General features: G+C 71.2%; 55 protein-coding genes and 1 riboswitch (2 of these 56 only partly in view). Of the genes, 33 read left to right on the top strand and 22 right to left on the bottom strand.

Translation table 11 applies throughout. The features are described 5' to 3' along the window. Window positions 1-441 carry the 5' portion of a transglycosylase family protein gene (locus tag ACGFJ7_RS43040; protein WP_360245888.1) on the bottom strand. Its footprint begins 168 nt before the window's first position, so the window shows 441 of its 609 coding nt (coding positions 1-441); its start codon is at window positions 439-441; its stop codon lies off the left edge, out of view. A 4-nt stretch (window positions 442-445) separates the two neighbouring features. Next, window positions 446-617, bottom strand: a riboswitch (cyclic di-AMP (ydaO/yuaA leader). 111 nt (window positions 618-728) lie between these two features. Between ACGFJ7_RS43040 and ACGFJ7_RS43045 the strand changes: the two genes are divergently transcribed. Then, entirely contained in the window at window positions 729-1,964 is a 1,236-nt protein-coding gene (locus tag ACGFJ7_RS43045) for a saccharopine dehydrogenase family protein (protein WP_392647943.1), read from the top strand. Here the strand turns inward: ACGFJ7_RS43045 and ACGFJ7_RS43050 are convergent. Next, window positions 1,942-2,508, bottom strand: a complete 567-nt coding sequence (locus ACGFJ7_RS43050; RefSeq protein ID WP_360245882.1) for an XRE family transcriptional regulator — start codon at window positions 2,506-2,508, stop codon at window positions 1,942-1,944. The genes ACGFJ7_RS43045 and ACGFJ7_RS43050 overlap by 23 nt on opposite strands. Before the next feature lie 47 nt (window positions 2,509-2,555). On the opposite strand from ACGFJ7_RS43050, the gene ACGFJ7_RS43055 reads away from it, so the two are divergent. Further along, a complete protein-coding gene (locus ACGFJ7_RS43055; RefSeq protein WP_392647946.1) occupies window positions 2,556-3,329 on the top strand; it encodes a class I SAM-dependent methyltransferase in 774 nt (257 codons plus the stop codon). A gap of 14 nt (window positions 3,330-3,343) precedes the next feature. Here ACGFJ7_RS43055 and ACGFJ7_RS43060 read toward each other — a convergent pair whose 3' ends face one another. Further along, window positions 3,344-4,006 carry a TetR/AcrR family transcriptional regulator gene (locus tag ACGFJ7_RS43060; protein WP_392647949.1) on the bottom strand — a complete coding sequence of 221 codons (663 nt, stop codon included), beginning with the start codon at window positions 4,004-4,006 and terminating at the stop codon, window positions 3,344-3,346. 203 nt (window positions 4,007-4,209) lie between these two features. On the opposite strand from ACGFJ7_RS43060, the gene ACGFJ7_RS43065 reads away from it, so the two are divergent. From ACGFJ7_RS43065 to ACGFJ7_RS43075, 3 genes are all read left to right on the top strand, one after another. Then, window positions 4,210-4,875: a GNAT family N-acetyltransferase gene (locus ACGFJ7_RS43065; protein ID WP_392647952.1), complete on the top strand. Its 666-nt coding sequence runs from the start codon at window positions 4,210-4,212 to the stop codon at window positions 4,873-4,875. Between the two features lie 43 nt (window positions 4,876-4,918). Continuing rightward, a complete protein-coding gene (locus ACGFJ7_RS43070) occupies window positions 4,919-5,992 on the top strand; it encodes a DNA glycosylase AlkZ-like family protein (protein ID WP_392647955.1) in 1,074 nt (357 codons plus the stop codon). A 206-nt stretch (window positions 5,993-6,198) separates the two neighbouring features. Next, window positions 6,199-6,489 (top strand): DUF3040 domain-containing protein, encoded by a 291-nt coding sequence (locus ACGFJ7_RS43075; protein ID WP_360245867.1) that lies wholly within the window; start codon window positions 6,199-6,201, stop codon window positions 6,487-6,489. A 311-nt stretch (window positions 6,490-6,800) separates the two neighbouring features. On the opposite strand, the gene ACGFJ7_RS43080 is transcribed toward ACGFJ7_RS43075, so the two are convergent. The 5 genes from ACGFJ7_RS43080 to ACGFJ7_RS43100 all read right to left on the bottom strand — a co-directional run bounded on the left by ACGFJ7_RS43080 (window position 6,801) and on the right by ACGFJ7_RS43100 (window position 14,003). Then, window positions 6,801-8,027 (bottom strand): bifunctional glycosyltransferase family 2/GtrA family protein, encoded by a 1,227-nt coding sequence (locus ACGFJ7_RS43080; protein ID WP_360245864.1) that lies wholly within the window; start codon window positions 8,025-8,027, stop codon window positions 6,801-6,803. 130 nt (window positions 8,028-8,157) lie between these two features. Next, window positions 8,158-10,389: a glycosyltransferase family 39 protein gene (locus ACGFJ7_RS43085; protein WP_392647958.1), complete on the bottom strand. Its 2,232-nt coding sequence runs from the start codon at window positions 10,387-10,389 to the stop codon at window positions 8,158-8,160. 92 nt (window positions 10,390-10,481) lie between these two features. After that, a complete protein-coding gene (locus ACGFJ7_RS43090; protein ID WP_392647961.1) occupies window positions 10,482-11,546 on the bottom strand; it encodes a 3-deoxy-7-phosphoheptulonate synthase in 1,065 nt (354 codons plus the stop codon). A 194-nt stretch (window positions 11,547-11,740) separates the two neighbouring features. After that, window positions 11,741-13,288: a HAMP domain-containing sensor histidine kinase gene (locus ACGFJ7_RS43095; protein ID WP_360245855.1), complete on the bottom strand. Its 1,548-nt coding sequence runs from the start codon at window positions 13,286-13,288 to the stop codon at window positions 11,741-11,743. Continuing rightward, complete coding sequence (locus ACGFJ7_RS43100; protein ID WP_360245852.1) at window positions 13,266-14,003, bottom strand: response regulator transcription factor; 738 nt, start codon at window positions 14,001-14,003, stop codon at window positions 13,266-13,268. The genes ACGFJ7_RS43095 and ACGFJ7_RS43100 overlap by 23 nt, the downstream gene beginning before the upstream one ends. Window positions 14,004-14,133: 130 nt before the next feature. Between ACGFJ7_RS43100 and ACGFJ7_RS43105 the strand changes: the two genes are divergently transcribed. Together ACGFJ7_RS43105 and ACGFJ7_RS43110 are read left to right on the top strand one after the other, a co-directional pair. Next, window positions 14,134-14,367, top strand: coding sequence for a hypothetical protein (locus tag ACGFJ7_RS43105; protein WP_360245849.1), 234 nt, complete (start codon window positions 14,134-14,136; stop codon window positions 14,365-14,367). Between the two features lie 18 nt (window positions 14,368-14,385). Then, the gene (locus tag ACGFJ7_RS43110; protein ID WP_360245846.1) at window positions 14,386-14,766 is read left to right on the top strand and encodes an RCC1 domain-containing protein; all 381 of its coding nucleotides are present in this window, start codon (window positions 14,386-14,388) and stop codon (window positions 14,764-14,766) included. Here ACGFJ7_RS43110 and ACGFJ7_RS43115 read toward each other — a convergent pair. Further along, entirely contained in the window at window positions 14,669-16,849 is a 2,181-nt protein-coding gene (locus ACGFJ7_RS43115) for a hypothetical protein (protein WP_392647965.1), read from the bottom strand. The genes ACGFJ7_RS43110 and ACGFJ7_RS43115 overlap by 98 nt on opposite strands. A gap of 131 nt (window positions 16,850-16,980) precedes the next feature. Between ACGFJ7_RS43115 and ACGFJ7_RS43120 the strand changes: the two genes are divergently transcribed. Both ACGFJ7_RS43120 and ACGFJ7_RS43125 read left to right on the top strand, forming a co-directional pair. After that, entirely contained in the window at window positions 16,981-17,367 is a 387-nt protein-coding gene (locus ACGFJ7_RS43120) for a tetratricopeptide repeat protein (protein ID WP_360245840.1), read from the top strand. Window positions 17,368-17,378: 11 nt separating this feature from the next. Next, window positions 17,379-17,663, top strand: coding sequence for a Smr/MutS family protein (locus tag ACGFJ7_RS43125; protein ID WP_127545541.1), 285 nt, complete (start codon window positions 17,379-17,381; stop codon window positions 17,661-17,663). Here ACGFJ7_RS43125 and ACGFJ7_RS43130 read toward each other — a convergent pair. From ACGFJ7_RS43130 to ACGFJ7_RS43140, 3 genes are read right to left on the bottom strand one after another with little or no spacing between them, the layout of a single operon-like run. Continuing rightward, on the bottom strand, window positions 17,660-18,139 hold the full coding sequence (locus ACGFJ7_RS43130; RefSeq protein ID WP_392647967.1) for a GNAT family N-acetyltransferase: 480 nt from the start codon (window positions 18,137-18,139) through the stop codon (window positions 17,660-17,662). The two genes, ACGFJ7_RS43125 and ACGFJ7_RS43130, sit on opposite strands and share 4 nt — an antisense overlap. Next, entirely contained in the window at window positions 18,136-18,678 is a 543-nt protein-coding gene (locus ACGFJ7_RS43135) for a dihydrofolate reductase family protein (protein ID WP_392647970.1), read from the bottom strand. Before ACGFJ7_RS43135 ends, ACGFJ7_RS43130 begins: the two co-directional genes overlap by 4 nt. 2 nt (window positions 18,679-18,680) lie before the next feature. Continuing rightward, a complete protein-coding gene (locus tag ACGFJ7_RS43140) occupies window positions 18,681-21,035 on the bottom strand; it encodes a M28 family peptidase (protein ID WP_392647972.1) in 2,355 nt (784 codons plus the stop codon). Between the two features lie 75 nt (window positions 21,036-21,110). On the opposite strand from ACGFJ7_RS43140, the gene ACGFJ7_RS43145 reads away from it, so the two are divergent. The 8 genes from ACGFJ7_RS43145 to ACGFJ7_RS43180 all read left to right on the top strand — a co-directional run bounded on the left by ACGFJ7_RS43145 (window position 21,111) and on the right by ACGFJ7_RS43180 (window position 28,963). Further along, window positions 21,111-21,446, top strand: coding sequence for a hypothetical protein (locus ACGFJ7_RS43145; protein ID WP_360245827.1), 336 nt, complete (start codon window positions 21,111-21,113; stop codon window positions 21,444-21,446). A gap of 82 nt (window positions 21,447-21,528) precedes the next feature. Beyond that, window positions 21,529-22,731: a fused response regulator/phosphatase gene (locus ACGFJ7_RS43150; RefSeq protein WP_360245824.1), complete on the top strand. Its 1,203-nt coding sequence runs from the start codon at window positions 21,529-21,531 to the stop codon at window positions 22,729-22,731. Window positions 22,732-22,739: 8 nt separating this feature from the next. After that, entirely contained in the window at window positions 22,740-24,335 is a 1,596-nt protein-coding gene (locus tag ACGFJ7_RS43155) for an ATP-binding protein (protein WP_360245821.1), read from the top strand. Continuing rightward, window positions 24,332-24,787 (top strand): response regulator, encoded by a 456-nt coding sequence (locus ACGFJ7_RS43160; RefSeq protein WP_360245817.1) that lies wholly within the window; start codon window positions 24,332-24,334, stop codon window positions 24,785-24,787. Before ACGFJ7_RS43155 ends, ACGFJ7_RS43160 begins: the two co-directional genes overlap by 4 nt. Then, window positions 24,780-25,589 (top strand): inositol monophosphatase family protein, encoded by an 810-nt coding sequence (locus ACGFJ7_RS43165; RefSeq protein ID WP_392647975.1) that lies wholly within the window; start codon window positions 24,780-24,782, stop codon window positions 25,587-25,589. Before ACGFJ7_RS43160 ends, ACGFJ7_RS43165 begins: the two co-directional genes overlap by 8 nt. A gap of 9 nt (window positions 25,590-25,598) precedes the next feature. Next, window positions 25,599-26,372: an SDR family NAD(P)-dependent oxidoreductase gene (locus ACGFJ7_RS43170; RefSeq protein ID WP_392647977.1), complete on the top strand. Its 774-nt coding sequence runs from the start codon at window positions 25,599-25,601 to the stop codon at window positions 26,370-26,372. A gap of 64 nt (window positions 26,373-26,436) precedes the next feature. Beyond that, complete coding sequence (locus ACGFJ7_RS43175) at window positions 26,437-27,447, top strand: coiled-coil domain-containing protein (RefSeq protein ID WP_392647979.1); 1,011 nt, start codon at window positions 26,437-26,439, stop codon at window positions 27,445-27,447. 25 nt (window positions 27,448-27,472) lie between these two features. Next, window positions 27,473-28,963, top strand: coding sequence for a fused MFS/spermidine synthase (locus ACGFJ7_RS43180; protein ID WP_392647982.1), 1,491 nt, complete (start codon window positions 27,473-27,475; stop codon window positions 28,961-28,963). Window positions 28,964-28,970: 7 nt separating this feature from the next. Here ACGFJ7_RS43180 and ACGFJ7_RS43185 read toward each other — a convergent pair whose 3' ends face one another. Next, complete coding sequence (locus ACGFJ7_RS43185) at window positions 28,971-31,118, bottom strand: serine/threonine-protein kinase (RefSeq protein WP_392647985.1); 2,148 nt, start codon at window positions 31,116-31,118, stop codon at window positions 28,971-28,973. A gap of 260 nt (window positions 31,119-31,378) precedes the next feature. Between ACGFJ7_RS43185 and ACGFJ7_RS43190 the strand changes: the two genes are divergently transcribed. Continuing rightward, window positions 31,379-32,581, top strand: coding sequence for an MFS transporter (locus tag ACGFJ7_RS43190; protein ID WP_392647988.1), 1,203 nt, complete (start codon window positions 31,379-31,381; stop codon window positions 32,579-32,581). Window positions 32,582-32,590: 9 nt separating this feature from the next. Beyond that, window positions 32,591-33,322 carry an SDR family NAD(P)-dependent oxidoreductase gene (locus ACGFJ7_RS43195; protein WP_392647989.1) on the top strand — a complete coding sequence of 244 codons (732 nt, stop codon included), beginning with the start codon at window positions 32,591-32,593 and terminating at the stop codon, window positions 33,320-33,322. Between the two features lie 9 nt (window positions 33,323-33,331). Here the strand turns inward: ACGFJ7_RS43195 and ACGFJ7_RS43200 are convergent, their stop codons facing one another. After that, window positions 33,332-33,901 (bottom strand): hypothetical protein, encoded by a 570-nt coding sequence (locus ACGFJ7_RS43200; RefSeq protein WP_392647991.1) that lies wholly within the window; start codon window positions 33,899-33,901, stop codon window positions 33,332-33,334. Between the two features lie 143 nt (window positions 33,902-34,044). Between ACGFJ7_RS43200 and ACGFJ7_RS43205 the strand changes: the two genes are divergently transcribed. From ACGFJ7_RS43205 to ACGFJ7_RS43220, 4 genes are read left to right on the top strand one after another with little or no spacing between them, the layout of a single operon-like run. Then, window positions 34,045-36,210 carry a DEAD/DEAH box helicase gene (locus ACGFJ7_RS43205; RefSeq protein WP_392647994.1) on the top strand — a complete coding sequence of 722 codons (2,166 nt, stop codon included), beginning with the start codon at window positions 34,045-34,047 and terminating at the stop codon, window positions 36,208-36,210. Window positions 36,211-36,257: 47 nt separating this feature from the next. Continuing rightward, window positions 36,258-36,563, top strand: coding sequence for a metal-sensitive transcriptional regulator (locus tag ACGFJ7_RS43210; protein ID WP_097326679.1), 306 nt, complete (start codon window positions 36,258-36,260; stop codon window positions 36,561-36,563). A 23-nt stretch (window positions 36,564-36,586) separates the two neighbouring features. After that, entirely contained in the window at window positions 36,587-36,799 is a 213-nt protein-coding gene (locus ACGFJ7_RS43215) for a cation transporter (protein ID WP_360245792.1), read from the top strand. Next, window positions 36,792-37,877, top strand: a complete 1,086-nt coding sequence (locus ACGFJ7_RS43220; protein WP_360245789.1) for a hypothetical protein — start codon at window positions 36,792-36,794, stop codon at window positions 37,875-37,877. The genes ACGFJ7_RS43215 and ACGFJ7_RS43220 overlap by 8 nt, the downstream gene beginning before the upstream one ends. On the opposite strand, the gene ACGFJ7_RS43225 is transcribed toward ACGFJ7_RS43220, so the two are convergent. After that, window positions 37,874-39,004, bottom strand: coding sequence for a class I SAM-dependent methyltransferase (locus ACGFJ7_RS43225; RefSeq protein ID WP_392647999.1), 1,131 nt, complete (start codon window positions 39,002-39,004; stop codon window positions 37,874-37,876). The two genes, ACGFJ7_RS43220 and ACGFJ7_RS43225, sit on opposite strands and share 4 nt — an antisense overlap. Before the next feature lie 94 nt (window positions 39,005-39,098). On the opposite strand from ACGFJ7_RS43225, the gene ACGFJ7_RS43230 reads away from it, so the two are divergent. Together ACGFJ7_RS43230 and ACGFJ7_RS43235 are read left to right on the top strand one after the other, a co-directional pair. Beyond that, the gene (locus ACGFJ7_RS43230) at window positions 39,099-39,758 is read left to right on the top strand and encodes a heme oxygenase (biliverdin-producing) (RefSeq protein ID WP_392648001.1); all 660 of its coding nucleotides are present in this window, start codon (window positions 39,099-39,101) and stop codon (window positions 39,756-39,758) included. Between the two features lie 4 nt (window positions 39,759-39,762). Further along, the gene (locus tag ACGFJ7_RS43235; RefSeq protein WP_360245780.1) at window positions 39,763-40,062 is read left to right on the top strand and encodes a DUF2470 domain-containing protein; all 300 of its coding nucleotides are present in this window, start codon (window positions 39,763-39,765) and stop codon (window positions 40,060-40,062) included. 35 nt (window positions 40,063-40,097) lie between these two features. Here ACGFJ7_RS43235 and ACGFJ7_RS43240 read toward each other — a convergent pair whose 3' ends face one another. The 3 genes from ACGFJ7_RS43240 to ACGFJ7_RS43250 all read right to left on the bottom strand — a co-directional run bounded on the left by ACGFJ7_RS43240 (window position 40,098) and on the right by ACGFJ7_RS43250 (window position 43,217). Beyond that, window positions 40,098-42,050 (bottom strand): DEAD/DEAH box helicase, encoded by a 1,953-nt coding sequence (locus tag ACGFJ7_RS43240; RefSeq protein ID WP_392648003.1) that lies wholly within the window; start codon window positions 42,048-42,050, stop codon window positions 40,098-40,100. Window positions 42,051-42,294: 244 nt separating this feature from the next. Further along, window positions 42,295-42,519 carry a DUF3107 domain-containing protein gene (locus ACGFJ7_RS43245; RefSeq protein WP_097322850.1) on the bottom strand — a complete coding sequence of 75 codons (225 nt, stop codon included), beginning with the start codon at window positions 42,517-42,519 and terminating at the stop codon, window positions 42,295-42,297. A 38-nt stretch (window positions 42,520-42,557) separates the two neighbouring features. Next, on the bottom strand, window positions 42,558-43,217 hold the full coding sequence (locus ACGFJ7_RS43250) for a TetR/AcrR family transcriptional regulator (RefSeq protein WP_360245774.1): 660 nt from the start codon (window positions 43,215-43,217) through the stop codon (window positions 42,558-42,560). Window positions 43,218-43,360: 143 nt separating this feature from the next. Here ACGFJ7_RS43250 and ACGFJ7_RS43255 point away from each other — a divergent pair, with 143 nt between their 5' ends. From ACGFJ7_RS43255 to ACGFJ7_RS43280, 6 genes are all read left to right on the top strand, one after another. Beyond that, window positions 43,361-45,847 carry a hypothetical protein gene (locus ACGFJ7_RS43255; protein ID WP_392648006.1) on the top strand — a complete coding sequence of 829 codons (2,487 nt, stop codon included), beginning with the start codon at window positions 43,361-43,363 and terminating at the stop codon, window positions 45,845-45,847. Continuing rightward, on the top strand, window positions 45,844-46,806 hold the full coding sequence (locus ACGFJ7_RS43260) for an alpha/beta hydrolase (protein WP_392648009.1): 963 nt from the start codon (window positions 45,844-45,846) through the stop codon (window positions 46,804-46,806). The genes ACGFJ7_RS43255 and ACGFJ7_RS43260 overlap by 4 nt, the downstream gene beginning before the upstream one ends. A 141-nt stretch (window positions 46,807-46,947) precedes the next feature. Next, the gene (locus ACGFJ7_RS43265) at window positions 46,948-47,757 is read left to right on the top strand and encodes a DUF3152 domain-containing protein (protein WP_392648011.1); all 810 of its coding nucleotides are present in this window, start codon (window positions 46,948-46,950) and stop codon (window positions 47,755-47,757) included. Between the two features lie 106 nt (window positions 47,758-47,863). Beyond that, window positions 47,864-49,045 (top strand): adenylyltransferase/sulfurtransferase MoeZ, encoded by a 1,182-nt coding sequence (gene moeZ, locus ACGFJ7_RS43270; RefSeq protein ID WP_360245762.1) that lies wholly within the window; start codon window positions 47,864-47,866, stop codon window positions 49,043-49,045. 106 nt (window positions 49,046-49,151) lie between these two features. Beyond that, on the top strand, window positions 49,152-49,958 hold the full coding sequence (locus ACGFJ7_RS43275; protein WP_360245759.1) for a prenyltransferase/squalene oxidase repeat-containing protein: 807 nt from the start codon (window positions 49,152-49,154) through the stop codon (window positions 49,956-49,958). Between the two features lie 249 nt (window positions 49,959-50,207). Beyond that, entirely contained in the window at window positions 50,208-50,720 is a 513-nt protein-coding gene (locus ACGFJ7_RS43280; RefSeq protein WP_360245756.1) for a hypothetical protein, read from the top strand. Between the two features lie 458 nt (window positions 50,721-51,178). On the opposite strand, the gene ACGFJ7_RS43285 is transcribed toward ACGFJ7_RS43280, so the two are convergent. The 3 genes from ACGFJ7_RS43285 to proB all read right to left on the bottom strand — a co-directional run bounded on the left by ACGFJ7_RS43285 (window position 51,179) and on the right by proB (window position 54,072). Next, window positions 51,179-51,520 (bottom strand): hypothetical protein, encoded by a 342-nt coding sequence (locus ACGFJ7_RS43285; RefSeq protein WP_392648016.1) that lies wholly within the window; start codon window positions 51,518-51,520, stop codon window positions 51,179-51,181. Window positions 51,521-51,701: 181 nt separating this feature from the next. Beyond that, window positions 51,702-52,949, bottom strand: coding sequence for a glutamate-5-semialdehyde dehydrogenase (locus tag ACGFJ7_RS43290; RefSeq protein WP_360245750.1), 1,248 nt, complete (start codon window positions 52,947-52,949; stop codon window positions 51,702-51,704). A 10-nt stretch (window positions 52,950-52,959) separates the two neighbouring features. After that, window positions 52,960-54,072: a glutamate 5-kinase gene (proB, locus tag ACGFJ7_RS43295; protein WP_360245747.1), complete on the bottom strand. Its 1,113-nt coding sequence runs from the start codon at window positions 54,070-54,072 to the stop codon at window positions 52,960-52,962. Window positions 54,073-54,133: 61 nt separating this feature from the next. On the opposite strand from proB, the gene ACGFJ7_RS43300 reads away from it, so the two are divergent. Then, window positions 54,134-54,445: an MGMT family protein gene (locus ACGFJ7_RS43300; protein WP_360245744.1), complete on the top strand. Its 312-nt coding sequence runs from the start codon at window positions 54,134-54,136 to the stop codon at window positions 54,443-54,445. On the opposite strand, the gene ACGFJ7_RS43305 is transcribed toward ACGFJ7_RS43300, so the two are convergent. Beyond that, the gene (locus ACGFJ7_RS43305) at window positions 54,438-55,118 is read right to left on the bottom strand and encodes a TetR/AcrR family transcriptional regulator (RefSeq protein ID WP_392648020.1); all 681 of its coding nucleotides are present in this window, start codon (window positions 55,116-55,118) and stop codon (window positions 54,438-54,440) included. The genes ACGFJ7_RS43300 and ACGFJ7_RS43305 overlap by 8 nt on opposite strands. A 103-nt stretch (window positions 55,119-55,221) precedes the next feature. Here ACGFJ7_RS43305 and ACGFJ7_RS43310 point away from each other — a divergent pair, with 103 nt between their 5' ends. Further along, window positions 55,222-55,390: the 5' end (the start) of an NAD-dependent epimerase/dehydratase family protein gene (locus ACGFJ7_RS43310; protein ID WP_360245738.1), read on the top strand. 764 nt of this gene lie beyond the right edge of the window; the window shows 169 of its 933 coding nt (coding positions 1-169); its start codon is at window positions 55,222-55,224; its stop codon lies beyond the right edge, outside the window.

Raw genomic sequence — 55,390 nt, forward strand, 5'->3', positions numbered from 1 at the left:
GGATGGAGCCTTGACGGTGGATTTGCGAGTGACCGTGTTTGTACTGCGATATTGGCGGGTAGAGAAGGCCTTTCGGCCACAAGTCGGCCACGCGCCCAGGCCCTGGGAACGGCGGACCAGCTCGGCGATTTGGATTTGTTCCGCGCGGGATGCCTGGTCGGCGGTGCGAGCGAAACGGTGTCCGCCGTGGGAGCGCCACGTGCTGCGGCTGAATTGCAGGCCGCCGTAGTATCCGTTGCCGGTGTTGATGCCCCAGTTGCCGCCGGATTCGCACTCGGCGATGGCGTCCCAGTTGACGGAACCGCCCTTGGCGAGCGCGACGGCGTGCGCCGGCGCGGCGGCCGGGGGTGAAGCGAGTGCCGGGGCTGCTGGGGCGGCCAGAGTGACAGTTGCGGCGGCCAGGCCCACCATGACGCGGGCAGGTTTGCACATTTGTGCCATGACGAAAGACCCTCCACGCCTGCGAGGTCAGCTGTCGGGTTCGGGCTGAGGTGCCCGGCCGCGCGTGCGCGGCTTCACCCCGAGGCGCGCCAAAGCGCCGAAGAACTCGGGTCCCCCGCTCCATGCCGTAAGTATGTGTTCCGCCGGGCAGCGGCAGGATTCGGCGTTCCGCCCGTACGGACCGGCGGCGACCGCGAAAGGGCACCCGCCGGATTCTTATAGGAATAGGCGAGATCGACGTTATCGTGTCGCGCGCATTTGTGGAGCTTGTTGGAGAATTGGCAACCATGACCGAGCACGACATCGTCGTCTACGGCGCTTCCGGCTTCGTCGGTGCGCTGGTGGCACGGCATCTGGCCGAACATTCCCCCGATGGCCTTCGGATCGCGCTGGCCGGCCGCTCCGAAAGCAAACTCGATGCTGTGAAACGCCGGCTCGGCGTCGAATGGCCGATCCTGGTCGCGGACGCCGGTGACGCCGACGCGGTCGCCCGGCTCGCGCGGGCGACGCGGATTCTCGTCACGACCGTGGGGCCGTACGCGAAATACGGCAAGCCATTGGTGGACGCCTGCGCCCGGGCCGGAACCGACTATCTCGACCTGACCGGTGAGGTTCTTTTCGCACGTCAGAGCATTGACGACAACCACGAGGTGGCCCGTGGCACCGGTGCCCGGATAGTGCATTCGTGCGGGTTCGACTCGATCCCGTCCGACCTCGGGGTGCACGTTCTGAGCGAGGCCGTTCGCCGTGACGGCGCGGGCGAGCTCACCGACACCGCGATGGTGGTGACGAGCCTGCGCGGCGGGGTCAGCGGCGGCACCATCGACTCGCTGCGCCATCAGCTCGACACCGTCAAGAGGGATCCGGCGAAAAGGCGGGTCGCGGCCGGCCCGTACTCGCTGAGCCCGGACCGGGCCGCCGAGCCGGACCTCGGCCGGCAGTCCGACATCGCCACCGTTCGGGGCGAGCGAGTGCATCCGTCGCTGCGGGGGACACTCGCGCCGTTCTTCATGGCGTCCTACAACACGCGGGTCGTCCGGCGCAGCAATGCGCTGCGGGGTTACGCGTACGGGCGCGAGTTCCGCTATCGGGAGTTCATGAGTGTGGGCGCGTCGCCCCTGGTGTCCCCGGTGGTCGCCAACGGCGTCAAGCTGGGCTTCGGTGCCCTCGTCGCGGGTCTGATGCTCCCGCCGACGCGATATGTGATCGACCGGGTGCTACCGAAACCGGGTGAGGGGCCGTCCAGCGACAAGGGGCACTTCACCTGCGACCTCTTCGGCCGCACCTCGACGGGCGCCCACTACACGGCCCGGTTCCGGGACGACCACGATCCCGGTTACAGCGGCACGGCGATCATGCTGGGGGAGAGCGCCCTGGCCCTGGCCGTCGACCTGCCGAAGGGTGAGGGTGGCGTGCTGACCCCGGCCACGGCGCTCGGCGACACGCTCGTGGAGCGCCTTCGGGCCGCCGGCGTGGAGATCTCCACCCGCGGTTCCAGCGTCAGTGATGGTCGCCGTGGTTGAGCAGGTGGGAGCGTTCGCCCTCGTGGTCGAGCACGCACAGGACCTCGGCCGGGCCGTCGAGGGCGCCGAACGCGTGCGGGACCATCGTGGAAAACGAGGCGGCCTCGCCCGTGCGGACGGTGATGGTGCGTTCGCCCAAGCGCAGGATGATCGTGCCCGAGAGCACGGTGAACCAGTCGCGGCCCGGGTGGACCCGCAGATCCTTGGGCATCGCACGGGTCACCCGCAGCTTGGCCACGGTCTGGTTGCTCTCGTGGGAGAGCAACCACGTCGTGATGCCGCGAGCCTCGTCGCGGTGCGGGCGGATCACCACGTCGTCGTCGGCGCCCGACTCCACGAGCTGGTCGAGGGTGATGCTGAGCGCCCGCGCGATCGGGGCCAGCTGGTCGAGGGCGATCCGCCGGTGGCCGGTCTCGATGCGGCTGAGCGTGGACGGGCTCAGGTAGCAGCGGGCCGCCAGCTCGTCGAGGGACCAGCCGCGAGCCATCCGCAGGCCCCGGATGCGCTGGCGGACCAGGGCATCGAGTTCGCCGTCTTGCGTCATACGCAAGATGCTATGTCGCTGACGCAAGATGCGGCTACCTTCGAGACATGGCACATACCGCTTTCGCTGAGCTGCTTGACCTCGACGCCGAGGTGTTGCGCGACTACCACAACGAGGTCATCACCTGGGTCGGTTCGCTGGCCCCGGCCCAGCCGAAGATCATCGACCTGGGTGCGGGCACCGGTGTGGGCAGCCGCGCGCTTCTGCGGGCGCTGCCGGGAGCCGAGGTCGTCGCGGTCGACATGGACGACGAGATGCTCGCCCACATCCAGGCCACCGACCCCGGGATCCGGACCGTCCGGGCCGACCTCGACCAGCCCTGGCCCGACCTCGGGCCGGCCGACCTGATCTGGGCCTCGGCCTCGCTGCACCACCTGGCCGACCCGGTTCGCGGGCTGCGGCAGGCCCTCGAAGTGCTGCGGCCCGGTGGGCACCTCGTGGTCGCGGAGCTCGAGTCCTTCCCCAGCTTCCTGCCGGCCGGTCCCGAGGCCGACCTCGAGGGCCGCCTCAACGCGGAACTCGACAAGATGCGGGCCGAGCATGGGCTGCACATGCACGCCGACTGGCCGGCCCTGCTGGCCGAGGCCGGCTTCGTCGTCGAGGCTGACCGCCGGTTCGACATCGACCTGCGGCCGCCGTTGCCGGCCGCGGCCGGCCGCTACGCGGAGATCTCGCTGGGCCGCGGGCTGCACCGGCTCGAGGATCGGCTTTCGGCTGACGACCTGAAGGCCCTCGAGGAGATCGTGGCCGGTATCAAGACCCGCGACGACCTGGTCGTCCGTGCCACCCGGACGGTCATCGTGGGGCGCAAGCCCAGCTGAAAGCCGCAGCCGGGCTAAAGGCCGCCGCTGGGCTGGAGGCCGCCGCCGGGCTGGAGGGTTTCGGCCAGTGCGACGGCGATGGTGGTCAGGTGCTCGGCCAGCTCGTCCGGGTCGCCGGTCATGCCGTGGGTGATCCAGTCGATGATCACCTCGCTGACGCCGGCGACCAGGGCGAGCAGGGTGCGCTCGTACCGGACCTGATCTTCCGGGGTGATCAGCGACCGCAGCATGACCGCGACGAACCGGGCGTCCTCGCGCAGCACCCCGCGGCGCCGGGTCTCCATCCGCGGCGCGTTGATGTAGATGACGTGCGCCGTCTCCGGGTTGTCGCGCAGCAAGCCGACCATCGTGCGCAGGACCGGCCGGAACAGCTCGGCCAGGCCGGCCGGGCTCGGCGGGGCGGCCGCCGCCACCCGGCGCAGCAGCCATTCGTTCCGCTCCCGCTGCACCTCGATCGCCAAGGCCTCACGGTCGCGGAAATGTTCGTAGAAGTACCTTTTTGAGACCTTCGCCCGGGCGCAGACGTCGGTGATGGTCACCTCGTCGTAGTCGCGCGTGCCGAACAGATGCACTGCCGATGCCACGATCCGCTCCCGGCGATCGGAGGAACGTTGCGCGCGCGACCGACCGCCGTACGTCTCCCCGCGGCGGGCCGGAGTAGCGCTCTGTTCGTCCACGACGATTACCGTACGACTTCGTAGATCACCACACACGCCAACGTCCACATTGGGCACTGAGTGTGCAGAATCCATGGCTGCCCGCATGATCAACGGCTGCGCGACGGCCGGCGGGAGGATTTCGGGACGCCAGACGACATATCGAGGAGTAACCACCGAGGTGCTCGGGCGGCGGCAGGCGTTCGCGACATGAGCAATCACTCATGAGCCAGATATGGATCGAGACTGGCTGCAACCGGCCCCTTACGGGCAGGATCGAAATCATGGCCGGCCGTCTTCCTTACCCGCTCACCTTGACGGGAGACGGCATCGTGCTGCGCGAATGGCGATCCGACGACCTCGACGATCTGATCGATCTGCTCGACGAACCCGAGATCGCCCGGTGGACGCCCATGCCGTCGCCGTTCGACGTCGAGGCCGGCATCGCGTACCTCAAGCGCTCTCATCAGGGCCGCGTCAGCGGTTCACGCATTCAGCTCGCGATCACCGCTGACGGCGGGCGACCGCTCGGCGAGGTCCTGCTCTTCGGCGTCGACCTCGGCCTCAAAGAGGCCGAACTGGGCTATCTGGTGGGCAAGGACCATCGCCGGCGCGGGCTGGCGTCGGGGTCACTCGCACTGCTTTCCCAGTACGCCCGGAGCACGCTCGCCTTGAGCAGGCTCCTGCTCCGCATCGACCCGCGTAACACCGCCAGCACCGCCGTGGCCCAGCGCTGCGGTTATCGGCTGACCGGCGAACCGCCGATCCTCCAGGAGGGACCGTACGGCTCAAGCCGGCTCGACACCTGGGAACTCGTCGAGGGCCAGGCCGGCACCCGCCGCGATCGGCTCAAAAATGTCGCAGCCAGGCGGTACGGTCGTCGCACCTGAGCTTCCCTGGAGGTGTGCCATGGTCAGCGTCGATCGTGCACAGGTGACGGCCTACCGCATCGCCGCTCTCGGTCTCGCCGAGCGCGTCGACGCGCGCCCGGCCGACCTGCCCGTCCTCGACCTCGGCGTGCAGGAATACACGCCCGGCTCGGCCCGGGTCGCGCTCGCCGCGCGCACCAGCGGTCCGCTCGCCGACGACCGGCTGATCACCGTGTGGGCCGCCCGCGGCGCGCCTCACCTGCATCGTCGCGCCGACCTGGCGGCCCTGATCAAACAGTTGTGGCCGATCAGCGACGCCGACGCCACCGCGCGCATCCAGAGCGGCCAGATCCCCGAGGGCATGAAGCTGGGTGTCGAGGCCTTCCGGGTCACCGCCGACGCGTTCCGCGAGGTGGTCCACGGCCCGATGCCGCGCGGCGAGGTGAGCGGCGAGGTCAGCAAGCGGGTGCCGCGTGCCCTGACGTATGAGTGCCGGAGCTGCCGGGCGCGACACATCGCGGGCAACGTCTGGCAGCATTCCGGCCTGGCCGGCGGCGTCGAGGTGCAGTCCCGCGGCAAGGACGCGACGCTGGGACCGATCCCTTCCGCGCCTCCACGCCCTCGGGAGAACGAGGGCATCGGCGAGCTGATCCTCACGTACCTGCGGCTCCTGGGTCCGGCGACGCCGCTCGAGGTCGGCAAGTACCTGGGCAGTTCGACCGCCGAGATGAAATCGGTCTGGCCGGTCGAGCGGCTGGCCGAGATCACCGTGGACGGTAAGAAGAAGTGGCTGCCCGTCGAGGCGGTGGACGATCTCGCACGAGCAGCGCGGGCCGATGGCGTCCGCTTTGTTCCGCCGATGGACGCGCTGCTGCAAGCCCGCGATCGCGACGTGCTGGTGCCCGACCGCGCTCAGCAGAAAGAGGTGTGGCGCGTCATCGGCAACCCCGGGGCGCTCCTGCTCGACGGGGAGATCGTCGGCGTCTGGCGGGCCAAGCTCGCCGGTCGCAAGCGGGTCGACCTGACGATCACCGCGTTCGACAAGGTCTCGGCCGGCCGCCGTAAGCAGGTCGAGGCCGAGGCCGCGGAGGTGGCGCGGGCCCGCGAGGTTCCGGAAGTGACAGTCACGTTCGATTGATCTCACGTCGTGGGTGCGGACTCCCGGATCTTGGTTTTCCGGACCTGGGTGGCAGCCTCGTTGGATCTCTTTGGCCTGGTCATATGCGGATCAGCGTGGCGAGCCAGAATCAAGAGGTATCCGGGAGGCAACATCTGAGTAACAATGGCATTGATCGGAGTGCGTGCCGTTCGATCAGGGCCGCTGGCCGAGGCGGAGGTGGCGTCATGTTGAGCAGGGAAGACAGCCGTCGACTGGCGCAGTTGGAGCGCCAGCTGCAGCAGGATGATCCGGAGTTCTGCGCCCGCATGAGCAGCGGGCAGCTCGACCCGCCGCGGTCGAGACGTCCACCCCTCACCTTGATCCTCACGGCGGTCGTCGTCTGGATCGCCGCCGTGACCCTCGGCGTCCTCGGCTGGTGGATCGCCGCCGCGGTTTCCGCCGTCTTCGCGACGACAGTGGTCATTGCCGCCATCACCCAGAGAAAGCCCCGCCACCGGCGCCAGCCCCCGACCTGACACTCGCGTAGGCCCGCCGCTGTGGGGATTCGCGGCTGGGAGGATTCGCCGCTGTGGGGATTCGCCGCTGTGGGGATTCGCGGCTTTAGGGATGAAGATGCCCGCCGGCTGGGGAGAGGCGGCTCGGCCGTGGCGAGGGCGCCTGGCAGTTGGGGAGAAGGCGGCTGCGGGAGAAGGCGGCTGCGGTCGCGGGGCGAGCAGGGGCTGCGGCGGCCTGGCGATTGATGCGTGTGACGTGGAAAAGACGGCGCCGGGTAGGAGTCGGCGCCGTCTCTTCGTTGGGCTGGAAGTGCTGGTATCCCGGCGGCAGGTCAAGCCCGGGCTCGGGAGCGGAAGACCCACACGCGCAGCATCAGGAAGCGGACCGCTGTGGCCAGCAGGTTGGCCGCTACCAGGACGACGAGTTCGAGCGGCTTCGAGTGGGTGGGGGCGGCGGTGTTCAGCGCGGCCAGCGAACCGCTGGTCAGGAGCAGGCCCACGCCGAAGACGATCAGGCCCTGGGCCTGGTGTCGCCAGGCGCCGTCGTTGCCGCGGACGCCGAAGGTCAGGCGGCGGTTGACGGCCGTGTTCGCGATGGCCGTGACGAGCAGGGCGATGAAGTTCGCCCACTGCGGGCCGGCGAAAGTGCGCAGGATCGCGTACAGGGCCAGGTAGGCCAGGGTGCTGGCCACGCCCACGCCGGCGAAGCGGATGAGCTGGCCGGTCAGGCCGGTGGGCACACCTGCGACCGGCAGCGGGTTGCGGCCCAACTGCTCGCGCAGCGTGGCCAGCGGCAGCCGGCCGGAGCCGAAAGCGCGCAGCAAGCGGGCGATGCCCTTGAGGTCGGCCATCGCCGTGGAGACGATGTCGACCCGGCTGTCCGGATCGTCCACCCAGTCCACCGGCACCTCGTGGATGCGCAGGCCGGCCCGTTCGGCCAGCACCAGCATCTCGGTGTCGAAGAACCAGCCGGTGTCCTCGACCATCGGCAGCAGGCGCTCCGCCACGTCGCCGCGGATCGCCTTGAAGCCGCACTGCGCGTCGGTGAAACGGGCCGACAGCGTGCCGCGCAGGATCAGGTTGTAGCTGCGGGAGATGAACTCGCGCTTCGCCCCGCGCACCACCCGCGAGCCGCGGGCCAGCCGTGAGCCGATCGCCAGGTCCGAGTGCCCGCTGATCAGCGGGGCGACCAGCGGCAGCAGCGCGCCCAGGTCGGTCGACAGGTCGACGTCCATGTACGCGAGCACGGCCGCGTCCGAATGGGTCCAGACGTATTTGAGCGCGCGGCCCCGGCCCTTCTCGGCCAGGTGCACCCAGCGCACCTCGGACAGTTCGGTCGACAGCAGCCGGGCCACGTCGGCGGTCGAGTCGGTGCTCGCGTTGTCGGCGATCGTGATCCGGAAGCGGTACGGGAAATAGGCCCGCAGGTACGCGTGCAGGCGCTGCACGCACGGGCCGAGATCGACCTCTTCGTTGTAGACCGGGACGACGACGTCGAGCACCGGTGCATCGACGTGGGTCGTGGCAACGTCAGGCGTGGGCTGCGTCGAAAGGCTCATGTCGACAACCATGATCGTGGTGGCTGAGCGGGCTTTGTGCCGTTCCTGTGGCGGCACTGTGAGTCGAGCCAGTCCGAAATGGAACGGGCGGCTCCCCGCGAGGGGGAGCCGCCCGTCCTTCCGGGGTGAATCAAGCAGTCAGGTCGTAGACCGTCGTGTTGCCCACGGTCTTGGCCGTGTAGTTGGCCGCCACCCACTCGGCGATCTGCGAGGAGTAGTTGCTGCCGCTGGAGCTGCCGCCCCGTCCGCCGAGACCGCCACTGCCGATGAAGTAGTGGATCTTGCCGTCGGCGACGTACTGCTGGAACTGGGCCAGCGTGGGGGAGGGATCGGTGCCGTTGAAGCCGCCGATCGCCATCACCGGGTCACCGGTGGCGAGCTGGTAGCCGGACGCGCTCTGCGAGCCGACCGCGGCCGCCACCCAGGTGTACTTGTCGGCGTCCGCTTCGAGCAGCGCCTTCATCTCGTCGCTGACCGTCGCGGCGTCGAGCAGACCACCCATGCCGCCACCGCCGCGCATCCCGCCACGGCCGTCGCCGCCGGGGAAGCCGCCATTCGCAGCGCCGCCGTTGCCGGTGCCGCCGTTGCCGGTGCCGCCGTTGCCGGTTCCGCCGTTTCCAGTGGTTCCGCCGTTGCCGGTGCCGTTCTGGCCGCCGCCCGGGAAGCCGGGGAACCCGCCCTGGTTGCCGGTGCCGCCATTGCCCGTACCACCAGTGCCGTTGCCGTTCTGCCCGCCGAGGAAACCGCCGCCGCCCGGGAAGCCGCCCTGACCGCGGCCGGGGAATCCGCCCCGGCCGCCGCCGAAGCCGAAACCGCCGGTGGACGGGCCGGCCGACGGGATGGAACCGGTGTGTGCGGTTGAGGCCGTCTGTACCGCGTACGCCGCCGGACCCGCAAGCACCGCGGCCAGAGAGACCCCCGCCGCCAGAGCCGCGATCCGCGCCGGCAGGCGCAGGGCCGCGAGCAGCGCCACCGCCCCGGCCATACCGCCCACCAGGACCACCCACCGCAGCCAGGGCAGGAAGTCGGCGCTGCGCGACAGCAGATGGAAGGACCACCAGGCGCTCACCGCGACCGTCGCCGCCAGCGTGATCGACGCGATCGCGTTCGACCGGTGCTTCCAGAGCAGCGCCACGCCCATGCCGACTACCGCGCCGACCGCCGGCGCCAGGGCGACCGTGTAGTAGGCGTGGAAGATGCCCTGCATGAAACTGAAGACCAGGCCCGTGACCAGCAGCCAGGTGCCCCACACGATCAGGCCGGCCCGCTGCCGGTCGGTGCGCGGCCGGCGGGCCGTCAGGACCAGCCCGGCCACCAGCACGATCAGCGCCGCCGGGAGCAGCCAGGAGATCTGACCGCCCTGCGAGCTGTCGAACATCCGCAGGATCCCGGTCTCGCCCCACATCCCGCCGCCCGCACCGCCGCCACCGCCACCGACGCTGCCGGTCTCGTCACCGTTGAGCCGGCCGAGGCCGTTGTAGCCCAGCGCCAGCTCGAGGATGCTGTTGTTCTGCGAGCCGCCGATGAACGGCCGGTGTGCGGCCGGCACCAGTTCGACGATGGCGATGTACCAGCCGGCCGAGACGACCAGCGCCCCCACCGCCGCCAGCAGCTGCCAGATCCGCTTGCCCAGCTTGGGCGGGCCCGCGATCAGATAGGCCAGGCCGTACGCCGGTACCACCAGCAGTGCCTGCAGCATCTTGGCCAGGAAGCCGAAGCCGACGAAGGCGCCCGCGAGCATCAGCCACTTCGTGGAGCCGTTCTCGATGGCCCGTACGGTCGCGTACGCGCCGGCCACCATGCAGAGCACGAGCAGCGCGTCGGGGTTGTTGAAGCGGAACATCAGCGCCGCGATCGGGGTGGAGGCGAGCACCGCGCCGCCGATCAGGCCGGCCGCCGGTCCGTACCACCGCTTCACCGTGGCGTAGACCAGCGCGACGCTGGCCACGCCCATCAGCGCCTGCGGGATCAGGATGCTCCACGCGTTGACGCCGAAGATCCGCGCCGAGATCTCCATGAACCACAGCGATCCGGGCGTCTTGTCCACAGTGATCGAGTTGGCGGCGTCGGAGGAGCCGAAGAAGAACGCCTCCCAGCTCTTCGTGCCGGCCTGCACGGCGGCCGAGTAGAACGCGTTGGCCCAGCCGTTCTTGCCGAGGCCCCAGATGTAGAGGACGCCGGTGACCAGCAGCAGGCCGAGCAGGGAGGGCCGGGCCCAGCCCGGGTCGCCGCTCGGGCCGAGGTAAAGCCGTTGGAAGCGCGTTCTCGGCACCGGCGACAAAGCCGGCGACAAAGCCGGCGACAAAGGCGGCGACAAAGGCTGCGGCGCCGCCGTCGGCGGGGTGGGCAACGTCGAAGTCATCGAGGCTCTCCACGGAAGGAGGATCAATACCTCGCCACTGTCGACGCTGCCCCTGTCGCGCCCTTATGTCGTTCCTGTAAGCCCGCTGTGAGTTACGAGGAGTGGCGCTTCGCGGAGGCGACGGCGAGGCGCTCGAGCACACCGACCGTCGGCTCCCAGCCCATGCACGCGTCGGTGACCGACTGGCCGTACGTCAACGGGCCTCCGAGGTTCTGCCGGCCCGGGACGAGGAAGCTCTCCAACATCACGCCGCTGATGCCGCGCTGGCCCGCCTCCATCTGGCCGGCCACGTCCTCGGCCACCAGCGGCTGGCGCAGGTGGTCCTTGCCGCTGTTGCCGTGCGAGCAGTCGATCACCAGGCGCTCCGGCAGGCCGGCCGCCCGCAGCAGCTCCAGCGAGTGCGCGACGTCCTCGGCGCTGTAGTTGGGCTTTCCGCCGCCGCCGCGCAGCACCAGGTGGGTGTCGGGGTTACCCGAGGTGTGCAGGATGGCCGGGGTCCCCGAGTAGTCGATGCCGGGGAAGACGTGCGGCACCTCGGCCGCCTGGATGGCCTCGATCGCGGTGGCGATGCTGCCGTCGGGGCGGTTCTTCATGCCGATCGGCATGGACAGGCCGGAGGCGAGCTGGCGGTGGACCTGCGATTCGACGGTACGGGCTCCGATCGCCCCCCAGGCCACGGTGTCCGCGTAGTACTGCGGCGTGATCGGGTCGAGGAATTCCACGGCGGTCGGCAGCCCGCGGCCCACGATCTCCAGCAGGAGCCGCCGGGCGATCCGCAGGCCGGTGCCGACGTCGCCGGTGCCGTCCAGGGCGGGGTCGTTGATCAGGCCCTTCCAGCCGACCGTCGAGCGCGGCTTCTCGAAGTACACCCGCATCACGATCAGCAGGTCGTCGCTGAGCCGCTGCGCCTCCTTCTCCAGCAGCGACGCGTATTCGCCGGCGGCGGCCGGGTCGTGCACCGAGCACGGGCCCACGACGACCAGCAGGCGCGGATCTCGGTGGTTCAGCACGTCCTCGACCTGCTTGCGGCCGGCCAGCACGGTGTCGTGCAGGTCGGAGGTCAGCGGCAGCTCGTGGTGCAGCAGGGCCGGGCTCATCAGCGGGACGACCTTCTCGATGCGCTGGTCGCGGACGCGCTGAACCTCGGGGGCAGTCATTCGGTCACTCCTTGGACGGTGGCGGAGAAGATGCCGGCCCAAGAAAGGAGCCGGCGGCAAACAAAAAGGCAGCGACGTCAAGTCGCTGCCTCGGGCCGGCTCTGGCGGATGTCTCAGTGCATGGCTGAGGCACCGGCGGGAGCCGGCCCACTAAACCACGAATACCAACGAGACACGTCGGACAGCATAGCGCGTCAGCTGGGAAGTGGAGCCAGCTGCTGCTCAGCAGGTGGGACGGCGGGCCGGGGCGCGTCGTACGGGAGCATGACGCTGAACACCGTACGGCCGGGTTCGCTCTGTACGGCCACCTGGCCCCGGTGGGCGGTGACGACCGCGTGCACGATCGACAGGCCCAGGCCGGTGCTGCCGGCGGCCCGCGACCGGGAGCTGTCGCCGCGGGCGAACCGTTCGAAGATGTGCGGCTGGAGCTCGGCCGGGATGCCGGGCCCGCTGTCGATCACGTGGATCACCGCCGCGTCCGGCATGGTGGTGACGGCCACGGTCACGGTCGTGCCCTCGGGCGTGTGGGTGCGCGCGTTGGCCAGCAGGTTGGCCAGCACCTGGTGCAGCCGGGCCCCGTCGCCGTAGACGATGACCGGCTCCTCGGGCAGGTCGAGCTGCCAGTAGTGCCGCGGCCCGGCGGCGTGGGCGTCGCTGACCGTGTCGACCACGAGCATGGTCAGGTCGACCGGGTCGTGCGCGAGCGGGCGGCCGGCGTCGAGGCGGGCGAGGAGCAGCAGGTCCTCGACGAGCAGGGTCATCCGCTTGGCCTCGGACTCGACCCGGTTGAGCACATGCGCGATCTCCTCCGAGATCGGTGCCCGGCTGCGCCGGCTGAGCTCGGCGTACCCGCGGATGGCGGCCAGCGGCGTACGCAACTCGTGGCTGGCGTCGGCCACGAACTGCCGTACCTGCATCTCGCTGGCGTGCCGGGCCTCCAGGGCGTTGCCGACGTGGTCGAGCATCTGGTTGAGGGCGGCGCCGACCTGGCCCACCTCGGTGCGCGGGTCGGTGTCGCTCTCGGGCACGCGCTGGGCCAGTTCGACCTGCCCGCGGTCGAGCTTGAGCTCGGAGACCTGGGTCGCGGTGGCGGCGACGCGGTCGAGCGGAGCGAGGGTACGCCTGACGATGAACGCACCCGCCCACCCGGCCACACCGATCGCGATGAGGATGGCCCCGGCCGTGACCAGCGCGATCCGCAACAGCGTGTCGTTGACCGGCTTGAGAGACAGCGCGGTGACTCGTACCGCCCCGTCGTATTGAACGCTCGCTGTGGCCCGGTAGGAATCGCCGTCGACGGTGATGTTGACCTTGTCGCCGACCGCGACGGACTTCAGTTCCGCGAGTGCGGTGTCACCGAGGGGCTCGAATTCGGTGCTGTAGCCGGTGGTCGTCTGGACGGTCTTGACCTTGCCGCCGTCGGTGAACTCCCCGTTGACGAAGTAGACCGTGATGGCGCCGGTCTCCAGGCCGGGGTACGGCTTGCTGCGGCCGTTGTCCTCCTGCCCCGGGTTGAAGCTCAGTCGCGGTGTGCCGGGGAAATTACGGCCCGGTACGCCGTCGAGCTTGGCGTCGGTCTGGCTGTAGAGCTGGTCGTGCAGGAAGACGTACGCCGTGGTGCCGACCGCGAGGCCGAGGATCGTGAGCAGCGTGATGATGATGGCGACGATCCGGGTGCGCAGCGGCCAGCCGCGCGGGCTGCGCCACCGGGCCGGATGTTCAGTCCGCGGGCTTGAGGACATACCCGGCTCCGCGCATGGTGTGGATCATCGGGGAGCGGCCCGCGTCGATCTTCTTGCGGAGGTACGAGATGTAGAGCTCCACCACGTTGGCCTGGCCGCCGAAGTCGTAGTTCCAGACCCGGTCGAGGATCTGGCTCTTGCTCAGCACCCGCCGCGGGTTGCGCATCAGGTAGCGCAGCAGCTCGAACTCGGTGGCGGTCAGCGTGACCAGGTCGCCGCCGCGCCGCACCTCGTGGCTGTCCTCGTCCAGGGACAGGTCGCCGACGATCAGCTGCGAGTCGGTACGCATCGGCGAGTGACCCATCCGCCGCATGAGGCCGCGCAGCCGGGCCACCACCTCTTCCAGGCTGAACGGCTTGGTCACGTAGTCGTCGCCGCCGGCCGTGAGGCCGGTGATCCGGTCCTCGACCGCGTCCTTGGCCGTCAGGAAGAGCACCGGCACCTCGGGCGATTCGCCGCGCAGCCGGCGCAGCACCTCGAGCCCGTCGATGTCGGGCAGCATCATGTCGAGGACGACGGCGTCCGGGCGGAAGTCGCGGGCGGTGCGAACGGCCGAGAGACCGTCGCCGGCGCTCTTGACGTCCCAGCCCTCGTAGCGCAGCGCCATCGACAGCAGCTCGGCCAGGGTCGGCTCGTCGTCGACCACGAGGACCCGGACGGGGCTGCCGTCGGGCCGCCGGAGCTCGGTGCTGGAATCTGCGTTCGCCATCGTCATGCCCCTACTTTCGCGGGCCACGCTTTGCGCCGGCTTTCTGATTCCTGTGTACCACCTGTGGATCAGAAGCACAGGAAACGCATGAATTCCGCACAGCGGACAGACACCGTACGCCCTGATCGTGGTCCCTATGACGCAGACGACGAAGCACCTCGGATGGCGGCGGCGCACCGGTTTCCTGGCCCTGGGCACCGCTCTCGCCCTGACCGCGGCCTTCGGGCCGGCCACGCTCGGCACCACACGGTACGCCGCGAGCGAGGTGGCCGGCTACGCGACGGTGACCGCGGCCGACACCATCACCGCCACCCCGGTGCTGGCCGAGGTCGCCGCCGCTGGAGTGTCGAAGACCCCCGAAAGCGTATAAAAAGCCCATAATGGTTGCATGCGACGGATACTTGTGATCTTGGCCGTCGCCGCGGCGCTCACCCTGTCAGCGGCGCCCGCCTCGGCCGCCGGCGGAGGCGACGACGTCGTCGAGGTCGGCCTCCACCAGCGGGTCGTCCAGCTCGTGGCCGATGGGGACAGCACCTGCGCGCTGACCGAGAGCGGCGAGGTCTACTGCTGGGGTGCCGGCTATCCGCCCCAGCGGCCGGCCGGCAACACCACGCTGCTGCTGGTCGCGATCGGCGCTCTGATGATCGCCGCCGGCGCGTCGATGCTGCTGGTCAGCCGTTCGTCGCCGACAGCGCGGCGTCGCGCAGCTGCGACGCACCCTGCTTCAGGCGCTCCGTGTAGTTCGGCCGATTCCAGTTCGGCCACTTGACCTGCCCGATCGCCTGCTCGGTGCCGGACGCGGTCAGCGACACGGTCACGCCGGGGCTGGTCGACAAGGTCAAATTCCCGTTCCTGGGTACGGCGACACGGCGCGTGGACGGGTCGGCGAAACCGAGCATCGCCCACGGCACCCGAACGGTGAGACGGTCGTCGTCGAGGTGCCACAGCGCCCGGCTGTCCGCCTTGTCGTCCGACGGATCCCAGCTTCCGTGCACGAGCAGACCGGCGTTCTGGAGCTCCACCGGCTGCTTGGCCTTGGTCGTCGGCACGGTGTGGGCCCGGTTGGTGATCAGCTCGAACGGCTTCCAGCCCGCCGGCGCCGGCCCGCGCGCCGACTCCGGCACGGCGAAGTCCAGCTTCAGCGGGTCGAGCTGGTCGCGCAGGTACGCCTGGCCGGTGTGCCCGACCAGGTTGAGCGCGAAGACCGCGTCCGGCCGGCGGTCGGTGCTGCCGGCCATCGGCGGCCCGGTGACGGCGTCCAGCACGTCGAACCCGACGATCATCGACCCGGGCGGCGACTTCGCGAGCTTGACGTCGAGGGTCACGTACGCCTCATCGGTAGTGGCCTTGACCTCGCGCGCCGGCCAGGCGCCGTCGCTGTCGAGCAACTGCTGCTCGGCCGCGTCCCGGGCGCCGGCCGGATCCATCGCGAGCACCCCGAAGTGTTGCTCGTTGGTGAGCGGGTCGTGCCACAGCTGGCGGCGCGCCCCGTCCTGGTGCCCGACGGTGTTCCACGTGTAGCGGTACCACTCGTCCATCCAGCCGAACAGGAAACCGCCCGCGAGCCCCTGGTTCTTCATCATCCGCAGCAGGTCCGCATTGATCCGCATCGCCTCGTGCTCGCTGTGGTCGCCCTGCGAGCGGCCCAGCGGCCCGCTGTGCGCCGAGCCGATCGAGGACGGCACGCCGAACTCCGTGATCATTGTCGGCATCGTGGAGTGGTGCTTGCGCAGCGCGGCCACATATCCGGCGTACGGATCGGCCTGTCCCTCGTACTGGAAATTGTTGAGATCGGGCTCGTAGCGAAGGAAGTCCGGATAGTACGGGTACGCGTGGTAGCTGGCGAAGGTGCCGGCCGGCCAGTCGGCGGTGGGCAGCACGTGGTTGGCGTCGATCTGGAGCAGGTCCTCCTGGTCGAGCGGCTCCGCCGGATGCCGCAGCGGGTCGGTGGTGGCCCAGTTGACGAAGGCGATCGGCTGGCTGACGCCCTTCTTGGCCACGTAGCCGGCCAGCTCGTCCATCCGGGCCGCGAGCCAGCGCTCGGTCGGCGTGGACTTGGGCGTGTTCCGGAAATACTTGCCGGTGTACCGCTTCACCGACGCGTTGCGCTGGTCGGAGGCGGCGCCGGCGCGCGGATCGAGCTCGGCCCCGATGATCCAGCCGACCAGCCACGGCGTCACATCGGTGTTCCAGACGCCGCCGGGCCGGCCGGGCCGGGTCGAGCGGCTGAAATCGCCCGAGACGGCCCGGGCCGCGGCCTCCAGCTCCTGCCGGAACGTCGTGGTCACCCGGGCGTCGAAGAGGTTCTTCTCGCCGATGTACGACACGTCGGTCATCGACACGCCCTGCACCAGGAAGAGCGGCCGCTCCGGGTTGTCCTGGTTGTAGGCGGCCAGCTGCTCGTAGAAGGCGGGCGGGTGGATCTTGTAGATGCGCACCACCCGGATGCCGAGCCAGCCCATCGCCGCGAACCAGGCCCGGTACTGCGCGGCCGAGATGGCCGGCTCGCCGGGCAGATGGCCCGGCGTGGTGTCGCTCAGATCGACGCCGGGAAGGAAATCCCGGTCGCCGCCCGCGGTGTGCACCTGGAAGGACTGCCCGTCCGTGCTGGCGACCATCCGCAGGCCGCCGGCCTCGCGCGGGGCCGGCGCCCACGAGGTGCCCGACGGCGGCGAGGGGATCTTTCGCATCCCGGAGATCAGGAAGGCGGGCGAGTTCACCGCCGGCGTCGACGTGCCCCCGGCCAGCATCAGGCACAGGGAGATCGCGAAGACACCCACGACTGCCGCCTTCAGCCGCCCGAATCGTGGACGGGCCGGCGCGGACACGAACTGACTCGGAAAGTCCCCCACGCTGGCATTGTCTGACGGCTGGGTTGCCATATGAGCCGTTTTGTCGGGAAGCTTGGATCAACGGAACACTCGCCGTTCGGCCGTTGTTGTGCAAGCGTTGTTGCAGGCGCGTGGGCAGAGGAGCGTGGGACGTGGATCTTCTGGAGGACTACCGCAAGGCGACCTTCTACTTCGAGTCCGGCGACCCGCTCGGGGCCGCGCGCCTGCTCGAGCCGATAGTCGAGGCGGAGCCGCACAACTCGGCCGTACGGCTTCTGCTCGCCCGGGCCTATTTCAACTCGGCCCAGCTCAACGGGGCCGAGAAGCAGCTCAGAGAGCTCGTGGACCATGATCCATCGGATCACTACGCGCACCACGTGCTCGGCCGGACCCTGGAGAGGGCCGGCCGCTTTCGTGAGGCCCTGCCGCACCTGCGCCTGGCCGCCGCGATGAAGCAGCACACCGACTACTCCGAGGCCGTGCACCGGGTCGAGGAGTGGCTGGGCAAGTCCGAGTCGTCGCCGTCGCCCGAGTCATAGGATCGTCAACCGTGAAGCTGAAGCTCGACCTGCACGACATCTTCAACAAGGGTCACGAGATCGACCGCGCACTGCGCGGCGTCATCGACGAGGCCATCCAGAAGAAGGCCGCCATGGTCGAGATCATCCCGGGCAAGGGGAGCGGAGCGCTGAAGAAGAAGGTGCTCCGTTTCCTCGACCAGAAAGAGATCAAGCAGCTCTACCACCGGGTCGAGAAGGACGGCGACAACTGGGGCCGGCTCTTCGTGCACTTCCGTCACGACGCGCCCACCGGCCGTCGCGGCCGGGGCCGCTAATTCAGCGTCCGCCCCATGAGCACCGCCCCGTCGAAGACCCCGTCGGCGAGCACGCGCCAGCCCTTGCGGTGATAGAGCCGCCGGGCCGGCGCGTTCTCGTCATCGGTGGCGGTGAGCAGGGCGACCCGGTGCGGAAGCCCGTCCAGCAGGGCGTCGAGCAGCGCCGAGCCGATGCCCCGCCGCTCGTGCGAGGGCAGCACGGCCAGCTCGACGAGCTCGAAGTGCCCGCCCAGCCAGTTGCTGAGCTCGGGCGAGGCCAGCGAGGCGATCCGGTCGGTCCACCACTGGCCGAACTCGCCCGTGTAGCCGTACGTGAAGCCCACCATCTCGTCGCCGTCCCACGCGGCCAGGCACTTGAAGCCGGCCCGGCCGGCGTGCGTGGGCAGCGTGTCCGCCGGCCAGGGCTCCCGGAACGCCTCGACGTAGACCTTGGTCAGCTCGGCGGCGTCCGCCGGCCCGGCCGGGGCGATCCTCACGGCTTCACCACGCGGTACCAGAGGCCGGCGACCGGATCGTGGTCGGCCTGAACGATGCGTTCCAGCTGGATCTCGGCCCCGCCGGGCTGGGCGAACAGCCGGGTGCCGTCGCCCAGCAGCACCGGCGAGACGAAGGTCAGGATCTCGTCGACCAGCCCGGCCGCGAGGGCCTGGCGTGCGACGTCGGCGCCGAGCAGGTTCACGTACCGCTCGCCGGCCGCCTTCTTGGCCGCCTCCACGCCCTCACGCAGGCCGGTGACGAAGGTGACACCCGGCACCGGATCCCGCGGCGGCTCGTGGGTCAGCACGAACTGTGGCCCGTCCCAGGCGCCGGACATGGCGCCCTCCTTGTCGGTGCCCTTGTTCGGGTCGTCGCCGCCGAAGGTGCGGCGGCCGACCAGCATGGCGCCGATCCGGTCGACCAGGGCGTCGGCGGTCGGGTTGGGGCCGAGGTGCGGCGCCAGCCAGGACATGTCGCCGCCGGGACCCGCTATGTAGCCGTCCAGCGACATCTGTACCGAGTAGAGGACCTTGGCCATGGTCACAACGTATAGGACTTGGCCACTGCCAGCAGTTCACTGGTGTGCGAGCCGACCGCGCCGACGCCGGCCGGGCGCGCCCGGAATCCGGGCAGGTCGGTGAGGCCGTCGCTGCCGTCCATGGCCCGGAACTTGACCGGTCCGGACGCGCGCACGGTGAGCGTGACCTCGACGCCGCCGGTGGGCGGGGCGTGGAAGGCGAAGCCGAAACCCCACGGGCCCTCGGCGGCCGGCTTGCCGATCGGCACCGCCTGGCCCTCGACGTCGGCCGAGGTCACCGGAGTGTCCGCGCCCACGTGCAGGGTGACCAGCCGGACCTGCCGTTGCGGCTCCAGGCGGAGCTTGATCGTGCGCGTGTCGCCCGAACGGGTGTCGCCGGTGAGGGTGAGTTTCGGCGGAAGGAGAGAAGCCGCCTGGGCCGGGCCGGTGCGGACCTCCTCGGCGCCGAAGGACGGCAGCGTGTCGTCGACCCGGTGAAGGTCGCCCGAGACGTACTGACTCGTCCACTCCTGGGTTTTCGGCTCGTCGCTGACCCATCGGGCCGTGTTGTCGTCGGCGTCCATCGCGTACATCAACTGGGTCGGCGCCGGATGGCCGGCGTCGAACCGGTCGACCGCCAGGCCGACCACGGTGAAGACGATCGCGGCCAGGGCCGCGGCCACGGTGGGCAGCGCGCCGCGCCGCCGGTCGCGGGCCGCCTCCACGCCCCGGCGGCCGCCGGGAACCGGGTGGATCAGGTCGATCACCGGCAGCAGGGCCAGCCCGAGCAGAACCGTGAGGAACGCGCCGGCCGCGCCCAGCCGCAGGCCCAGCGCCGGGAAGAGCATGACCACCGTGGGCAGCAGGATCACCACCGCGACCACCCCGCCGGCGGTGACCGTGAGCACCTGGATCCACGGCCGGGCCCGGACGGCGACCAGGCCGGCGACCGCCCCGGCCAGGGCCGGCAGCGCGGCCAGGTAGGAACCGCCGGGCGTGACCGCGGCCAGCACCACCCCGAGCAGGGCCAGCCAGGCCAGCCCGGCGATGGACAGCGCGGCCGGGCCGGCCTTCCGCCGGAACAGCGCGAACCAGGCGAACAGCACGGCCGCGGTGAGGGCCACCACGGCCAGCCGGTACCAGCCCGGCCGGTACGGGTCGATGGGCAGCTCGGCGTACCCCGGCCGGACCGATGTCAGCAGCCACCAGAGGACCTGGGCCAGCGCCGGCGCCAGCAGCAGCGGGATCAGTGTGAGCCCGGCCGAGGCGGCGAGCCGGCGCCCGGTGATCAGACCACGGCGGCGGGCCAGCCAGGCCAGGGCGGCCACCGCGAGCAGCGCCAGCACGGCCAGCGGCCACACCAGCGCGCCGGGGTAGCGCACGAGCAGGCCGGGCACCGGGAAGTAGGTGGCGTCCTGGCCGCTGCTCAGCCCGGTGAGGTCACGATCGCCCAGCTCACGGGTGAGAGCGAGGGTGTTGTCGCCGTGATGCTGAAGGCTGTCCTGGTCCATCACGCCGGGCACGTCGGTCGGCGCGTGATAGATCGCGGCGCCGTCGATGTGGGCCGCGTTCAGGCCGGCGAAGCCCTTGTCCTTGAACGCCGTGAAGTCGGTGTCGTTCGGCATCAGGCGGTAGATCTCGACCGCGAACGACGTGCCGACCGGGTGCGGAGCCGAACCGTAGACGCCGACCAGCCGGCTGTTGCGGTCGGTGGTCTCGAACATGATGGCCGGCCCCGAACTGCCGCGGGCCTCCAGGTTGAGCACGACACCGCCGTCCCGGGCGAGCGGATGCTGGTCGACGAACGCCTTGGCCCCGCACAGGCAGGCCTCCTCGCCGTCGGTGAGCACCAGTACGACGTCGTTGCGCGGGCGTGGACCGGCCAGCAGCGCCCGGGCCGTCTCGAGGACGGCCGAGGTGCCGGCCGCGTCGTCGTTGCCGCCCGGCCCGGTCTGCACCGAGTCGTAGTGCGCCACCAGGAACAGCCGCCCGGTGGAGGCAGTGCCCGGAATCACCGCGACCACGTTGCGTACGTGGGCGAAGCTCGTCCCGCCCGCGCTGGAGGAGAGCCCGGCCCCCTGCACCGACACCGTGTCCTGCACCTCGGGCGACAGCCCGAGCCCGCGCAACGTGGTCAGCAGACGCTCACGCACCTCGTCCTGGGCGGCGCTGCCGACCGGATGGGGCCGGGTGGCGATCGTCTCCACCAACGGGAACGCGCGCCCCGCGCTGAACTCCCCGGCCGGCGCCGACGCGCCCCGCGCCTCGGGCGGCCGCACGGCCCACGCCGCCGCGACCCCGGCCAGCACGAACACGACAATCGCGATCACAGCGGCCGATGCCCGCCGAGCGGGATCGACAAGGGCGGGTGCACGCATGGGTGTCATCTAAGCGCCTGGGTACGACAGTGGGTAGTCGGAAGATCGTTTGGGGCGTGGCCTAGCGTTGACGGGGTGAGCACGCCGTTCGACCCCGCCGCCGTCGTCGCGGAGTTCATCGACCGGGTCGCACCCTATGACCCCCAGCCGGGAGCCGCGCCGGTCGCGGTGATCGGTGTGCGCACCGCGCTGGGTGAGGCGACCTACGCGGTCGGCGATCACGTGATCCGCGCCATGTGCCGGGCGCTGGAGTCGTACCGCGATCCCGATGACCGGGGCACCTGCGTCGAGTGCGGCGGCCGCCGCCTGGACGCCAATCTGCACTGCCCGGAGTGCGGCCGGCTCCATGGCATCCTTGGTGAGGTCATCGCCCACCACGCCCGCCGGGTGGCAGCCGAGGACGCCACGTGAGACCGCCTCGGTGTTGTGCCGGGCGATCCGGTGGTACACGATCAGCGGGTTGGCGCGGGGTGGGGAGCGATCGGGGTGGGGCATGACTGAGCGGTCCGTCGCGCCGCGCGCCCGTACCAGCAGTCCCGTCCCTCAGGAACGGCTGCGCATCCTGCTGGTCGAGGACGACGAGGGCGACGCCTTCCTGGTGCGTGAGCTGCTCGACGAGGCCGAGGCCCCGTTCGACCTGCGGGTGGCGACCAGCCTGCGCGAGGCCCGCGGCATGCTCCGCGGCGTTCAGTGCGTCCTGCTCGACCTGGGCCTGCCCGACGCCGAGGGCATCGACGGCCTGCGCAAGCTGCTGGCCGTGGCCGGCAGCGCCGCGGTCTGCGTGCTCACCGGCCGCTCCGACGAGCACCTGGGTGTGGCCTCGGTCGCCGAGGGCGCCCAGGACTACCTGGTCAAGGGCCAGGTCGACGGCGTGCTGCTGACCCGCGCGCTGCGGTACGCGGTCGAGCGCAAGCGGGCCGACGAGAACGCCCAGCGGCTGCGCGAGGTGGAGCTGCGCCAGGCCGAGTCGGCCCGTCTCGAGCGTGGTCTGCTGCCCCAGCCGCTCATGTCCACCGAGCAGGTCTCGGTGCACACCTTCTACCGTTCCGGGCGGGCCATGGGCGTGCTCGGCGGCGACTTCTTCGACGTCGTGCAGGCGGGCGACGACAAGCTTCAGGTGATCGTCGGTGACGTCTGCGGGCACGGTGTCGACGAGGCCGCGCTCGGCGTCGAGCTCCGGGTCGCGTGGCGGGCGCTGGTGCTGGCCGGCGTGCCCGACGAGCAGATCCTGCCCTCGCTCGAGCAGGTGCTGATGAGCGAGCGGCGGGCCCGCGAGGTCTTCGCGACCTGCGCCTCGGTGACGCTCGACCTGTCCCGTAACAACGCCGTGGTGCGGATGGCCGGCCACCCGCCGCCGGTGCTGCTCTCGGGCGGCCGGGCGGTTCCGGTGAACGCCCGTACCGGGATCGTCCTGGGGGTGAGCCCCCGGCCCACACCCGCAACCGAGATCGAGTTCCCCGGAGATGACTGGTCCTTGTTGATGTACACCGACGGCCTGATCGAGGGTCACACCGGCGCCGGTAACGAGCGGCTCGACGTGGAGGGCCTGTGCGGCCTGCTCGACGAGGACGTGGCCAAGGCCGTTCCGCTGCCCGCCCTTCCGGCGTGGCTGGTGGGCCGGGCCGAGCAGGCCAACGGCGGCCCGCTCGCCGACGACGTGGCGATGTTGCTGATCTCGCAGGGGAGTGGGCGGTGAACCCGAGCGTGCAAAAGTGGACCTTGCGGCGCCGGGTCGTCGCGCTCTGCATCGCGGTCGCTGTCCTGCTCTCCGGGCTGGCCGTCCTGGCCGCGATCACCGCGACCGCCAACAACCGCCAGCTCGACGACGTGCTCAACCGGGCCAGCCCGATGCGCGCGGCCGGTGAGGCGCTGAACACGGCGTACGTCGACCAGGAGACCGGTATCCGCGGTTACGCGATCACCGGTGACAAGGACAACCTCGAGCCCTACACGACCGGCGTGGCCGACGAGCAGCGGCTGGTGTCCCGCCTCGAGGGCTATCTGCACCCCGAGGACACCGCCATCCGCGAGTCGCTGCAAGTGGTGCTCCAGCGTGCCGCCACGTGGCAGGACGAGGTCGCCACCCCGGTCATCCGGGCAATCGAGACCGGTGGCCCCGACGCGGGCCAGGAGAAGATCAACGCCGCCTCGACGACGCAGTTCGACGAGCTGCGCAAGTCGATCGCCCTGATGCAGGACGACATCCAGGCGCTGCGGCAGAAAGCGGCCACCGCGGCCAAGGACTCGAGCCAGAGCATGGTGGCGATCCAGATCGCCGCCGCGGCCATCATCATCCTGGCCGGCGCCGCGCTCCTGCTGCTGCTCGACCGCCTGGTCACCCGGCCGGTGGTGGAGCTGGCGGCCCAGGTCCGGCAGGTGGCCGACGGCGACTACGACAAGCACATCGTCAGCACCGGCTCGCCCGAGCTGGCCAGTCTGGCCGACGACGTGGACGGCATGCGGCGGAAGATCGCGGCCGAACTGGCCGAGGTCCGCGAGGCCCGTACCCAGATCGAGTGGATCAACGACCAGCTCAAGATCCAGGCGGAGGAGCTGACCCGTTCCAACCGCGATCTGGAGCAGTTCGCGTACGTCGCCTCGCACGACCTGCAGGAGCCGCTGCGTAAGGTGGCCAGCTTCTGCCAGCTGCTGCAACGCCGCTACTCGGGGCAGCTCGACGAGCGCGCCGACCAGTACATCGCCTTCGCCGTCGACGGCGCCCAGCGCATGCAGCGCCTGATCAACGACCTGCTCGCCTTCTCGCGCATCGGCCGCCTCACCGCCGGGTTCACCGACGTCGACCTGGGCCGGGTCCTGCCCGAGGTGAAATCGCAGCTCGAGGCCCGGGCCGGCGAGGACGCCGAGATCGTCTGGACCGACCTGCCGGTGGTCGAGGGCGAGGAGCCGCTGCTGACCACGCTCTTCGTCAACCTGATCGGCAACTCGCTCAAGTTCCGCCGCCCCGACGTGCCACCGGTGATCAAGGTGAGTGCCGAGCGGGACGGCAAGGAGTGGCGGATCAACGTCCGGGACAACGGCATCGGCATCGAGGCCGAGTTCGCCGACAAGGTCTTCGTGATCTTCCAGCGCCTGCACGCCCGCGACGCGTACGAGGGCACCGGCATCGGCTTGGCGATCGTCAAGAAGATCGTCGAATATCATGGCGGACGGATCTGGCTGGACCTCGAGGTCGAGGAAGGCACGTCGATCTACTTCACGCTTCCGGTGCTGCCGGGGACTGACGACGATGACGCGCCCGAGGTGCCGGCGCAGGAGACGCGGAAAGAGGTCACGGCATGACAGGCGCTGTTCGGGCGGATGGCACGCCCATCGAGGTGCTGCTGGTCGAGGACGATCCGGGCGACGTGCTGATGACCCAGGAGGCGTTCGAGGAGCACAAGGTCCGCAACCGGCTCAACGTGGTCTCCGACGGCGCCCAGGCGCTGGCCTACCTGCGCCGCGAGGGCGAGTACGCCGACGCCGTACGTCCCGATCTGATCCTGCTCGACCTCAACCTCCCCAAGCGGGACGGCCGCGAGGTGCTCGAGGAGGTCAAGAAGGACCCCGACCTGGGCCGCATTCCGGTCGTCGTGCTGACCACGTCGGCCGCCGACGAGGACATCCTGCGCAGCTACCAGCTGCACGCGAACGCGTACGTCACCAAGCCGGTCGACTTCGAGCGGTTCATCGCGGTGATCCGGCAGATCGACGAGTTCTTCGTCAGCGTCGTGAAGTTGCCGCCGCGTGCTTGACCAGGTCGCCGATCTCATCCGGGACGTCGCGGCGACCGAGGTCCTGCCGCGCTTCCGCCACCTGGCCGACGACGAGATCAAGCAGAAGGCGCCGGGTGACCTCGTCACCATCGCCGATCAGGAGTCCGAGAAAGCGCTGACCCGCGGGCTCACCGCGCTGCTGCCCGGCTCGACCGTGGTCGGCGAGGAGGCGGTGGCCGCCGACCCGCGCGTGCTCGACCGGCTCGGCGACGGCGGCGACGTGTGGATCGTCGACCCGGTCGACGGGACGAACAACTTCGCCGCCGGCAAGACGCCCTTCTGCGTGATGGTGGCGCTGGTGCGCGACGGCGAGCCGGCGGCGTCGTGGATCCTCGACGTGGTCGGCGATCACATGACGCTGGCCGAGGCCGGCTCCGGGGCCTACCGCGACGGCGTCCGGGTGAAGACCCGCACCGACGATCCCGGCACCGAGGCGCTGCGCGGGGTCGTCGCGCGGCACTACCTCCCGCAGCACCTGCGTGAGGTGGCCGACGCCCACACGCACGCGTTCGGCGAGGTCACCAACGGTCATCACTGTGCCGGCTACGAATATCCGGCGGTCGCCCTCGACGAGCAGCAGTTCGTGCTCTTCTGGCGGATCCTGCCCTGGGACCACGTGCCCGGCTCGCTGATCATCCGGGAGGCCGGGGGCACTGTGCTGCATCTCGACGGCACGCCCTACAAGCCCACGGACAGCGAGCGCGGGATGCTCGTCGCGCCCAACGACGACGTGTGGCACACCGTCCGGGACACGCTCTTCCCCGATCAGTCGATTCTGTAAGGGGGCCGCGTGTCGGCGTACCTCGAAAGCGTCTTCGGCTTGAAAGATCGCACCGCCGTGGTGACCGGTGGCAGCTCGGGCATCGGCCGGGCCATGGCGGTCGCGCTGGGGCGGGCCGGAGCGCGCGTGATCGTGATCGCCCGCCGGGCCGAGCCGCTGGCGGAGGTCGTCGGCGAGCTGCGCTCGTTCGGCGCCGAGGGGCACGCGATCTCGGCCGATCTGGCGGTGCGGGAGACGGTCACGGCCGTCGCTTCGGAGATCATTGAGACGTACGGGTCCCCCGACGTGCTGGTGAACTCGGCGGCCGTCAACCGCCGTCCGCCGTTGGACGAGCTCACCGAGGACGACTGGGACGTGACGCTCGCGGCCAACCTGACCGCGCCGTTCCTGCTTGGACAGGCCTTCGGCCCGCTGATGGCCGCGCGCGGCTGGGGACGCGTCATCAACGTGGTGTCGCAACAGGCCTTCCGGGCGTACGGGAACAGTGGCGCCTACGGAGCGGCCAAGGCCGGCCTGGTCGGCCTGACCCGCTCGCAGGCCGAAGCGTGGTCGGCTCGCGGTGTCTGTGTCAACGCGATCGCGCCCGGCGTCGTCCACACTCCACTGACCGAACCGGTCTTCGCCGACCCGGCGACGGTCGCCAAGCACGCCGCCCGCACCATGATCGGCAGAAACGGCGTACCGGATGATTTCGGGGCATGTGCCGTCTTCCTGGCCAGCGATGCTGCCGTCGCCGTAACCGGCCAGACACTCTTCGTCGACGGTGGTTACTCGGCCACGTGATCGATCTGCCGATCCCTTGCCCAGCGCGGTAAAGTTCCCCGCGCTGACGATAGGGGAGGTATCCGTGGCGGCGGTTTTCCTGCGCCGGATCAGCGCTGGGCTCGCCCTGCTCATGGCAGTGGGCGTCCTGGTGCTGACCGTGCCGAGCGCGGCGCAAGCCGATCCCGACGAGGGTGACAGCAAGACCCTGCGCAGCGCGCTCGAGTCCGCCGCCAAGGGTCAGGCCACCGCGATCCAGAAACTCAACGCCTCGAAGAAACGCCAGACCCAGCTTCAGGCGACGGTCAAGCAGTCCGAGGCGCAGGCCAAGGCGATGGAGAGTCAGGTCGCCGAGATCGCCAGCCGGTCGTACCGGCTCGGCCGCCCCAGCACGATGTCGATGCTGCTCGACAGCAGCTCGCCCGACATCTTCCTCGAGCGGATCGAGCGCCTCGACATGATGGCCCAGCTCGACAGCCAGGTCCTCAACCAGTACCGCGGCTCGGTGACCAGGGCCAGAGCGGCCAAAGCGGCCATCGACAAAGAGGTCGTCGAGCAGACCAAGCAGGTCGCGGCGCTGACCAAGAAGAAGAAAGAGGCGCAGCGGGCGCTGGCCAGCGTCGGCGGCGGCTCCGGCTCGGGCGGCTTCGTCTCGGCCAACTCGGCGTCGGCCCAGCCGGCCCCGCGCAACTCCGACGGCTCCTGGCCCGACGAGTCGTGCTCGGTGAAGGACCCGTCGAGCTCGGGCTGCCTCACTCCGCGCACGCTGCACGCCTACAAGGAAGCCCGCGCCGCCGGCTTCACCCACTACACGGTGTGCTGGAGCCAGCGGTCCTCGGGCGAGCATCCCAAGGGCCGCGCCTGCGACTTCTCGGCCAACGCGTCCACGTTCAAGAACTCCGCCGCCACCGGCGGCGACAAGACGTACGGGGACCGGCTCGCCGCGTACTTCATCAAGAACGCCGACCGGCTCGGCGTGATGTACGTGATCTGGTATCGACAGATCTGGATGCCAGGCACCGGCTGGAGCAGTTACAGCGCGAGCGGCGGCCCGTCCGCGGTCCACACGAACCACGTGCACCTGTCGATGCTGTGATCGTGGCCCGGATAACATCCGGCTGATGGGAAACCCACCGCGTGCCCTGCCGTCCGGTCTCGCCACCGCCCTGGTCTTCGGCGCCAGCGGGGCCGTGCTCGTCCTCGAGATCGTCGCGCTGCGCCTCGTCGGGCCCTATGTGGGCGTGACCCTTCAGGTCAGCAGCTCGGTCATCGGGGTGTCCCTGGCGGCTATCGCGTACGGGACGTGGCTCGGCGGCCGCCTCGCCGACCGCTACGATCCGCGTTCGCTGCTGGCGCCGGCGCTGCTGCTGGGCGCGATCGGCACGGCGGTGACCCTGCCCCTGGTCCGCTACGGCGGCGAGGTGCTGCGCGGCGGCGCCGCCCCGGCGGTGCTGCTGCTGGCGGCGCTGGCCGTGTTCCTGCCCGCGTTCATCCTGTCGGCGGTCAGCCCGCTGGTGGTGAAGCTCCAGCTCAGCGACCTCAACCGGACCGGCTCGGTGGTCGGCCGGCTGTCCAGCATCGGCACCCTGGGCGCGATCACGGCGACCCTGGCCACCGGTTTCATCTTCGTGGCGGCGATGCCGTCGTCGTGGATCGTGCTGACCCTGGCCGTGCTGCTGGCGGTCGCGGGCGGCGTGCTGTGGTGGTGGCTGCGCGCCTCGCTGCCCGTCAAGCCCAAGGTCCGGGCCGCGCTGGTCACGCTGGGGCTGGTGGGGGCCGGGCTGGGGGCGTCGTCGCCGAATCCGTGCGATGTGGAGACGGCCTACCACTGCGCGCGGGTCGAGACGGACGCGGCGGCGCCGGGCGGGCGGACGCTGATCCTGAACTCGGCGCGGCACTCGTATGTCGACCTGAACGACCCGCTTCACCTGGAATTCGAGTACGTGCAGTGGATCGCGTCGGTGGCCGACGTGCTGCCGGCCGGCCCGGTCGACGCGCTGCACATCGGCGGGGGCGGCTTCACCATGCCGGCCTACCTGAAGGCGACCCGGCCCGGCAGCGATCAGGTGGTGGCCGAGCTCGACGGCGGCCTGGTCGACCTCGACAGAGAGAAGCTGGGCCTGGTGACGGGACCCGACCTGCGGGTACGGGTGGGCGACGCGCGCGTGGCGGTGGCCGAGCAGGGAACCGGGGCGTACGACTTCGTGGTGGGCGACGCCTTCGGCTACCTCGTGGTGCCGTGGCACCTCGCGACCCGGGAGATGGCCCAGGACATCGCCCGGGTCACCCGGCCGTCCGGCATCTACGCGCAGAACGTGATCGACTACCCGCCGAACAGGTTCATCAGGGCCGAGACGGCCACCGTGGCGGCGGCGTTCCCGCACGTGGCATTGATCGCGCCGCAAAAAGCCATCGACGGGAAGGCGGGCTCGAACTTCGTCATCATGGCGTCGAAGAGCCCACTGCCGCTGGACGCGATCCGATCCCGGCTGGCCACCCAGGCCAAGGAGCCGGTGGTCGTGCTGGCCGGGCCGGAGCTGGACGCTTTCGTGGACGACGCCCGGGTGCTGACTGACGACTACGCCCCGGTCGATCAGCTCCTAGCCGGCTAAGGGGTTCTCACAGCGTCAGGGAGTAGCCGGTGCCCTTGCGAGCCATGGGAGGCGGCGAGGCCGGTGTGGTGGGCTTGGGAGTCACCCTCTTCTGGGGTGTGCCCTCCTTCCGGCGTTTCGGGGCCGCGCTCTCCCGCCCATGCGACTTCTCGGCGGCGACCGCCTCGGCCTGATCGCTCCCGTTCCCGTTCCGGCTTTCGGCGGGGGCGCGGTCGCGCCGGCTGGCCGGCGTGCTGCCGAGAACCTCGGCCTGACACTTCTCGCCGTCCACGCTGAACGACAGTGGCAACGGGTTGTAGCCGCGGTATTCGCCACGCAGGGTGAAGCTCTGCTCCTTGCCGCTACCCTTCGCCGTCACGCGCTGCCCCTTCTGGGTGACGGTCTTCGGCACACTGGTGAGACGCTGCGTGCCCGGATAGGAGAACTGAAGCCGCCACCCGGCCTCGGTGTCACTGGTGGCGACGGTCAGCCGGGCCACGTAGGTGCTGCCGGAATCGCTGCGCAGCTGATAACGCACCGAGCAGGTGATCTGGGCCGGCCCGGCCGCGACCACCCCGGCCCCGGCCGCCTGCGCCTCCTGCACGTCGGGGCGGTCGCGGGTGGTGGCCCAGCTGATCCCGGCCGCCGCCAGCACGGCGAGCGTGACAGCACCGGCCTGGAACCGATGCCGGCTCCCGGACGGCTCCGGCCGCCTCCCACGGGCCTGCCCGGCTCGTTGTAGGTGGGGGAGTCGCAAGCCCCCGCCCGCGAAGAGGCCGCCACCCAGCGGCTGCGGACGCCGGCGCAGAGCGGCCCCGATCTTCAACCCCGCCCGCAGCCGTAGCACCGCCGCCGACGGGCGCGCTCCCGACTTCAGCCAGGCCGGCAACGACCGGCCCAGCAACGACTGGCCCAGCGGCGACCGGCCCAGCAACGACTGGCCCAGCGGCGACCGGCCCAGCAACGACTGGCCCAGCGGCGACCGGCCCAGCAACGACTGGCCCCTGGCGTGATCCGTCCTCGCCGCCGTGGGCTCGGCCAGTGCTTCGCGTGCCGGCGTGATTGGGCCCGTAGGTCCCAGCCCGTTGACCTCCGCCCCCGCCTCCGGAGGCTCCGCGCGGTCGGTCGAGGGGCGGGCGGTCGAAGGGCTGCCGGTCGAAGGGCGGGCGGTCGAAAGGCTGGCGGTCGAGGAGCTGCCGGTCGAAGGGCTGGCGGTCGAGGGACGGGCGGTCGAGGGGCGGGCGGTCGAGGGGCGGGCGGCCGCCGACCCTCGTACCGTCGCCGGAGCGTCGGACGACCGCTGGGGTAGCGCCGGGATGACCGCCTGAACGCCGATGACGGCGGCCAGGGCGTGTGCCACCTCCGCGGCGCCCGGGCGCTCCTCGGGACTCTTCGTGAGGCAGCGCATGCACAGGTCGGCCACGGCCGGCGGCATGCCCGGCAGCGTGGGCAGCGGTTCCGGGTCGGCGTACAGATGAGCCCGCAGGGCGTCGGCGGTCGTCTCGGCCGGCCAGGGCAGGCGGCCGGTGAGCGCCCGGTAGAGCAGCAGCCCGAGCGCGTACACGTCGGCCGACGCCGACACCTGCGAACCGCCGAGCCGTTCCGGCGCCAGGTAGGCGGGCGTGCCGAGCAGGCTGCCGTCGGGCGCCGCGTCGCGCTGGCCGACGATCGCGGAGATGCCGAAGTCGACCACTTTGGCGCCGGCCCCGGTGAGCATGACGTTGGCCGGGGTGACGTCGCGGTGCACGACCCCGCGGGCGTGCGCGGTGGCCAGCGCCGACGCCACTTCGACGGCCAGACCGACCGCGTCGCGCCAGGTGAGCGGCCCCTGCCGGGCGATCCGCGCCGCGACGGACTCGCCGTCGTTGAGCTCCATCACCACGAACGGCACGGTCACCCGGTCGTGCAGCGCCGACTCGCCGAAGTCGTACACGCCGGTGATGTGCGGATGGCAGAGCCGCGCGGCGGCCAGGGCCTCCTGCCGGAGCCGGTCCCGGAAGCTCTGGTCCTCGGCCAGCTTCGACGACAGCACTTTGACCGCCACCGATCGGCCCAGCGTCTCGTCGAACCCGCGCCACACCTCGGACATCCCGCCACTGCCGAGCTTCTCGACCAGGCGGTACCGCTCGGCGATACGAAGCGAATCGTCTTGCCCGTTTCGCTCCGTCCGCCCCATGTGCCGATTGTGACCCGAGGGGCGCCCCGCCCGATGCCCGTCCGCCGAAACCCGCGTCCCTCGTCCCACAATGCCGGATTCGCCAGGCGGCGTTTACCATGAGGCGTCCGATGTCCCGGCTTTCCGGAGGGATCGCATGCGACTCATCAAGGTGACCGTCCCCGCCCCGGCGCGAGGACTCGCCGCTCTCTGACAGCGGCACACGGCTCCTCTCCTCGGGGCGGTCCTCGTGACCGTTTTCCTTCGCTCGAGGAGTACTTTTGCGTGCCCTTCTCACCGCGCCCCTGGGCGCGGACTTCTGGAAGCTCTGGACGTCGTCCGCCGTCACGAACCTGGGTGACGGCATCACCATGGTGGCCGGCCCGCTGCTCGTCGCCTCGATCACCGCCAACCCGGCCGCCGTCGCCGGCGCCGTTTTCGCCCAGCAACTGCCGTGGCTGCTCTTCGCCCTGGCCAGCGGCGCCTGGGCCGACCGGCTCGACCGGCGCCGCCTCGTCGTCGCCGTGAACATCATGCGGGCCGTGGCGCTGGGCGCCCTGGCCCTCGCGGTGGCGGGCGGCACCGCTTCCGTGCCCCTGATCTATGCGGTCTTCTTCCTCCTCGGCACCGGCGAGACCCTGGCCGACACCGCCAGCTCGGCCTTCGTGCCGGCCCTGGTCCCGCCCGACCGGCGGCCGACCGCGAACTCCCTGCTCTACGCCAACTTCAACGTCCTCAACCAGTTCGCCGCCAAGCCGCTGGGCGCCTGGCTCTTCGTGATCGCCGCCGCCGTACCGTTCGGCGTCAACGCCCTGACCTTCGCCCTGGCCGCGGCCCTCGTGGGCACGATCCGCTCGGTGCCGCCGCCGGAGAAGCGTCCACCGTCCCGCCTGCGCGCGGACGTCGCCGAGGGCGTCCGCTGGCTGTCCCGGCACCGCCTGCTGCGCACCCTGGCCCTGACGATGGCCGTGGGCAACGTCGTCTTCTGCGCCGCCTTCGCCGTCTTCGTCCTCTACGCCACCCAGCGCCTGGGCCTGACCGACGTCGGTTACGGCGCCCTCCTGGTCGCCTTCGCCGTCGGCGGCCTCCTGGGCACCCTGGTGGCGCCCACCCTGATCCGCCGCCTGGGCTCCGTGGCCCTGCTGCGGGCCGGCCTCCTCGTCGAGGTCGCGCTGCACGCCACCCTGGCCCTGACCCGCGAGCCGTGGGTCGCGGCCCTGATGATCGTCGTCTTCGGCATACACACCACCATCTGGGGCGTCGTGGTCACCACCATCCGTCAACGCGACGTCCCCTCCTCCATGTTCGGCCGGATAACCAGCGTGTACGCCTTCCTGGAGCTCGGCGGCGCCGCCATCGGCTCCCTCCTGGGCGGCGCCGTGGCCACCGCCTTCGGCCTGGTGACCACCTACTGGGCGGCGGCCGCCGTCATGGCCGTAGTGGCGCTCGCCGCTTGGCGCCCCATCGCGGCGGTTCATCGATAGGGTCGGTGCATGTCGAGGCTTGCGGTGGTCAGCGGGGGCGGAACGGGCATCGGCCGGGCGACGGCCGGCATGCTCGCCGGCGAGGGGTACGACGTGATCATCGTCGGCCGCCGCCCGGAGGTGCTGGCCCGGGCGCTCGACTGGATCGGGCCGCAGGCGTCCGCGGTGACCGCCGACCTGTCCGACCCGGCCCAGGTCGCCACCGTCGTCGAGGCCGTCGGCGACCGCCCGCTGGACGTCCTGGTCAACAACGCCGGCGCCTACGTGACGGGCGCCGGCGCCGGCGCCAAGCTCGACGAGGTCGCCGCCCACTGGCGAGCCAACTTCGACTCCAATGTCGTCACTGCCGTCCTGCTGACCACCGCCTTGCTTCCCTCCCTCCGCCGCCCGGGCGGCCACATCATCCTGACCAGCTCGATCGCCGCCCAGCGCGGTGGCGGCGGTCCGTACTCCGCCGCCAAGGCGGCCCTGCACGGATACGTCCTCGACCTGGCCGCCGACCTGGGCCAGGACGGGATCACCGCGAACGTCGTCTCGCCCGGCTACGTGACCGACAGCGAGTTCTTCGCCGGCCGCATGACCCCCGAGGGCCACGCCGAGCGCGTCGACGCGACCCTGCTCAAGCGCGCCGGTGAGCCCGACGACATCGCCGAGGCCGTGCGCTGGCTGGTGGGCCCCGGCGGCCGCTACGTGACCGGCCAGATCATCAACGTCAACGGCGGCTCGGTCCTGGGCCGCTGACCGTTCCTTCTATTTGGCTCCGCCGGCGAAGCGGCCCTCGCCCTCGCGGTTGGGGCGGAAGCGGAGGCCGGACCAGCGGTCGTCGATGGCGACCTGACCGCAGGGCCGCATGTCGAAGTCGGCGACGATCGGCCACAGGGTGTCGCGGTTGATGTCGGCCTTGTTGCCCTTCGGATAGGCGACCCAGAACACCGCCGGCTTGGCCAGGTCGGCCGAGTGCTCCGCGAGCTGCTTGCGGACGCTCGCCGCGTCCTCGGCGAAGAGCACCGCTGTGCTCGCCGTGGCCAGCATGTCGGCCTCGCGAACCCCGTCCGGCATCGGCGCGAGCACCGGCAGCTGCGCGGGATCGGAGAGCCAGACGGTCGTGTTCGGCTTGATCAGGAGCTTCTCGGCAATCGTCTTCGACATGGTTCCGAGCCTGTCACCGACAAAAAAAGTTGTCAAGGATTCGCCATTTATCCGCGAGCGGGCCCGTGGCCGGCCGGGGCCGATGCCGAGGAACATCGCGCAGGCGCCGACCAGGCGCTGGACGAGGATCGCGAGGGCGAACGGCCGGGAGGGGTAGGACGGGAAGGTCATGACCTTGCTCCTTCGAGTGCGGGGACGCGGCCGATCCTTCGCCCATCGGCCCGCCCGCCGCGTGCCTTTCTCGTCCGCCTGTGGATAACTCCGGGACTGTGGATAACTCCGGTTCTGTCGGACCGGGCTGATAGACATGCCGGGTGACCGAGACGCGAGCGACGACCGATGTGACGCAGGCCCAGCGGGCCGAGGTGCGCGAGCGGGCCGAGGCGATCCTGCGCCGGCTCGCGGGTGATCACGCCAGGCTGCGCGAGGATCAGTGGCGGGCGATCGAGGCGCTGACCGTCGACCGCCGCCGGGTGCTTTGCGTGCAGCGCACGGGCTGGGGCAAGTCGGCCGTCTACTTCGTCGCGACCGCCCTGCTCCGGGCCGGTGGCGCGGCCTCCGGCGAGGCGGCCGCGGGCCCGACGGTCATCGTCTCGCCGCTGCTCGCCCTCATGCGCAACCAGGTCGACGCGGCCGCCCGCGCCGGCATCCGGGCGCGCACGATCAACTCGGCCAACCTCGACGAGTGGTCCCAGATCGAGGCCGAGGTCCGGGCCGGCGAGGTCGACGTGCTGCTGATCAGTCCCGAGCGGCTCAACAACCCCGACTTCCGCGACAACGTGCTCCCCGGCCTCGCCGCCAGCACCGGGTTGCTCGTGGTCGACGAGGCACACTGCGTCTCCGACTGGGGTCACGACTTCCGCCCCGACTACCGGCGCCTGCGTACCTTCCTGGCCGGCCTTCCTTCCCGTACGCCGGTGCTGGCCACCACCGCGACCGCCAACGCCCGGGTCACCGCCGACGTCGCCGACCAGCTCGGCGACGCCCTGGTGCTGCGCGGTCCGCTCGACCGCGACTCGCTGCGCCTGGCCGTGCTCGACCTGCCCAACCCGGCGCACCGGCTGGCCTGGCTCGCCGACCATCTCGAGCGCCTGCCCGGCTCCGGCATCGTCTACACGCTGACCGTCGCCGGCGCGACCGAGACGGCCGAGTTCCTGCGCTCGCGCGGCTTCCCCGTCGCCTCGTACACGGGGCAGGTCGAGGACGCCGACCGGCGCGCGGCCGAGCAGGACCTGCTCGACAACAAGATCAAGGCGCTGGTGGCGACCTCCGCCCTGGGCATGGGCTTCGACAAGCCCGACCTGGGATTCGTCGTCCACCTGGGCGCGCCGTCCTCACCGATCGCCTACTACCAGCAGGTGGGCCGGGCCGGCCGCGCCGTCGAGCACGCCGAGGTCGTCCTTCTGCCGGGCGCCGAGGACGCGGCGATCTGGCGATACTTCGCGTCGCTGGCCTTCCCGCCCGAGGAGCAGGTCCGCGCCGTGCTCGCCAACCTGTGGCCCGATCGGCCGATGTCCACCCAGGCGCTCGAGCCCCTCGTCGACCTGCGGCGCAACCGGCTCGAGATGATGCTCAAAGTGCTCGATGTGGACGGTGCCGTCAGGCGTGCCCGCGGTGGCTGGCTCGCCACCGGTGAGCCGTGGACCTACGACACCGAGCGGCTGCGCCGGGTCGCCGAGGCCAGGTCGGCCGAGCAGAAGACCATGATTGAGTACGCGTCGACGACCGCCTGCCGCATGGAGTTCCTCCGCCGCTGCCTCGACGACCCCGAGGCCGCGCCCTGCGGGCGCTGCGACAACTGCGCGGGCCCGCTGTTCGACGCCGAGGTGTCCGGCGCCTCGCTGGCCGCGGCGGACGCCTTTCTCGGCCGGCCGGGTGTCGAGATCGCGCCGAAGAAGATGTGGCCGACGGGCCTGGCCGCGGTCGGCGTCTCACTCAAGGGCAAGATCGCGCCGAGTGAGCAGATGGAGTCCGGCCGGGCCGTCGGGCGACTGTCCGACCTGGGCTGGGGCAACCGGTTGCGCAGCCTGGTCGCGCCCGAGGCGGCCGACGCGCCGATCCCCGGCGACCTGGCGGCCGCGGTGGTCGAGATCCTCAAGAACTGGGCGCACGGCGACGACGCGTGGCCGGAGCGCCCGGCCGCCGTGCTGGCCGTCTCGTCGCGCCGGCATCCCGAGTTGATCCGCTCGCTGGCCGACCACATCGCCCGCGTCGGCCGCCTGCCGATGCTCGGGTTCGTCACGTCCGGCCACGCCGCCGAGTCGGGTCACCGGGGCAACAGCGCCCAGCGGGTGCGGTCGCTGCACGACGCGTTCACCGTTCCGGCCGAGGTCGCCGCCGAGCTGGCCACCCTCCCCGGCCCCGTGCTGCTGGTCGACGACCTGGTCGACTCCGGCTGGACCATGGCCTTGGCCGGCCGCGCCCTGCGCCAGGCCGGCGCCCGGGGCGTGCTGCCACTGTCCTTGGCGGTGGCCGGTTGAGAGGCCGCGGGAACGGGGACTATACGGGGAGGGGGTATGCTGGGGTCATGTCCGACGAGGCGACGGCGCAGCATGGGCCGCATGGGTATTCCGGTGACAAGGCTGCCCTGCTCGGGCGCCTCAGGCGTATCGAGGGGCAGATCCGCGGCATTCAGCGGATGGTCGACGAGGACACGTACTGCATCGATGTTCTGACGCAGATCTCCGCGGCCAAGAGTGCCCTCCAGGCGGTGGCGGTGGGGCTCCTCGAGGATCATCTGGCGCACTGCGTGGTCGACGCCGCGCGGGCGGGGGACCCCAGCGCCAAGGTCAAAGAGGCGTCCGACGCGATCGCTCGGCTCGTTCGTTCCTGACGGTTGTTCTGAAAGGCTTTGCGATGGCTGTGACCAGCACCTACACCGTTACCGGCATGACCTGCGGACACTGCGTCCAGGCGGTGACCGGCGAGCTCTCCGCCCTGGCTGGGGTGGATGACGTGCAGGTCGACCTCGCCTCGGGCGCGGTCACGGTGACCAGCGAGGCCCCGCTCAGCGAGGACGCGGTACGCGCGGCCGTGGACGAGGCCGGTTACGAGCTCGCCGATGCCTGACGACCCACCGGACAAGCCCGTCGTGCTCGGCATCGTGGGCGCGCGCCGGGCGGCGCGGGACGCGGATTCGCCGGCCGACGTGGATCCGCCCGGCGACGACGGTGAGACGCCGGCGGGGGACCGGGCCGGATTCAAGCTGGCCGCGTTCGGGGCGGTGCTCATCGTCGTGCTGTTCGCGGGCTACGGGCTGGGGCGGCTCAACAACTCGACCGCCTCGGCGTCGGCGCCGCCGACCAGCGGGGCGGCGGCCTCCGGCGGCACGGGCATGGCCGGCATGCCGGGCATGGCGGTCAACGAGAACCAGCCGCACGTGCACAACACCGACGGCACCGTGACGCAGGGCGGCGCCACCAGTTCCGCGGCGTCCATGGGAGCGGCGGTCGGCGGGCTCTCGCTCAGCTCGGGCGGCCTGACTCTCGTTCCGAAGGGGACCACCTTCCCGGCCGGGAAGGCGCAGCGGCTCAGTTTCGAGATCGCCGGCGCGGGCGGGGCCGCCGTGACCACCTTCGCGGTGGTGCACGACAAGCCGTTGCATCTGATCGTGGTGCGGCGGGACCTGAGCGGCTTCCAGCATCTGCACCCCACCATGGCGCCCGACGGCACCTGGAGTATCGACCTGACGCTGGCCGAGCCGGGGATCTACCGGATGATCGCCGACTTCACCGCGGTGGTCGGCGGCCAGCAGATCGCCACCACGCTCGGCGGCGATCTCACCGTCGCCGGCGACTACGCGCCGGCCCCGCTGCCCGCTCCCTCGGTGACCGCGCGGGGCGGGGGCTTCCAGGTCACGTACGACGGAAAGCCCGACACCAGATCCACCCAGCCGATCCTGATGACCGTGACCGGGACCGACGGCAAGCCGGCCCGGCTCGACCCCTATCTCGGCGCCTTCGGGCATCTCGTGGTGATGCGGGAGGGCGACCTCGCCTACGTGCATGTGCACCCGGAGCCGCTGCTCGTCGACGGCAAGGTCAAGTTCTGGTTGGCCCTGCCCAGCGCCGGCGCCTACCGGATGTTCTTCGACTTCCAGGTGGCCGGCACGGTCCACACCGCGGCGTGGACCGTGCGCGTCGACTAGTCGGCGAGCATCTTCTCCAGCGCGGGTGTCACGCCCCACTGGGAAGTGAGCGCCTCGTACTCCGCCCGCTGCGCGTCGGTGGGCGGAGCCGGGGTCCTGCGCGCGCGCAGCAGCAGGTTGCGGGGCGTGTGGGCCGAGTCGATGAACTCGACCACCTCGACCTTGTAGCCGCGCAGGCGCAGCAGGCCCGCCCGCAGCGAGTCGGTCAGCACGTCGGCGAAGCGTTCCCGCATGATGGCGTGCCTGGTCAGCTCGCCGAACGGGGCCGGTGCGGGGCGGCCCTTCAGCTGGGCCGCGATGTCGTGGTGGCAGCACGGCGCGGCCAGCACCCAGTCGGCGTTCCAGCTCACGGCCCGGGCCAGTGCCTGATCGGTGGCCGTGTCGCAGGCGTGCAGGGCCAGCACCAGATCGGGGTCGAACGGCACCTGGGCGTCCTCGATCGTGCCCGCCACGAACGTGACGTCCTCGGAACACCCCAGTTCGGCGGCGACCTCGGTGTTGCGTACCCGCTGATCCTCCCGGACGTCGACCCCCACGACCTGGACCTTCGCGCCCCGCCCGGCCAGGTAGCGGTAGGCGGCGAACGTCAGGTACGCGTTTCCGCAGCCCAGGTCGACGACGCGCAGCGGCGACGGCAGCTCGGCCGGCAGCGACGCGGCCAGCGACCTCAGGAACGCGTCGACCTGGCGCCGCTTGGCCGCGTTGCCGCCGATCACCGTGAAGAGCGGATCGCCCGGATCGAGCAGCCACTGCTTGGCCCGGTCGTGCTCGGCGGCCGCCGGAGCCGCCACCGCCGCCGACCGGTGCACCTGAGCGTCACCCTTCTTGGTGACACGCAGTTGCAGCGTTCCCGTGGACGACTCGACGTGCCAGTTGCCGAACGGCTCGCTCAGCAGCTCGTCGATGGCGGTTGAGGACGGTTCGACATTGCGGGTGAACGGCCGGGAGCCGTCGTTGGTGACGATCTGCAACCTCGGTCCGGCCTTGAGGGTCACCGGCCGTACCTCGGCGCGAACGATGGAGGGGGTTTGACCACGACGCTTGCCCGCCGCCACCGCGCGGGTGAGACCGGGAGCAAGGATCATGTCCCGGACCTCGGCCAGGGCGTCGTCGAGCGATTGGGGCATCCCTCAATAATGCCTCGGAGCGCCGGGCACCCTCGGAACTGCTTGCCGCCGCAAAAGACTAGGCTGTCGGCGCGAGAAGCGAGGTGCCACGTCGATGTCGTTGATGGCCGACCCGCCCGGGGCCGACCGGCTCTCCGTCCGCGTGCGCCGCGGTACCAGCGCGTGGCATGACGCGGCTCAGCGCAGCGGCTTCCTCGACGCCCTCGCGGCCGGCCGGCTGACCTGGGAGGCCTACGCCGACCTGACCGCTCAGCACTGGTTCGTCTACGAGGCGCTGGAGTCGGCCGCGACGACCATGGCCGACGATCCGGTGGTCGCCACCTTCCTCTTTCCCGAGCTGCGGCGCCTACCGTCGCTCGAGGCCGATCTGCGTTTCCTGTACGGGGTGAACTGGCTCGACGAGGCGACCGCGCTGCCCGCCACGACCGTCTACTGCACGCGGCTGCGGGACGTGGCGTTCCGCGCGTCGACGGGCTTCGTCGCCCACCAGTACACGCGCTACATCGGCGACCTGTCCGGCGGCCAGTACCTGGGGCCGGCGATCGCCCGGGTGTACGGGCTGCCGAGCCCCGACGGGCACCGGTTCTTCCAGTTCGCCGGCGTCGACCCGTCCTCGTTCAAAGCGCACTACCGCGGTCTGCTCGACGGCGTTCCCTGGTCGTACCCGCAGCAGAACGAGTTCATCGCGGAGGTCGTCGAGGCGTACCGCCTCAACATCGACCTGCTCACCGAGCTGTGGCACAAATGGAGCTGACGAGATGACGGACCCGTTCCCGCCCGAGGTGGTCGAGCAGATCGCCCGTCACATGAACGGTGACCACGCCGGCGACAACCTGCTGATCGTGCGCGCGCTCGGCGGGATGCCCACGGCCACGGCGGCGCGGATGTCCGGCCTGGACGCCGACGCGATGGAGTTCGCCTCGGTGGTCGACGGGATCGAGGTGCCGGTGCGCATCCCGTTCTCGGAGCGTCTCACGGAGCGTCGCCAGGTGCGGGCCGAGGCCGTCCGGATGTACCGGGACGCCTGCGCCGCTCTGGGCGAAGAGCCCCGCCACTGAGTGACGGGGCTCCAAGAGCTTTCGGCCGTACGGGGTCAGGCGGTCGTTCCGACCCCAGCTTCCGAGCCCCCGGTCATCTCGGCGGGCGCGGCGGCCGGAGCGTCGGACACGTCGGACGCCTCGGCGGCGGAACCCGAACCGGATCCGCGGCTGCCCCGGCCCCCACGGCGACGGCGACGGCGCGGCGCGCCCTCGTCATCCCCATCCGCCGTTTCGGAGAGGTCGGGGGAGTCGGAGTCGGTAGCGGTCTCAGTGCCCTCAGCGCCGTCCGAGAAGAGCGGCGCGGACACCCGGCGACGGGTCCGGGTGCGCGGCTTGGCCTCGGCCTGCTCAGCGACGTCGGCGTCCGAGCCCTCAGCCGCGTCCGGCTCGGCGACCGGCGCGGTGGTGCGGGCCTTTCTGGTCGTGGCCCGGCTGGTCACGGTGCCGGCGTCGGCAGCGTCGACGCTGGTGTCGTCGGAGCCGGAATCGCTGGTCAGGGCCTCGTCGGCGCCCGGCTCGGTGACCCGGCGCCGGCGGCGCTGGCGCTTCGGGCGCTCGGCCTCGTCGTCGCCGCTGCCCGAGGGCGCGGGACCCGAGGACCCGGAGCTCGCGGGGGCGCCGCCGCGCGACGATCGTCCGCCGCGACCACGGCCGCCACTGCCGCCGCTCTCACGGCGACGGCGACCGCCACCGCCGAGGTCCTCCTCGACCTCGGCCGAGAGGCCGGCCCGGCTCCGGTCGGCGGTCGGCAGGGTGCCCGACACGTCGGCCGGGATGTCCAGGTCGCTGTAGAGCGCCGGGCTCGTGTGGTACGTCTCCGGCGGCTGCGGCATGTTCAGGCCCAGTGACTTGTCGATGAGGACCCAGCGGGGCATGTCCTCCCAGTCGACGAAGGTCACCGCGACGCCGGTCGCGCCCGCGCGGCCGGTGCGGCCGATGCGGTGCGTGTACGTCTCGGGGTCTTCCGGGCAGTCGTAGTTGATCACGTGGGTGACGCCGGAGACGTCGAGGCCGCGGGCCGCGACGTCGGTGGCGACGAGCACGTCGATCTTGCCGGTGCGGAACGCCCGCAGGGCGCGCTCGCGGGCGCCCTGGTTGAGGTCGCCGTGCACCGCGGCGACCGCGAAGCCGCGGAAGTCGAGGTCCTCGGCGACCCGGTCGGCCGCCCGCTTGGTGCGGGTGAAGATCATCGTGAGGCCGCGGCCGTTGGCCTGCAGGATGCGCGCGACCATCTCGAGCTTGTTGAGCGGATGCGTGCGGTACACGACCTGCTTGGTCAGCGGGGACGCGGCACTCTCGGCGGTGTGGCCGGCGTGGATCGTCACCGGGTGGTGCAGGAAGCGCCGCGAGAGCGCCACGATCGGGTCGGGCATGGTGGCCGAGAAGAGCATGGTCTGGCGCTGCTCGGGGAGCATGGCCAGGATCTTCTCGACGTCCTCGAGGAAGCCCAGGTCGAGCATCCGGTCGGCCTCGTCGAGCACGAGCGCCTTGATCGAGGTGAGCTTGAGCTGCTTCTGCTTGGCCAGGTCGAGCAGGCGGCCGGGCGTGCCGACCAGGATCTCGACGCCCTTCTTGAGCGCCTCGACCTGCGGCTCGTAGGCGACGCCGCCGTAGATCGGGAGCACGCGCACCCCGCGGGTGCTGCCGGCCGCGGCCAGGTCACGGGCGACCTGGAGGCCGAGCTCGCGGGTGGGCACGACGATCAGGGCCTGCGGCTGGCCGTCGGCGCCCTCGGACGGCGCGGTGACGCGCTCGAGGAGGGGCAGGCCGAAGCCCAGGGTCTTGCCGGTTCCGGTCGGCGCCTGGCCGATCAGGTCGGTGCCGCGCAGCGCGATGGGCAGCGCGTACTCCTGAATGGCGAACGCCCGGGTGATGCCGGCCGTGGCCAGCGCCTCGACGGTTTCGGCACGGACGCCCAGCTCCGCGAAGGTGGGGCTGTCATTGCGGACCGGAGCGCGATCGGTGACTGGTACCAGTGCGGGTTCGTTGGACTCGATGTCGGTCATGAAGTTTTACGGGTGCCTCTCGTGGTGCGCCCGTGGAAGTCTGGGGCGCGGTATGGGTAGGGCGCGGGCCACACGCTGGAAAAGCGGGCCGCGCGCGCGTTGGCCGCGGCGATCGGAGGAGATCGACGTCGACGGCAACTTCGCCATTCTACCTGACTACACGATCGTGCACCTCAGAGCGGATATACGCCGAGGGCGCCCCCTCGAAAACGAAGGGGCGCCCTCGGCGGTGCTGAAGCGGATCTCAGCGCGTGGTGAAGCCGAACGGACGGTTGCTCGACTCGGCGATCTCCACGTACGCCACCTTGGCGATCGGGATGATCACCTTGCGGCCCTTCTCATCTGTGAGCGACAGGACGCTGTCCTTGGCCATCGCCTCGGTCACGGCCTGCTCGACCTCCGCCGGGGTCTGTGCGCTCTCGAGCACCAGCTCACGCGGCGTGTGCTGCACGCCGATCTTGACCTCCACGGGGCCCTCCCTTTTCGCGGGTCTTACCGCTGGCAAGGCTATCCGATTTCCGACGCCGCGCCCCCCGATGTGCCTCCCTGTAGCGGGAAGCTGGCGATCCCGCGCCAGATCAGCGCAGCTACGAGCGCTTCGGCTTCAGCTTTAGGCGTACGCCGGCCGTTCGCCAGCCAGAACTGAGCGGACTGCCCGGCCGCGCCGACCAGGCCCGAAGCGAGCAGTTCGGCCTGGTCGCCGCTGAGGTTGGTGTCCGAGATGATCGTGTCGGTGACGGCCGCGATGCAGCCCTGCTCGACCCGCTCGACGCGCTGGCGCACCTGGGCGTCGTTGCGCAGATCGGACTCGAAGACGAGACGGAACGCCTCGCTCTCGTGGTCCATGAAGTCGAAGTACGCCCGGACGGCGCCCTTGACCCGCTCCTTGTTGTCGGAGGTGGCGAGCATCGCGTCGCGAACCTTGGCGATTATCGCGTCGCAGTGCGTGTCCAGCAGCGCCAGATAGAGCTCCAGCTTGCCGGGGAAGTGCTGGTAGAGGACGGGCTTGGAGACGCCGGCCTTCTCCGCGATGTCGTCCATCGCGGCCGCGTGGTAGCCGTGCGCCACGAAGACCTGCTGGGCGGCGGCCAGCAGCTGCTTGCGGCGCGCGGAGCGCGGCAGCCGGGTCGGCCGTGCCGTCTGGGCTCCGCCGGATGCAGCGGTCATATCTGTCGAACCTCCAGGGGGAGCCTGCTCGGATTGCCCGGATCGGCGTGTGATGCTGTCGTCGGGCAATTGTCGCGCCGCTGCAACTTATCGCCACTGCAACCACACGGTAGCCTCAGCGGGGGCGGAGCGAGGAGCGCGCGGTGGATGAATCAGGGCATTCCGGAGACACCGGAGCCGCGGAGGGCGGCGACGGTGGTGAGTCGCGTGAGCGCACCAGGGTGAACGGCTGGGCGACCTCCGACAGCCCCTGGTCCTACCAGGGCCCCGGCGCCGAACCGGAGTCCGAGGTGCCGGCGTGGCGCCGTCCCGGGGCCGAGAGCCGAGCCTTCCCGCGTAATCCGGCATTTCCCTCATCTGCCGTACCCGCCTCGAGCGCGCCCGCGCCGTCTCCCGCGCCCGCTCCGCCGGGCTTCGTCGACGCCGGCCGGACCGGTGCGATTCCCCCGTCCGTGTCACCCGAGTCGCCCGCCCCGCGCTGGGACAACCGCCCGCGCTACAGCGACCTGATGTCCCACCTGGCCCCGTCCTCCGGCGTGAGTGCCCCCGAGCCCGAGACCCGCCCGCAAAGCCTGTCCAGCTCGCCGCCGCCCGTCGCGCAGACCAGCGCGCCGGCCCACCCCGGCATGACCACCGGCGAGATCCGCGAGCCCGGGCTGCGTACCGGCGACCCGCTCCGGTCGCTGCGCCGCTTCGACGTGCCGACACCCAACAGCGCACCCCCTTACCCGTACGAGGGGGACCTCGACGAGACGCCGGACGCGCCGCCCCCGCCGCCGATCACCCGGCAGCGCTCCGCCGTCCCGATGGTCCGCCCGGCCGCGCCCGACGCCCGGCGGCCGGAGTGGGAGGGCGGCGAGCCCGCGCGGCACGCCCTGAACACCCCGGCGCAGGGCCTTCCCCGCGTCGAGCGGGTCACGCCCCGCCCCGAGGCCGCCGCCGAGGAGCCCGAGCCGTCCCGGCCGGCGTACGACCCGTCGAGCTTCCCGCGCCGCCTGTCCTACGAGTCGCCCACCCCGGCGCCCTACGAGCCGCCCGCCTACGAACCGCCCTTCGCCGGGTTCGGCACGCGTTCCGGCGAGACCGATTCGCGGGGGCTGCCCCAGCGCGTACCGGCCCAGCCGGACGTGCCTCAAGTTCCGGAGCCGCCATTGGTGGAGCCCACCGCCGAGACGCCCGCGCTGGCGCGGATCGCGACCCATCTGCGCCGAGGTGACGTGTTGCCCGCCGAGGAACGCCAGGAGGGTTTCGACGTGCGAGCCATCCTCGCCGCGGTCCGTGAGGTCGAGGGGGTGCGTGACGCCTCGCTGCGCTCCACCGAGGCCGGCGCGCACAGCCTGCGCCTCGACCTGGCCGAGGGCGCCGACCCGGCCGAGGTCAGCCGCCAGGTCGCCCGCCTGCTCCAGGACCGCATGGGCCTGGACGCGGCGATGCAGGGCGAGGGCCAGCCCACCCCGCCGAGGGCCGACAGCCCGGCGCCCGCGCCGGTCTCGCCGTCCGCGCTGCTGCCCCGCGCCCGCCCGCAGGTGCCCTCGGCCTCGCACGCGCCCACGACCTCACAGGCCCCCGCCGCCTCCGCCCTGAGTTCTCCCACTTCAGCCTCTCCCACCTCGGCCGCTCCGACGCCGGTCTCACCGGCCCGGGCCTCCACCGCTCCGACGTCACCCGCGCCCCCGTCTCGCGACTCCACCGCCCCCACGTCTCCCGCGTGGTCGTCCACAGCCCCGGCGCCTTCCGAGCGCGCCTCCGCGGCGCCGACGTCTCCGGCCTGGTCCTCCGCCGCCCCGACGTCGCCCGGCCGCGCTCCCACCACCCCGGCGTCAACCGACGCGGCCCCGACGTCTCCGGCCTGGTCCTCCGCCGAGCCGTCAGCTGCCGCCCGGGCTTCCGCCGAGTCGGCGTCACCCGGCCGCGCCTCGGCCGAGCCGGCGTCTTCCGCTCGTGCCTTCCCCGCGTCGGGATCGACGCCGCCGGCGGCCCGGGCGGAGCCGCGGACACCTTCCCCGGCGCCCGTTTCCGCGCCGCCGGACGCGCCGGCGCGCGACAACACGGGGACGCGGCCGGCGGCGCCCGCCCGTCCCGTCGAGGCGGAATCCCGCCGGTCCGAGCTTCCGGCGCAGCACGCCCGGTCGGAGAGCTCCGAGACGCTGGAGGACGCCGAGGTCGTGCCCAGCGGCGCCGAGTGCGGACCGCCCCGCCCGCTCTACCCTGGTGAGCACCCCGGCCCCCGCGTCGTCATCGAGAACGTCCAGGTCAACACGTTCGGCGCGGACGCCACGGTCGAGGTCAAGCTGGCCGTCGGCTCGCGGGCCGCGTCCGGTGTGGCCACCGGCCCGGCCGTGGACGGCTACCTGCTGCGGCTGTGCGCGATGGCGACCGCCGGCGCGGTCGACGAGTTGCTGTCCGCCTCCGATCATCCGGAGGGCCCGGCCCGGTGCTTCGTCGAGCACGCCGCCGCCGTCCCGTTCGGGGCCTCGCAGGTCGCCGTCGTCGTGCTGCTGCTCTCGTGCGGCGGCTGGGTCGAGCAGCTCGCCGGCTCGGCCGTGGTGACCAGCGACGACCGGCACGCCATGGTCCGGGCCACTCTGGCCGCGGTCAACCGCCGGCTTGAGGCACTCTTGACCCGATGAGAGGCGCGATCCTGGCCCCCGACAGCGCACTGCTGCCGGAGGGCGAAGCACCAGCTCCCTGGCCCGCCCGCCGGGTCACCATCGGCGGCGCGATGCTGCACGTCCGGGACACCCCGGGCACCGGCCCCGCCGCCGAACCGGCCGTCTACGTGCACGGCCTCGGCGGTTCGTCACAGAACTTCACCGACGTCGCCGGCCTGCTCGCCGATCGCTTCGACGCCCAGGCCGTCGACCTGCCCGGTTTCGGCTACAGCGATCCGAGCCCGCGCTATTCGATCCCGGCGTTCGCCGCGACGCTGATCGGCTACCTCGAGCACGACGGCCGCGGCCCGGTCCACCTGGTCGGCAACTCGCTCGGCGGGTCCATCGCCGTCCGGGTGGCCGCATTGCGGCCCGACCTCGTCCGCACCCTCACTTTGATCTCGCCCGCGATGCCGTTCCTCGACCCCCGCCGTACGGCGCAAGGACCGGTTCTGCCCTTGCTCGCCCTGCCCCGGGCCGATCGCTTGCTGGCCTGGGGCATGGCCCGGCTGACCGCCGAGGAGATGGCCGAGCAGGTGCTGGCGGCCTGCTTCGGCGACACCAGCAAGGTCACGCCGCAGCGCCGGGCCGAGGCGATGGAGGAGATCAAGCTCCGCTACACCGTGGCCCACTACCCCAAGGCGTACCTCGGGACGCTGCGCGGTCTGGTCTCGAGCTTCCTGCGGGCGTACCTGCCGGGGGAGAACTCGCAGTGGCGCCTCGCCGCCCGGGTCCAGGCGCCGACGCTGGTGATCGGTGGCCTGAACGACAAGCTGGTCGACGCCCGGGTGCCGGTGCAGGTCGCCCGCACGATCCCGGACGCCCGCCTGCTGATCCTGCCCGGCGTCGGCCACGTGGCCCAGATGGAGGTGCCGCGTCTGGTGGCCCGCGCGGTCGTGGGCATGCTCGACGACGTCGGCGCCCCGGTCGCCGGTTAGCGAAACGAATTACACAAGATCCATAGGGCGCGACAGCGTCCGCGCCGTGTGCGAGGCTGACGGACGATGATCCACGAAGCACCGACCACGCCAGGAGACCGTCCGCCGTCGCGTCCCGATGGGTGGCGACGCTGGTGGCTTGTGCTGTTTGCCCTGGTCATCGTGGTCGCCGCGGGTTTCGCGGTGGGCCGGCGCATCGAGCAGGGCAACCCGGCCTCGGCCGCCCCGTCCGTCTCCTCGGCGCCCACTCCGGCCACCTCGGCCTCATCGGCCCCGGGCATCTCGTCCGCGCCGGCGCCCGCCCTGTCGTCTTCGCCGGCGCCACTGGTCGAGGCGACCACCAAACCGGCGACAGCGGCGCCTCCGCCCACACACGGCCCGGGCGTTTTCACGTACGCCGCCACGCGCGGCCCGGTGATCGGCACGAAGGGGCCGCTGCGCCGGTTCAAGGTGGCGGTCGAGCGGGGCAGCGGCGAGAACGCCACCGCGTTCGCGGCCGCCGTCGCCGCGACGCTGGGTGACAAGCGCAGCTGGACCGGCACCGGTCAGCTGCGGCTCCAGCTCGTGCCCGGCGCCGACAAGGCCGATTTCACGGTCTTCCTGGCCACCCGCGACACGGCCGGCAAGATGTGCCTCCAGGGCGGCACCAACATCAAAGTCGGCGGCGTCCCGTACACGTCGTGCCGGACGACCGGCCGCGCGATCATCAACCTCGATCGCTGGCGGCTCTCGTCACCGCCGTACCTCAAAAGCAAGGTCTCTCTCGCCGTCTACCGGCAGTACGTCATCAACCACGAGGTCGGCCACGAGCTGGGACATCACCACCAGAACTGCCCCAAGGCGGGCGGACCGGCCCCGGTCATGGTGCAACAGACATTGACCTTGCGAGGGTGTACGGCGTACGCGTGGCCCACTCGCAACGGAAAACTCTTCACCGGGCCGGCCATCTAAAATTCCCGCATCCCGCATGTCGGGCCGGTGGTGATTGTCATGGCCGTCACCGTCCGGCACGAGCGACAATGGGTGCCGATCCTTACCGTCAACCCGGGGAGTTAACGTGGCACTGCCCCCGCTCGTCGAGCCGGCCGCAGAGCTGTCGATCGATGAGATCCGCCGCTACTCGCGGCACCTGATCATCCCGGATGTCGGGATGGACGGTCAGAAGCGGCTGAAGAACGCCAAGGTCCTGGTCGTCGGCGCGGGCGGTCTCGGCTCGCCGGCGCTGCTCTACCTGGCCGCCGCCGGCGTGGGCACGCTGGGCATCGTCGACTTCGACACGGTCGACGAGTCCAACCTCCAGCGTCAGGTCATCCACGGCGTCTCCGATGTGGGCCGGCCCAAGGCCGAGTCCGCCGCGGCGAGCATCGCGGAGATCAACCCGCTGGTGAACGTGGTCATCCACAACACCGCGCTCGACCGCGACAACGTCAAGGAGATCTTCAGTCAGTACGACCTGATCGTCGACGGCACCGACAACTTCGCGACGCGCTACATGGTCAACGACGCCGCGGTGCTGCTCGGCAAGCCGTACGTCTGGGGCTCGATCTATCGTTTCGACGGCCAGGCCTCGGTCTTCTGGGAGGAGCACGGTCCCTGCTACCGCTGCCTCTACCCGGAGCCCCCGCCGCCCGGCATGGTGCCGAGCTGCGCCGAGGGCGGCGTCCTCGGCGTGCTGTGCGCGTCGATCGGCTCGATCCAGGTCAACGAGGCCATCAAGCTGATCACCGGCATCGGTGAGCCGCTGGTCGGCCGGCTGATGGTCTACGACGCCCTCGAGATGGAGTACCGCAAGATCAAGGTCCGTAAGGACCCGAACTGCGCGCTCTGCGGGGACAACCCCACGGTCACCGACCTGCTCGAGGACTACGAGGACTTCTGCGGCGCCGTCTCCGACGAGGCCCAGGAAGCCACGCTCGACGCCACGATCACCGCCCGTGAGCTGAAGGACTGGCAGGACGCCGGCAAGGACGTGTTCCTGGTCGACGTGCGCGAGCCCGCCGAGTACGAGATCAACCGGATCCCGGGCTCGGTCCTGATCCCCAAGGGCGAGATCCTGTCCGGCGAGGCGCTGTCCCGCTTCCCGCAGGACCGGCAGATCGTGCTGCACTGCAAGTCGGGTGTGCGCTCGGCCGAGGCGCTGGCGGCGCTCAAGGCGGCCGGCTTCAAGGACGCCGTGCACGTGCAGGGCGGCATCGTGTCCTGGGTCAACACCGTCGACCCGTCACAGCCGTCGTACTGATCCATCGCACAGATGTCACGCTGGGGAGTCATCCATCGATTCCCCAGCGTGATTCTGTGTCAAGACGGCACAGCGAAATGCATCGCGTGGTTGTAGCGTCACCGGAGTGGTAGATATCGACGCCGCCATCGGGTACGTCGTGGCGCACGGGGACCCGGTGGAGCGGGCGCGGCTGTCCTACCTGCGTACCGGGCAGCGCCCCGAGCCGCAGGTGATCGAACGCATCGTCGCCGGCCAGACCGAGAGCGGCGGCTGGCCCGCGGCGGCCGACGCCGCGACCCCCTCGATCGACGCGACCGCCTTCCGCCTCAACGAGCTCGACGACCTCGGCGGCCTGCGCGGCGAGCCGGTCGACCGCGCGCTGGCCTGGCTGGCCACCGTGCAACGCCAGGACGGCACCTGGCAGGAGGACGAGTCGCTGGCCGGCGAGGCGCCGGCCTGGGCCATGCCCGGCGACCCCGAGGCCACCCTCTACCTCACCGCCCTCGCCGGTTTCTGGATGACCGTGGCCGAGTTCGAGGCCCACCCCCATCTCGAGGTGCCCGCCCGCTACGGGTCCGCGCTGGCTGCCGCGGCCCGGTGGGTCGTCGCCCAGCTGCGGCCGGACGGCACCTGGCCGTCCTTCCTGGCCGCCGGCTGGCACGCGGCCGGCCTGCTGCACGGCCAGCAGTTCTTCTACGAGTCGGCCCGGCTCCAGCTGGTCCTCGGCGACCGGCTGCCCGAGATGTCACCGGCCGACATCGCCTCGATGGTGGCCGCGCTGCGACGGCTCAACCTGGGCGACGACTGGCTGCTCCAGAGCGCCCGCAAGCGACTCGGCGACACGCAGCGCAACGACGGCGGCTGGGACAGCGCCGAGGGCCCGATCTTCGACGTGAACGCCACCCTGACCGTCCTGCGCGCCTTCCGCTGAGACGTCAAGGGCTGCAACCAAGCTGCACCCCAATGTGCCTGCTCGGCTACCGTCCCGCTACCCGACCGGCATCACTGTGCGTAATAACGGCGTATGGGCTGTCCCGGACAAGACCGGCATAGTGATGGCAGGCCCAGCACGGGCCGAGGCGAGGCGAAGATCCGCTGGGCGATGAAGATGGTCGCTCCAGTCCGGCGGGGAGTCAGTGGCGAAACCGGCGCCTCCTTCTTTCTCCGGAGGAACGCCACCATGCGTCAGTCTGTCAAGCGCGCCGTCATCGCCGGTGTGGCCGTCGTCGCCGTCGGCGGAGCCGCCACCGCCGCCTTCGCCGCCTGGAACGCCACCGGCTCCGGTGTCGCCGGCGCCAACGCCACCACGGCCCAGGAGCTCGAGGTCAGCGCGGCCAAGGTCACCGGCGGGCTGCTCTACCCGACCGGCACCGGCGACGCCGCCGTCACCATCAAGAACCCGAACAAGTACCCGGTGACGGTCAACCGGATCGAGTGGAAGCCCTCCGACGGCGTCCAGTCCGACCGCATGGACGTCTGCTACAACACCGGCGTCTACTTCGGCGACTTCAGCAAGGACGACAACGGCAGCGGCGGCGTGCTGTCCAACCTGGACCTGCACCTGAAGGGCGGCGAGACCCAGACGTTCCCGCTGGCCAAGGCCGTCCACATGACAAACGACTCGCAGAACGGCTGCCAGGGCGCCGCCTTCACCATCAAGGTCAAGGTGACCGGCCTCAGCGCCGCCAAGTGATCGCAAGCCGGCGGTGGGGCGGCGCCCCACCGCCGGCTGTCTTCGCCCGGAGGGCCCCCGATGAGATTGCCCCGATCCGTCCCTGCTGTGAGCTTGATAGCGGCAACGGTGTTCACGGCACCGACAGCGGCGCTGGCTGCCTGGGACACCAGCGCCGGCGGAGCGGCCACCGCGTGGGCGGCCGAGCTGCCGAGGGCGGCAGCCCCGACGGCGGCCGTGCGCGGCACCCAGGTGAAGGTGAGCTGGCCGGACACGACCGGGGTACCCGTCAGCGGCTATCGGGTGACACGCATCGATCAGTCGACAGAACACAGGGTCAGCGCGACCGGAAGCTGCGCCGGCCTGGTGACGACAAGCACTTGCACGGACAGTCACGTGCCGAACGGTCGATGGACGTACGAAATCGTCGCCGTCGCCGGCAACAGCTGGACGTCCGCCCCAGGCACGAGCACACCGGTTCAGGTCCTCAAAGACTCACCGACAGCCGACAAGCCGGCACCAACAGTCGTCTCCCCGACGCCGTCAGCTGTCTCCCCGACGCCGTCGGTCGTCTCTCCAGTGCCGTCGGCCGTCTCTCCGGCGCCGTCAGCTGCGTCGCCGGTGCCACCAGCGGCCTCCGTGCAGCCGTCGACGTCGCCCGAGCCGTCGACGTCGCCCGCACCGTCGAAGTCGCCCCAGCCGTCAGAGTCGCCCGAGCCGCCGAAGTCGCCCAAGCCCGGCGAATCCGCCTCGTCCCCGGCGAGTGCCACCGCCGAGGCGCCGGCGAAGCGCGCGAGCTCAGCATCCCCGTCGAGGGCCACCGGCCCAGCTGTGACCAGCTCCGCCGCCTGACGAGCAGCCGCCGCAAAACGGCCACCCACGGAGCCCGCCCTCCCAGGGGGAGCCCCCGCAGGTCAGTATCGCGGCTTTGGGCTTGATCGTGTCGGGAGCCTGTGGACAACCGGCGACTGTGGACAAGCGTTGTGGCGTGGCCGTTCTGTGCTAGCCGCGCGTGTGGCCGTTGCCCGTGACGATGTACTTCGTCGACGTGAGCTCGGGCAAGCCCATCGGCCCCCGGGCGTGCAGTTTCTGGGTGCTGATCCCGATTTCGGCGCCGAAGCCGAACTCGCTGCCGTCGGTGAAGCGGGTGGACGCGTTGATCATGACGGCGGCGGCGTCGACGCGGGCGGCGAAGCGGCGGGTGGCGGCCAGCGACTCGCTGATGATCGCCTCGGTGTGGCCGGTGCCGTAGCGGCGGATGTGGTCCAGCGCGTCGTCGAGCGAGTCGACGACCGCGACCGAGATGTCGGCCGAGAGGTATTCCGTTCCCCAGTCCTCCTCGGTGGCCGGCACGACACTGTCGTCGTAGGACGCCACCCGGGCGTCGCCGTGCACCGTCACCCCGGCGTCGGCCAGCTCGGCCAGGATCAGCGGCAGGAAACGGCCGGCGATCTCGCTGTGCACCAGCAGCGACTCCGCGGTGTTGCACACCGACAGGCGCTGGGTCTTCGAGTTCAGCGCCACGGCCAGCGCCTTTTCCAGGTCGGCCGCCTCATCGACGTACACATGGCAATTTCCCACGCCCGTCTCGATCACCGGCACCGTGGACTCCTCGACCACCGCCTTGATCAGCGAGGCGCCGCCGCGCGGGATCAGCACGTCGACCAGGCCGCGCGCCCGCATCAGCTCTTTCACCGAGTCGCGGGTCGTGGCGTCGAGCAGCTGGATCGTGTCGGCCGGCAGGCCGCTGTCGGCGACCGCCTCGCGCAGCACCGCGACGATCGCCGCGTTCGAGTTGAGCGCCGATCCGGAGCCGCGCAGCAGTACCGCGTTGCCCGATTTCAGGCAGATCCCGGCCGCGTCGGCGGTCACGTTCGGCCGGCCCTCGTAGACCATGCCGACCACGCCGAACGGCACTCGTACCTGGCGCAGCTCGAGGCCGTTGGCCAGGGTCGAGCCGCGCACCACGTCACCCACCGGGTCGGGCAGCGCCGCCAGTTCGCGCAGGCCGTCGGCCATCGCCGTGACCCGGGCGGGGTTCAGGGTCAGCCGGTCGATCATCGCGTCGGAGAGCGAGGCCGCGCGCCCGTTCCGTACGTCCACGTCGTTGGCGGCGACGATGTCGCCGGTGTTCTCCTCCAGGCGGTCCGCCATCAGCAGGAGGGCGCGGTCCTTCTCGGCCCGCGTCGCGGCGGCCAGGTCGATCGAGGCCACCCGCGCGTCGGCGGCCTGCTGCAAGACGGTGCTCATGGTGGCCCTCTCAGAGGAGTACGAGGTCGTCGCGGTGCACTACTTCACGTTCATAGCCTGGCCCGAGCGCCGCGGCCAACTCGGGGGTGGAGCGTCCCAGCAGCGCCGGCAGTTCGACGGCGTCGTAGTTGACCAGCCCGCGGGCGACGGGCGCGCCGGAGCCGGCGTCGACCAGGTCGACCGGGTCGCCGGCGGCGAACGAGCCGTCGACCGCCGTGATGCCGGCCGGCAGCAGTGATTTGCGGCGGGCCACCACCGCCGCCACCGCTCCGGGGTCGAGGTGGAGCCGTCCGCGCGGCGCGGTGGCGTGGGCCAGCCAGAAGAGCCGGGCCGCCGGCCGGTGCGCCGCCGCCCGGAACAGGGTGCCGATTTCTTCACCGGCCAGCACCGCGCCGGCGTGCGGCGCGGCCGTGAGCACGACCGGAATGCCGAAACCGGTGGCTATCCGGGCCGCTTCGACCTTGGTCACCATGCCGCCGGTGCCCACGCCGGACTTGCCGGGGACGGCGATGCTGATGCCCTCGAGGTCGGAGTCGTCGCCCACGTACGAGATCTTGCGGGATGAGGGGTCGGACGGGCTGCCCGTGTAGAGGGCATCCACATCGGAGAGCAGCACCAGCAGGTCGGCGTCGACCAGGGCGGCCACCAGGGCGGCGAGCCGGTCGTTGTCGCCGAAGCGGATCTCCTCGGTGGCGACCGTGTCGTTCTCGTTGACGATCGGCAGAGCGCCGAGGTCGAGCAGCTTACGCAGTGTCCGGTACGCGTTGCGGTAGTGCGCGCGCCGGGTCACGTCGTCGACGGTCAGCAGGATCTGCCCGACCGTCAGGCCGTGCCGGGCGAAGCCGGCCGCGTACCGTCCGATCAGCAGGCCCTGGCCGACCGAGGCCGCCGCCTGCTGGGTGGCGAGGTCGCGTGGTCGCCGGCTCAGCCGCAGCGGGGCGAGTCCCGCGGCGATCGCGCCGCTGGACACCAGCACCACCTCGCGCCCGCCGGTCGCCAGACCGCCGAGGGCGTCGACCAGCGCGTCGACGCGCTGCTCGTCGATTCCGCCCGAGGCCGTGGTCAGCGAGGACGAGCCCACTTTGACCACGATCCGGCGAGCTCCGGTCACTTCATCGCGCACCCGGCTAATTCTGCTCGGAGGGGCGCTCGGAACCTGGCCGAGATCCCATATCGTGGCCCGAGTGACACCGCAGGAGTACGTCGAAGAGGTGCTTTCACTCGTGGAGAGGATCCCCGAGGGCCGCGTGATGTCGTACGGCGCGGTCGCCGATGCCCTCGCCGAGCTCTCCGGGCGCAACTCGGCCCGCCAGGTCGGCAGCATCATGGCCCGGCACGGCGGTGGCGTCCCGTGGCATCGGGTGGTCACCAGCGCGGGCCGGATGCCGCCCGGCCACGAGCGTGAGGCCCGTCAGCGCCTGCTTTCCGAGGGTGTCCCCCTGAGGGGTGACCACGTGGACATGGCTCGCGCCAGCTGGCTTCCCCCGGTCAGGTGAGGCCGATGCGGTCGGCTTCGCCGCGCATCTGATATTCGAAGAAGCCCCGGCGGTCCTCGTCGACCGAGTTCGTGAGCTGTCCGAAGAGTTCGGCGCTGATCGCGCCGCCGAGGTGGATGAAGGCCGACATCGCGGCGGCGACCAGGCGGGCCGGCGCGCCGGGGGTGTACTGCTCGGCGACCCGGCCCAGCTCGTCGGCGTACCCGCCGGTGATCGGCTCGCGCTCGGCGACCCGGCCGGCCAGGTACGCGTCTCGCACGATGCCCGCGATCAGCAGGATCACCCTGGTGGCGGGGCCGATGGTGTCCTGCGGGGCCTGATAGCCGGGCACCGGGCTGCCGTAGATCAGGGCCCATTCGTGCGGGTTGGCCAGCGCCCAGTCCCGTACGGCGTGGGTCGCCCGGAGAAAGCGATCGAGGTCGCCGGTCCCTGTCGCGGCCGCGCGCTCGGCCCCTTCACCGACCGCGTTGTAGGCGTCGACGATGAGCGCCGTCAGTAGTTCGTCGCGGCTCGCGAAGTATCGGTAGACCGCTGACGAGGCCATGCCCATGTCCCGCGCGACCGCGCGCAGGGAGAGGTTGGCACCGTCGGTGACCAGGTGGCGTTTCGCCACCGCTTTGATCTCTTCGGTCATTTCGGCCCGTACGCGGGCCCGTACTCCGGAGGCGCTCATGTAGACCAGTGTGCCATAACGAGAGCAGTGCTCTTGCTTTTGCTCGGCGCTCGTGTCATGGTTGTTCCTGTCAGAGAGCACTGCTCGCAAAGGAGAACACCTCATGGCTTCGCATGTGATCGTCGGTTCCGGCCCGATCGGCTCCTCCGTCGCCCGCCTCCTCGCCGACCGCGGGGAGAGCGTCACGATGGTGACCCGCAGCGGCAGCGGCCCCTCGCACCCGCTGATCGAGCGGGTGGCGGCGGACGCCTCCGACGCCCGCCGGCTGACCG

Source organism: Actinoplanes sp. NPDC048988 (assembly GCF_043197815.1).
GTDB lineage: Bacteria > Actinomycetota > Actinomycetes > Mycobacteriales > Micromonosporaceae > Actinoplanes.

Coding starts and splice junctions, on each gene's coding strand:
- ACGFJ7_RS43045 (WP_392647943.1), top strand. CDS start 729: ATGACCGAGCACGACATCGTCGTCTACGGCGCTTCCGGCTTCGTCGGT.
- ACGFJ7_RS43050 (WP_360245882.1), bottom strand. CDS start 2,508: ATGACGCAAGACGGCGAACTCGATGCCCTGGTCCGCCAGCGCATCCGG.
- ACGFJ7_RS43055 (WP_392647946.1), top strand. CDS start 2,556: ATGGCACATACCGCTTTCGCTGAGCTGCTTGACCTCGACGCCGAGGTG.
- ACGFJ7_RS43065 (WP_392647952.1), top strand. CDS start 4,210: ATGAGCCAGATATGGATCGAGACTGGCTGCAACCGGCCCCTTACGGGC.
- ACGFJ7_RS43075 (WP_360245867.1), top strand. CDS start 6,199: ATGTTGAGCAGGGAAGACAGCCGTCGACTGGCGCAGTTGGAGCGCCAG.
- ACGFJ7_RS43080 (WP_360245864.1), bottom strand. CDS start 8,027: ATGAGCCTTTCGACGCAGCCCACGCCTGACGTTGCCACGACCCACGTC.
- ACGFJ7_RS43085 (WP_392647958.1), bottom strand. CDS start 10,389: ATGACTTCGACGTTGCCCACCCCGCCGACGGCGGCGCCGCAGCCTTTG.
- ACGFJ7_RS43090 (WP_392647961.1), bottom strand. CDS start 11,546: ATGACTGCCCCCGAGGTTCAGCGCGTCCGCGACCAGCGCATCGAGAAG.
- ACGFJ7_RS43095 (WP_360245855.1), bottom strand. CDS start 13,288: ATGTCCTCAAGCCCGCGGACTGAACATCCGGCCCGGTGGCGCAGCCCG.
- ACGFJ7_RS43100 (WP_360245852.1), bottom strand. CDS start 14,003: ATGACGATGGCGAACGCAGATTCCAGCACCGAGCTCCGGCGGCCCGAC.
- ACGFJ7_RS43105 (WP_360245849.1), top strand. CDS start 14,134: ATGACGCAGACGACGAAGCACCTCGGATGGCGGCGGCGCACCGGTTTC.
- ACGFJ7_RS43110 (WP_360245846.1), top strand. CDS start 14,386: ATGCGACGGATACTTGTGATCTTGGCCGTCGCCGCGGCGCTCACCCTG.
- ACGFJ7_RS43135 (WP_392647970.1), bottom strand. CDS start 18,678: ATGGCCAAGGTCCTCTACTCGGTACAGATGTCGCTGGACGGCTACATA.
- ACGFJ7_RS43140 (WP_392647972.1), bottom strand. CDS start 21,035: ATGCGTGCACCCGCCCTTGTCGATCCCGCTCGGCGGGCATCGGCCGCT.
- ACGFJ7_RS43150 (WP_360245824.1), top strand. CDS start 21,529: ATGACTGAGCGGTCCGTCGCGCCGCGCGCCCGTACCAGCAGTCCCGTC.
- ACGFJ7_RS43160 (WP_360245817.1), top strand. CDS start 24,332: ATGACAGGCGCTGTTCGGGCGGATGGCACGCCCATCGAGGTGCTGCTG.
- ACGFJ7_RS43180 (WP_392647982.1), top strand. CDS start 27,473: ATGGGAAACCCACCGCGTGCCCTGCCGTCCGGTCTCGCCACCGCCCTG.
- ACGFJ7_RS43185 (WP_392647985.1), bottom strand. CDS start 31,118: ATGGGGCGGACGGAGCGAAACGGGCAAGACGATTCGCTTCGTATCGCC.
- ACGFJ7_RS43195 (WP_392647989.1), top strand. CDS start 32,591: ATGTCGAGGCTTGCGGTGGTCAGCGGGGGCGGAACGGGCATCGGCCGG.
- ACGFJ7_RS43200 (WP_392647991.1), bottom strand. CDS start 33,901: ATGACCTTCCCGTCCTACCCCTCCCGGCCGTTCGCCCTCGCGATCCTC.
- ACGFJ7_RS43210 (WP_097326679.1), top strand. CDS start 36,258: ATGTCCGACGAGGCGACGGCGCAGCATGGGCCGCATGGGTATTCCGGT.
- ACGFJ7_RS43215 (WP_360245792.1), top strand. CDS start 36,587: ATGGCTGTGACCAGCACCTACACCGTTACCGGCATGACCTGCGGACAC.
- ACGFJ7_RS43220 (WP_360245789.1), top strand. CDS start 36,792: ATGCCTGACGACCCACCGGACAAGCCCGTCGTGCTCGGCATCGTGGGC.
- ACGFJ7_RS43225 (WP_392647999.1), bottom strand. CDS start 39,004: ATGCCCCAATCGCTCGACGACGCCCTGGCCGAGGTCCGGGACATGATC.
- ACGFJ7_RS43230 (WP_392648001.1), top strand. CDS start 39,099: ATGTCGTTGATGGCCGACCCGCCCGGGGCCGACCGGCTCTCCGTCCGC.
- ACGFJ7_RS43235 (WP_360245780.1), top strand. CDS start 39,763: ATGACGGACCCGTTCCCGCCCGAGGTGGTCGAGCAGATCGCCCGTCAC.
- ACGFJ7_RS43240 (WP_392648003.1), bottom strand. CDS start 42,050: ATGACCGACATCGAGTCCAACGAACCCGCACTGGTACCAGTCACCGAT.
- ACGFJ7_RS43250 (WP_360245774.1), bottom strand. CDS start 43,217: ATGACCGCTGCATCCGGCGGAGCCCAGACGGCACGGCCGACCCGGCTG.
- ACGFJ7_RS43260 (WP_392648009.1), top strand. CDS start 45,844: ATGAGAGGCGCGATCCTGGCCCCCGACAGCGCACTGCTGCCGGAGGGC.
- ACGFJ7_RS43280 (WP_360245756.1), top strand. CDS start 50,208: ATGCGTCAGTCTGTCAAGCGCGCCGTCATCGCCGGTGTGGCCGTCGTC.
- ACGFJ7_RS43290 (WP_360245750.1), bottom strand. CDS start 52,949: ATGAGCACCGTCTTGCAGCAGGCCGCCGACGCGCGGGTGGCCTCGATC.
- ACGFJ7_RS43305 (WP_392648020.1), bottom strand. CDS start 55,118: ATGAGCGCCTCCGGAGTACGGGCCCGCGTACGGGCCGAAATGACCGAA.